Consider the following 46674-nt stretch of genomic DNA (forward strand, 5'->3'; position numbering starts at 1 on the left):
CCGCGTATTTGCGCACATCGCCCAGCCCCTGCGCCGAAACCAGCCCGGCCTTGCCCATCAGCGTCAGCAATACTGGCAACTGAAAGCACAGACCAAAGGCCATGATGAATTTCAACGTGATATCAAGGCTTTCATTCACCTTGCCGAAGAAAGTGATGGTCACGCCTTTGGTCGTATCGGGCACGATGGCGGTATCGGCTGGCAGGTCGCCGACCGAATTTTTCAGCAATCCCGCAAAGATCGAACTGATATCCGCAAAGCCAAGGAAGAACCGCATCGCCAGTGGTGTGACGATGAATTGCGCGAATGATGCACCCAGCAGGAACATCACCGGCGAGGCGACCAGGAACGGCAGGAAGGCGGATTTCTCGGTCCGGTACAGCCCCGGCGCCACGAAACGCCACATCTGATGCGCAATCACCGGAAAGGCGAGTCCGAAGCCGAACACCATCGAAATGCGGAACAGCGTGAACAGATATTCCTGCGGTGACGTATATTGCAGCGTCGGAGCCGGATCGCCCAGATTTCGCAGCGTCGCTTCGATCGGATGCACGAGAAACTGCAAGATCGGCTCGGCCACGGTAAAGGCGATCACGATGCCGATGATAAAGGCAATGACCGACCGGATCAGCCGTGTGCGAAGCTCTGCCAGATGCTCGATCAGCGGTGCGCTGCTGTCATCGACATCGGTGTCGTTGCCCTGGCTCATGCGTCACCCTTGGGGCTGTCGGCACTGGCCGATTCAGGCGTTGTTACTGGCTTGGCGGCAGCTTCGGCGGTTGCGGCAGGGGGCGCGTCCGGCGCCTTTTCCAAAGTATCGGAGCCGATCACCTTGGCGTGTTCCAACTGCGTGGGGCTCAGATCGGTTTTCTGCACCGTCGCAGCGGTCTTGGGCGCCATCCCCGGCTTCCATTTCTCGAAACGGTCGGCGGCGTTGTTCAGCGCATCCAACCCGAGGTTTTTTGACGACGTGGCGCTGCGCAGATCTTTCGCGACATCCTTGACCCCCGACTGATCGGCGGCGTCGTCCATGGCGCGCTGAAATTCCCGCGCCATACCCTTCATCTTGCCGGTGAAACGGCCGAGCGTGCGGAACATCCCCGGCAGATCCTTTGGACCCACCACGATCAGGGCGACCACCCCGACCACCAAAAGCTCGGTCCAGCCGATATCGAACATGGTGCGTCCCCGTTGCGTCGCGTTGCGGGAGTAAGGCTCAGACTTTGTCCTGAACCTTTGCCCGGTCTTCTTCAGCTTCGGTTTCGGTCATGGCGCTGGCATCATCCAGTTCCTTGGTGCCGTCTGTGACACCTTTTTTGAAAGCGGTGATGCCTTTACCGACCTCGCCCATCAGCGATGAAATCTTGCCGCGCCCAAAGAGCACCAGCACGACAACAGCGATCAGCAGAAGGCCGGGAAGGCCGATATTGTTCAACATGGGTCTCTCCGTTGGTCAGGCCCTGAATACCTTGCCCTCTACCTATGCCAGTGACGGGGGCGGTAAAAGCGCCAAAACAGCGAAAAGCATGCAATTACGGGTGCCAATGACAGATTTCGCGACACAGATCTGTCAACTGACAGGTTTTTGGCAGTTGAGGGGGCGGGAGTTGCCGGACTATCCTGCGAATCACTAGCTGCATTGCGAAAAGGTTATGGCCAAAATGCGCCGCACTGACCGTCTGTTCGAACTGATCCAGATCCTGCGCGACGGGCGGCTGCACCGTGCGCAGGCCATGGCCGACAAGTTGGAAGTGTCAGTGCGCACCCTATACCGCGATATGGAAACACTGATGGCATCTGGAGTGCCGGTGCAGGGGGCGCGGGGGATCGGGTATCAGATGACCGCGCCGGTCACCCTGCCACCGCTGAACCTGACCCTGACCGAACTTGAGGCGTTGCATCTGGGCCTGTCCGTTGTGGGGCAGGCGGGCGACTCGGAATTGCAAAGCGCGGCTGCGTCTTTGTCGGCCAAGATCGACGCGGTTCTGCCCGAAGACCGCAGCGCGCCGCCCCGGGGATGGGGGTTTGCCGTCTATCCCTTTGCCGATGCCGCCCATGGGTTTGCCCATATGCCAAAACTGCGCGCCGCGATCCGCGCACGCCAGAAGCTGGTCATCGACCACACCGATCTTGAGGGGGTCGAGACGACGCGCACGATCCGGCCGCTGCAACTGGAATATTGGGGGCGGTTGTGGACCGTGACCGTCTGGTGCGAGTTATCCAATGATTTCTGTGTGCTGCGGGTCGACAGGATCACCCGTCTGTCGATACTTCCGGGGCTGTTCGTCGAAGAGCAGGGCAAGACCCTGATCGACTTTCGAAACCGCGAAACCGCTGGGTGATCGGGTGCGGCGGGCTCTGGCGGATGACCGCGCCCGGATTGTTTTGGAAGCCGTGGTTCACGGGAGCGCCGGGTCACAGCAGGGCCAAAAGGCGAATCGGCTGGTACGTCCTGACCCCTTGCGATAGTTCAGGCGCGATAAAATGAGGTCGAAAGGGCGCTCCATGACGACGCAGGACGCAAAGCAGCAACCACTCAGTTATGCAGAGGCCGGGGTCGATATCGACGCGGGCAATGCGCTGGTCGAGCGGATCAAACCCGCAGCCCGCGCCACCCACCGACCCGGCGTGATGGCCGGGCTGGGCGGTTTTGGCGGGTTGTTCGATCTCAAGGCGGCGGGTTATTCCGATCCGGTTCTGGTGGCCGCGACCGACGGAGTGGGCACCAAGCTGCGCATTGCCATCGACACCGGGCAGGTCGGCGGCGTGGGCATTGATCTGGTGGCGATGTGTGTCAACGATCTGATCTGTCAGGGCGCCGAGCCGCTGTTTTTCCTTGATTATTTCGCCACAGGAAAACTGGACGTCGCCGCCGCCGCCGCAGTGGTCGAAGGCATCGCCGAAGGCTGCAAACGTTCAGGCTGCGCGCTGATCGGTGGCGAAACCGCGGAAATGCCGGGCATGTATCACGGGCGCGATTTCGATCTGGCCGGGTTTGCCGTGGGTGCGTTTGAACGGGGCACCGCGCTGCCTGCCGATGTGCGCGTCGGGGATGCGGTGCTTGGGCTGGCGTCGGACGGCGTACATTCCAACGGATTTTCGCTGGTGCGCCGGATCGTCGAACGCTCGGGGCTGGCCTGGGATGCGCCCTGTCCGTTTGGTGAGGGAACGCTGGCCGAGGCGCTGCTGACACCGACGCGGCTTTATGTTCAGCCGGTACTGGATGCGATTCAATCCGGCGGTGTGCATGGCGTGGCGCATATCACCGGCGGCGGCCTGACCGAGAATCTGCCGCGCGTCCTGCCCGAAGGGTTGGGGGCCGAAATCGAACTGTCATCATGGACCCTGCCACCGGTTTTCCGCTGGCTGTGCGAGGCTGGCGAGCTGAGCCAGGCCGAGTTGCTCAAGACATTCAATGCCGGAATCGGCATGGTTCTGGTGGTTCAGGCCGATTTGATCGGTCCGCTGACCCACCGCCTGCAAGGGGCCGGTGAAACGGTGTATATGCTGGGTCAGATCACCGACGGCGATGGTGTGCGCTATGAGGGCACGCTGGCGTGACAAGGGTTGCGATCCTGCTGTCCGGCGGCGGGTCGAATATGGTGAAGCTGGTCGAGAGCATGGTGGGCGACCACCCGGCGCGCCCTGTACTGGTGGTATCGAATGATCCGGCGGCAGGGGGGCTTGTCCGGGCGGCGGAACTCGGAGTTCCGACTGCCGTGGTGGATCACCGCCCGTTTCACGCCGACCGCGCCGCGTTCGAAACGGCGTTGCATGGCGAAATCATCAAGGCCGGTCCCGATCTGCTGTGCCTTGCCGGTTTCATGCGAATTCTCACGCCCGGGTTCATTGACCGTTGGGCCGGGCGGATGCTGAACATCCATCCGTCGCTGTTGCCGGATTATCGCGGGTTGCACACCCATGCACGGGCGCTGGAGGCGGGCGATTCCGAGGCCGGTTGCACGGTTCACGAGGTGACAGCCGAATTGGACGACGGGCCGGTTCTGGGTCAGGCGCGGGTGCCGATATGTCCCGGCGACACCGCCAAAACACTTTCCACGCGGGTGCTGGCGGCGGAACATCGGCTGTATCCGCTGGTCTTGCGCCGGTTCTGTGAGGGGCATCGCGATCCGGTTTCCCTTGCCTGAACCGCATCAGGTGTTAACAGGGCACAGCACCGCCTGGATGCTTTCCTTTTGATCGGTAATTTCATATCACCGAAAAACGGCTGGCAGAAATAATGGAACAAAGACCACCCGAATGATCACCATCACCACAACCGAAGAGCTGGCTGCGTTCTGTGAACAGGCACGCGCCCATCCATATGTCACCATCGACACCGAGTTTCTGCGCGAGCGCACCTATTATTCCCGGCTTTGCCTGATCCAGATGGCTGTGCCGGGCAATGACGAAGGTGACGCGGTTCTTGTCGATCCGCTGTCTGGAGACATGTCGCTTGAGCCGCTGTACGACCTGTTTCGCGATCCGGGTGTGGTCAAGGTGTTTCACGCCGCGCGTCAGGATCTGGAAATCTTCTTTGTCGAGGGCGATGTCTTTCCCGTGCCGCTGTTCGATACTCAGGTCGCCGCAATGGTCTGTGGTTTCGGCGAACAGGTGGGTTACGAAACGCTCGTGCGCAAGATCGCCCATGCGGCGGTGGACAAAACCTCACGCTTTACCGATTGGTCGCGCCGTCCGCTGTCGGATGCGCAAAAGACCTATGCGCTGGCCGATGTGACCCATCTGCGGGATGTCTATGAACATCTGGCGGCGCAACTGAAGAAATCGGGCCGTCAGGAATGGGTCGAGGAAGAGCTTTCGGTTCTGACCGATCCGGCCACCTATACCGTCGTTCCCGACGAGGCTTGGCGTCGGGTAAAGACGCGTACAAATTCGGGGCGTTTCATGGCGATTGTCAAAGAACTGGCGAAATTTCGCGAAGTCCACGCCCGCGATAATAATGTGCCGCGCAGTCGGGTATACAAGGACGACGCGATGCTTGAACTCGCCTCGACCAAGCCGACCTCGGCGCAGGATCTGGGCCGTTCGCGCCTGTTGCTGCGCGAGGCACGGCGCGGCGATATCGCTGACGGTATTCTGGCGGCCGTGGCTGCCGGGCAGGCCGCCGAACCGGGCAGCTTTCCCAAACCCGACACCAGCCGCGACAAGTTGCAGGTCAATCCGGCGCTGTCCGACCTGTTGCGCGTATTGCTCAAGGCGAAATCCGACAAGGCGGGTGTGGCGGCCAAGCTGATCGCGACGGCCAGCGATCTTGATGCCATCGCGGGGGGCGAACGGGACGTGTCTGCTCTCAAGGGATGGCGGCGCAAGGTGTTCGGCGAAGATGCGCTGAAGCTCTGTGAGGGCAAGGTCGGTCTGGTCGTAAAGGGCCAATCTGTCGAGGTCTTCGCGATCTGAGCACCGGTCAGTGCTGGCCGGTGCCAAGGCGTGCCTCTCGAGCTTTCATTTGGGAAAGCCCGGCGATTATTTCAAATGTACTGACGTTTACGCCGGGGCGCGTTTTGCCCTGAACCGTCGATGGTTCGTTCACGGGCGGTTCGTTCCTGCGGATAAACGATAAATCCCGCGCCAGACGCCAGGTTGTTCAGCGAAAGCTGTCCGAGCGAAATTCGCCCGGCCCTATGGCGGATTTCCGTTCGACACAAAGCAATCCGGCGCTAGCGGCGTGTGGTGCGGCTGTTGCGGGCGGCCACCACACGGATTTCGCGGGTATCTGCCAGCACCTGATTCGTGACAAAGACAGCGACGATCACCTCACGCGACGGCATGGTCGACACACGGGTTGCGCGCAGAGGGGGGCGCACGCGGAATTGATATTCCAGAACACCGTTCACCGCGTCGCCCTTGCTGAGCGATACAAGTTCACCGTCGTAATAACCCTGTTCCGGCGGCAAGCCGGTGGCGCGGATAATAGCACCGCCGGGCGTCCGCTCGATGCTCAGATCGGTCACCTGATCCATCAGGCCGCGCAGATCCTCGTCCTGTTCGACATAACCGCCCTCGGGGGCAATGGTGGACGCCGATACGCTGCGCCCGAACCAGTTGAACGGGTTCAATCGGGATTCGCCGATGCGCCCACAACCCGCCACGGTGCCAAGGATCAGAACAGCCGTAACCACGCCGCGCAAAAGGGGGCGCGCCTGCGCATTTGCCGAATTGCCCATGTTCATTGCCATTCCCCTCGCCATCTTCTCTTGGACTAGCCGAAAGCGATGAGGTTGAAAAGCCTTGTCCCGGCGCCATGAGGCGCATACCCAACAGCGGGCGGGCCCCGGCAACGGGTCCAACCGGAAATTGAGGCAAGGGTGGCGAGGACGGACCATGGCTAGCGACGCATTCGAGGAGATCGCCGAGACATTCACGTTTCTGGATGACTGGGAGGAAAGATACCGCCACGTTATCGAACTTGGCCGTGCGCTGCCCGAGATTGACGATGCATTTCGCGTGCCGGCCACCAAGGTCAGCGGGTGCGCCAGTCAGGTCTGGCTGGTGCCGCGGATCGAGGGCGAAGGTCCGGACGCAGTGCTGACCTTCGAGGGCGACAGCGACGCGATGATCGTCAAAGGGCTGATCGCGATCCTGCGCGCCCTGTATGGCGGGCTGACGTTGAACGAGGTGGGGCGGGTCGACGCTCCGGCTGAATTGGCCCGGTTGGGTCTTGATGATCACCTTTCGGCGCAGCGCTCGAACGGATTGCGCGCAATGGTCGAACGGATCCGCATCGTGGCGGCCAACGCCGCCTGATCCCGCCCGAAATGCCGCCGCGCCCCGGCCCATGTATTCGCCAGACCACGCCGATCATTTCCACTCCGCAGGTCAGGCTGGCACCCATCCCCCCGGAACGGCACAGAGCAGCGGTGATGTAATGGCAGTTTCAACCAAAGGCGGCGCGTTGCGCTTCTCGAGCACAGCGGCCCAACGGTCGGTCTGAAGCATCGCCGTGCCCACAAGTGTCGGCACCACCCCGGCCAGCGCCAGCAGGTCAAGTGCGGCCGAGATCGAGTTGGCACTGCTGATCACATCGTCGATCAGCACGACCCGGCGACCGGTCATCAGCGGCACCATATGTGGATCGACGAACAGCCGTTTGTCGATTCCGGGGCTGGTGATCGATTGCATCGGCAGCGACAGCGCCGGATCGTACCAGAATTTGCGTGAGGTCCCCAAGGCGACGAATCGGCTGTGGCCCAGCCGCTGTGCCACCAGCCGCGCCAGCGACAGACCCAGAGTCGGCAGCCCGACCACCACCTCGGGGGCAGCAGGGCGCAGTCGTTCGGCCAGAAGGTCAGCCAGTGCGGATTCCACCTCAAACGCGCTCTGGTTCAGGATAAGCGAGGCAATGGCCGTCCCGGTGTCGCCCAGGGGACGGATTGGCAGCATCAGGATACGCCCGTCCGGCAGAGTGGCCGGGAACCGGTCGGTGAACGGTGCCGCAGGGGCCGTGCCGGCGGGCAGGAACGCCTGCCAGAACTCGTGACGCTGCATGGCGTATTCTCCTGATCAAATCCTTGCGCGGGCCTTACCATCGCAGTCGTGCCAACGCCACGCCTGCTCGCAGATAACGCCGCACTTCCCGGTCTCGGGAGCATCCGTCCGACTCTGCCGAACCGGGGCGGTGCTGCGCTCGCCAACCGCCCGCGCCCCGCTGATTCTGTGTGGTGACTACGATCGCGGGCGCGGTCCGGCAGGGCGGCTTGTCCGGCACCACTATGGATCGGCAAAAAATCCCGGGAACCGTACAGCGTCCCCCAGACCTATGTCGGCCTGCAGCTGCGATCAGTCTTTGGCCCTCTGTGCCACAACGGCCGCCGTGCGAAACCGACCTGAAAGCAAGCCGCGCCGCTGTGTTTAAGCATCTCCACAGCATCGGGTGTGACTTCGGATCAAGAATATCCACGCCAAAGTAACTTGCACCTCAGACGATTGCTTGGTCCGGCACTTGGGCCATCGCGCGCCACGGTATCAATAACTCGCTTCCCCGATGGCTGACGATGATTTCAAGATCCTGAAGTTCAAACCCAATCGTTTCGTCTGATCCGACAACAGCCCGGCAGCAGAAAACTTGCGCACCACACCCATGTAATGACGTCTGCCATCCCACCCGCAACAGCACCATCGCCCCCAAAACCACACACCACAGCCAGACGATCAAAAACTACCATATGGCTTCTTCTTTGCCATAAATACTCCCGCCGGAGGCACGAAATTTCATCGAAATTTCGATTTCCCGCACGATCAGCGCAAGCCGTCCTCAAGGATCGCAGAGCTCAGCAGTCGCCCGGCCAGTGCATCGGCAATCCCAAGATCGGTCATATGCGGTCCGGCATTGCAGGCCAGCGTCGCGCCGACCAAAGCCTTGAACACCAGATAGGGCGGCTCCCATGTCACGACCTCGCCCATGGCGGCGCGCACGGCGGCGAAGGCCTCGGCCACTTCGGGCAGGGGCCGGTCACTGACCAGCCCGGCCACGGGCAGCGGCAGCACCGTCAAGCGGTCCTTCGTGGCCACGGCCATGCCGCCACCGGCATCGATCAGCGCATTGGCGGCGGCGGCCATATGCACAGGGTCGCGCCCGAAAACCGTCAGATTGTGGCTGTCATGGCTGACGGTCGTGGCGAATGCGCCGTGCCAGTCGCCCCAACCGCGCAGCATGCCCAGACGCGGCACCGGTGCCGCCTGGCCGTGGCGTGGGATCACGGCGATCCATGTGGCCCCTTCGGGCAGTACCACGCCACCCTCGACAACATCGGCAATCGTTTCGCCCCATTCGGTGAAACGCGGGCGGTCGATGGTGGCCAACCGCACCCGGGGGCCTTTGGCGGGGAGGGTGAACTGCGCCGGGCTCAGCCGGGGCAGGGCGCAGGTGTCGCGGAACGGGGTGGCGTGCACCGGCGCATCCGCCATCTTCGTCACAACCCGACCATCGCGAATCACATGGCGGGCGCGGAACCCTGCCAGATCGTCGAACACCACCAGATCGGCGCGCTTTCCGGGCCCGATCAGCCCCAGATCACGCCGTCCCAGCCGGATCGCGCCGTTCAGGGTGGCGGCCTGCAAGGCGCGCATCGGATCAAGCCCATAGCCCACCAGCCGCCGCACCACATCGTCCAGCCCGCCCCCCGTCAACAGGTCGTCGGGAAACACATCATCTGTACACAGCGTCACCGTAACGGGCATCTGTCCCAGCGTCATCAAAGCCTCGGCAAAGCCCGGCAACAGGTGGTCGTGCGAGCCGCGCAGCTCGATCGTCAGCCCGGCCCGCAACTTCTCCATCAGGTCATCGGCAGAGGTCAGTTCATGGTCCGACTGCACACCTGCCGCGGCATAGGCGTTCAGCCCCGCCCCCGTCAGCCCCCGTGCATGGCCGCAGACCGGCTTGCCCGAGGTCAGCGCCGCCTGCAAAATGCCGCGCATCCGGGGGGCGCGGGCGGTGACGGCGGCCATGTCCATCACCTCGGCCAGTCCGGCAATTCCGGGCTGCGCCATCAGTCCTGCAATCACATCGGCATCGAAATCCGCGCCGCCCGTCTCGTATCCCGGCGCCGAAGGCACGCAGGACGGCGCGAGCGGCAGGATGCGCAGTGGCGAACTGGCGGCGGCATTCAGAGCATATTCAACCCCCGCAATCCCGACGACATTGCCAAATTCATGCGGGTCCCAGACCACGGTCGTCACACCGCGGGGCAGCACCGCGGCGGCATAGGTCTCGGGCGTTACCATGCTGCTCTCGACATGCATGTGCATGTCGATCAAACCGGGGGACAGGACGGTGCCGCTGCACTCCAGTGTTTCGCTTGCGTCATCGCGCGTGCCCGCCGGATGGACCGAGGCGATCAGCGCGCCGATGATCCCGACGTCGGCGGCGCGCAATTCACCTGTCGCCATGTCGGCAATCCGCGCCCCGGTGATCAGCAGATCGAAAGGCGCATCGCCCCTAGCCGCGGCGACGGCGCGGTCGCGCAGGGTGGGATCGTCGATGTCGATTTCCGTGTTGTTCATATCTGTTCCAACCCTGACAGGCACAGCGCGCGCACCGCATCGGCGTCGCAATTGGTGAACACGGTGGCATTATGTGCCGCACCGGGGCGCAGATCGGTCACGGTGCGCCCCCTTGTGTGATGGCCCGCCAGTTCAACCTCGATGCGCGCCGGGGCGGCGGTGAACAGATCGGGGCATAAAAAGGCGGCGGCGGCGACAGGATCATACAGTGCCATGGCAGGCCGGCCCCGGGTCAGGGCGATGTCCAGATAGCCGCCCAGCAGATCGCGCAACAAAGGATCGGCCACGGCGGCGACATGGGCTTCGTCAATCATCACCTGACGGCAGATATCAAGGTCGACCATGGTCAGCGGCACATCGCGGGCCAGCAGGATCGCCAGTGCCTCGGGGTCGGCGACGGTGTTGAATTCGGCAGAGGCGGTGTGGTTGCCCGCACCCCGCGCCCCGCCCATCCAGGTGATCCGGCCGATCCGGTGCAGCAGGTCGGGGCGGGCCAGCGCCAGCGTGGCAAGGTTGGTCAGCGGGCCGAGCGCCAGAATCTGCGCCTGTGCCTGCGTTTCCAGCCATGTTTCAAGGGCGGCAAGGGCCGGTGAAAACCCGGCAGCGACCGAGGCGGGGGCGGCGGGGAGGGTGCGCCCACGGGTTGGCATGCCCGCTTTGCCCAGCACGCCTTGCGCGGTTTCTGCTGTGCCGAGGATCGCCCGGTCCGCCCCGGTGTGGATCGGCACCGACCATCGAAAATGCGTGGTGGCGTCGGCGGCGTTGCGGGTGATCTGCTCCAGATCGGCATTGCCGAAGGTCAGGGACATCCCGTCAACCTTGGTCTTGGCCAGCATCAGCAACACCGCGAACAGGTCGTCAACACCCATGTCGGTATCGATCCAGACCCCCATCAGGCGCGCGCCAACCGCACCGCCCGGTCACGTGGCAGATCAAAGGCGACCGTCTGACCGATCTTCATCGCTGGCACATCGACGGGCGTGTCCGCCTTGACCACACCCAGCGGCGTGTCCAAGACATATTCCCGCCGCTCGCCCGCAAAGGACGCGCCGCGCACGGTGCCGTTGTGTGGCCCCGATCCCAACACCACGGCCCCGGGCCGCCATGCCAGAGCGCCGCCCTCGTCCTGTCGCAGGATCGTCTCGAAACCCACGAAATCGGCGGCAAAGCCGGTTTCCGGCGCGGTGTAAATCTGCTCGGGGCTGCCGATCTGTTCGATGGCGCCGTCCTTCATCAGGACGATCCGGTCGGCCAGTGCCATCGCCTCGGCCTGATCGTGGGTGACAAAGATCATCGTGACGCCGGTTTCCTGCTGCACCCGTTGCAGCTCCATCCGCATCTCAAGGCGCAGGCGCGCATCAAGGTTGGACAGGGGTTCGTCCAGCAACAGCACCTTGGGTTGCATCACCAACGACCGGGCCAGTGCCACGCGTTGTTGCTGGCCGCCGGACAGATCGGCGGGCAGGCGGGCGGCGAAATCGGCCAGACCCACGGTGGCCAGTCCGCCACGCACCTTGGTATCCAGATCAGGCTCGCGTCGCAGCCGCAGCCCGAAGGCGACATTGTCGTAAACGCTCAGGTGCGGGAACAGGGCATAGGACTGGAACACCAGTCCCACCTCGCGCTTGGCGGGGGCAAGCCGGGTGACATCGCGCCCGTCGATGGTGATGGTGCCCGATTTCGGCGGCAACAGGCCGGCGATGGCGCGCATCGTGGTGGTCTTGCCGCAGCCAGATGGCCCGAGCAGCGCGATCAACTCGCCCTGTGCGATCGACAGGTTCAGACGATCCACCGCCACGGTAGGGCCATAGGCCAGCGTCAGATCAGCAAGGGTGACAAAGTCAGACATAGCGGGAAAACCCCAGGAATTTTTCGGCAGCGAAAACGATACCGACGGACATCACCGCCAGCAAAGCTGACAGCGCGGCGACGGAAGGATCATAGTTGATTTCCATATAGGCGATCATGTCGATCGGCAGGGTGCGCACACCGGGCCCCGACAGGAACAGCGATACGGGCACCTGATTGAACGAGGTGACAAAGCCAAGGATGAAGGCGGCAAGCACGCCGCCCCGGATATTCGGCAGCACCACCCGCCAGAAGGCACCCATGCGGCTACAGCCGAGCAGCAGTGCTGCTTCCTCCATATCCACGCGCAGGTTGTCCAGACTGCCCGACACTACTCGCACCGCATAGGGCAGGATCAGCGCGGTATGGGCCAGAAACAGGGCCAATGCGATGCTAACTCCGGTGGGAATGACGAGATAGCGCAGCAGCGCCAGACCGACGATGATCCCCGGCACGATGATCGGCGACGACACGATCAGCCGCACAAACTCGGCCCCCGGCACGCGGTAACGCGCCATGCCATAGGCTGCGGGAATACCCAGCAGCAAAGCGGCCAGCGTGCCGAAGATCGCCAGAAACATCGACATGGCAAAGGACGCCTGAAACGACTCGACGGTAAAGACCTTGATATACCATTTCAGGCTGATCCCCTGTGGCGGGAAGGCAAGGCTGTCACCCGCCGACAGACCGGCGATGACGATGATCAGAAATGGCCCGATCAGAAAGGTGAGTGTGAGGCCCAGAATGGCCCAGGTTGCGACTCTGTTCATACTCGTGTCCGCCGTGCCGTTGCGATTTGTTTCAACAACACGTTGGCGGAAAATGCCATGACAATCAGGATCATCGCGATAACGCTGGCCGCAACGAAATCATTGGCCACGGTAACGCGTTGATACAGCAGCGTTTCCAGCATCAGAACTTTTGATCCGCCAAGGATCGCCGGGGTGATATAGGCGGTCATCGATCCGGTGAACACCAGCGTTCCGCCCACCACAAGCCCTTCGCGGGTCAGGGGCAGGATCACCTTGGTGAACACCTGAAACCAGTTCGCCCCGAGGATGCGCGCCGCGGGAATCGCGTCGCGGGGCATATTCTCCATCGCCGAGACCAGTGAAATGATCATCAGCGGCATGAACAGTTGCAGCAATCCGATGAACACCGCGGTTTCAGTGAACAGGATGCGGAATGGCGTGTCGGTGATTCCCATATTCACCAGCATCGAGTTGACGAACCCGGTGCGCCCGAGGATCACCAGCCAAGCATAGGTACGTGCAACCGGCGAGATCATCAGCGGCAAAGTGACCAGCCCGAACATCCGGCCTCGCGATTTGGCCGGCAGCGACACAATGCAGAACGCGGCGGCATAACCGACCACCGCCGACACCACCGCCACGAGTCCGGCCAGTTTCAGCGTGCGGAAGAACACCGTCTGATTGCGCGGGCTGGAAAAGAAATCGACATAGGCCATGAGGGAAAAGCCGTTGTCGCCTTTGAACGCCTCGGACAGCAGGATGCCGACGGGCAGAATGAACAGCGCCGCCGCAAACAGGGCGGCGGGCACGGTCAGGGCAAGGCCGATGGTGCGGTTTTCAAACATTCAAGTTCCTTGGATCACGCGGTGGGGCGTTCCACCCGGCTCAAAGCCGGACGGCCCCCGCATGGGGGGCCGCCTTCAGCGCGAGACATTGATCGATCTATTGCATGACCTTGTTGTTCCACTGATCCAACCAGTTTTCCCGCTGATCCAGCATCACATCCGCTGGAATCAGGTCCAGGTTGTTGGCGGTTTCAGGACCATAGGTCAGGTTGTCGGCGATTTCGTCGCTGACCGTTACTTCAGAATTGGCGGGACTGTCCACCAGCGCCTCGGCCAAAGCGGTCTGGATCGGGGTGGAGAGCCAGAAATCCATGAACTCCAGCGCCAGATCCTCGTTTCCGTTGTCCTTGGTCATCACCATCACGTTCATCCCGCCGGTCTGCCCTTCCTTCGGGGTGGCCCAGGCCATTGGAAACCCGTTGTCCTTGAACTGACCCCAGGCAAAGCGACCAATGGGTGCGGCCCAGATTTCCTCTTGCTGCATCAACTGCGCCAACTGGGACGACCGGACATAGAACGTCACGATGTCGTCGGCATGTTCGCTGACCAATTCGATCGGCGCGGTCAGGGACGGATCGGTGTCGCCGATTGCCTTGCCGAGCATATACAGAACAGGCGGCCCCTGATTGGTGGTCACATCCGGCAGCGCGACATTGCCGGCCAGTTCGGGCGACAGCAGATCTGACCAGCTTTCGATTCCGTCGATCTTGTCCGAGCGATAAACGATCGACGTGGCATAGAAGGTATAGCCGACCGCCATATGATCGCCGATCGGATCCTTGGCGATTTCGTAGAGCTTGTCGTAACTGCTCAGCTTTGCGGTATCGATCGGCTGAAGCAGCCCCTTGCGGGTGGCGGACAGCGCGTCGGCGGTTGAAATCACCGCCATGTCAATCACCGGGCTGGCAGCGTTCGCCTCGATCTTGGCCAGACGTTCGACCGAGTTGCCGGTTTCGACGACCAGCTTGCAACCGCATTGCTCTTGAAACGGATCATAGACCAGTTCCTTGAATTCATCCTGAGCAAAGGAATAGACCGAAATCGTCAGCGTCTTGTCCTGTGCACTGGCGGCAGTGCCCATGGTCAGCGTCAGGGCGGTGGTGGCGATGAGAAGGCGTTTCATTCTTATTCTCCGTGTTGGCAGGCTTTTTTACGACGGGAGCGGTTGCGTTCCGCACGCACCACGCATGGGGGATCGGTTAAAGCGCCGGGCCGGTCGGTGGCAGGAAATCATCTCTGGCTCCCTTGTCCCATGCGACGTTGGTCCGCGCCGATTGCACGGGCGATGCTGATTGAGCGGCACACTAGGGCGCGATGGTCCCCTGTCAAGCCGCCTATCCCCCGGGCGGTTGCATCAGCTGTTCGGGGAGCCAGGTGGCCAGCCCCGGAAATGCCACCAGAATGCCGACCATCACCACCATGATCAGAAACATCGGTACCGCAGTCTTGGCGATATAGGTGATATCGTGGTTGGTCATGCCTTGCAGCACAAACAAGTTAAAGCCGATGGGCGGGGTGATCTGCGCCATTTCCACCACCACGACGACGAAGATCCCGAACCAGATCAGATCGATCCCGGCGGCACGAATCATCGGCTCGATGATTGCCATGGTCAGGACAACGGCAGAAATCCCGTCGAGAAACATCCCGATGATGATGTAGAACACAGTCAACGCCGCGATCAGGGCCACAGGGGACAGATCGAAGGTTGCGATCCAGGCGGCCAGCGCCCGGGGCAGCCCGGTGAACCCCATGGACAGGGACAGGAACGCAGCGCCCATCAGGATCAGCGCGATCATTGCGCTGGTCCGGGTCGCCCCCAACAGCGACTCGATAAAGGTTGTCGCGGTGAGCGAGCCCTGCAATGTTGCCAGCGCCAGCGCGCCGACAACGCCGAATGCCGCCGCCTCGGTCGCGGTGGCATATCCGGTGTACATGCTGCCAATAACAATCACCACCAAAGCGATCACCGGGATCAGCAGTGTCGAGTTTTTCAGCGCCGCGACGATCCCGATTTTTGGTTCCGGTTCAGGACGTTGTTCCGGCTTCATAAAGTACCAGGCGACAATATAGAGCATGAACATTGCCGCGAGAACCAGCCCGGGCAATACCCCGGCCATGAACAGTTTGGTGATGCTTTCGCGCACGGTCACGCCGTAAACGATCAGGGTCAGTGATGGCGGGATCATCAGCCCAAGGGTGGCAGCGCCCGCCAGCGTGCCAATGGTCATGAATTCGGGATAACCACGGGCGCGCAGCTCGGGGATGCTCATCTTGCCGACCGTGGTCAGGGTGGCGGCCGAACTGCCGGAAACAGCGGCGAACACCGTGCACCCCACGACATTGGTGTGCAGCAATCCCCCGGGAATCCGTGCCATCCAAGGTGCCAACCCCTTGAACATGTCCTCGGAAAGCCTTGTTCGATATAGGATTTCTCCCATCCAGATAAACAGGGGCAGGGCGGTCAGGGTCCAGCTGCTTGCACCGGTCCAGACCGTGATGATCATCGCGTTTCCCGGGTCGCGCGTGGTGAAACCGATCATCCCGATATAGGCGACACCGAACAGCGCCAGCCCGACCCACAGCCCGGTTCCCAACAGAAAGAACAGCACGAACAAGAAGATTCCGATCTTCAGCGCGACCGCATCGCGATCAAATCCGGTCATCAGTTGTGCCGTGCCGTATATCACCAGCAGGACACCGGCGCAGAACGCAATGCGGGACAGTTTTGATTGCAGAAGATGTTCATGCCATGGTTGAGGATCTTGATCCACACCCTTGAAATCGCTCAGTAAGATGCGAATAAGGTTGTCGATCAGCGCGACGGCAAAGATCACCGCGCCGATTGCCATGAAAGTCTGCGGAATCCACAGGGGCGTCGCGTCCTGCCCCTGTGAGATATCGTTGATCCTTGCCGACAGCCGGGTCGCCTTGACGGCGTACCAGGCCAGGAAACACCCCGCGGTCGCAGCCAGAGTATAGCACCAGATCTCGACCGCGCGCCGCCACCGGCCCGAGGTGCTGACGAACAGGTTCACCCTGATGTGGGCATTCGCGTTGAACGTATATGCCATCGCCAGAAACGATGTCGCGGCCATGGCATAGCCGGCGTATTGCGCGCCGCCCTTGAACAACAGGCCCATCCAGCGGGCCACCATCTGTGCCACGACAAGAGCCAGGATCGCCAGCATCGCCAGTGCGGCGGCATAACCGGACGACAGGTAGAAACGGTCGAGAAATCGGCGCATTTATATTCCTTGCCCAAGGGCAGGCGGGAGGGGCCGCATCGCGCCACCCCGAAAAGCGTTGGCCCCCCGCCAGGGGGGCCGAGCGATGAGGGTCTACCTTTTGTACGCGTCGACGATTGCCTTGCCGTCGTCACCGGCGCTGGCGAGCCATTCATCGGTCATGGTGGCACCGATTTTTTCCAGATCGGCCGCTAGAGTATCGCCCGGTTCGGCGATGGTCATGCCGCCATCGGCAAGCTGTTGCACGAACCCGTCGGACAGCTTTGCAGCGGTGGCTGATCCGCGCTCGCCGGCCTTGACCGCTTCGTCCATCAGGCAGGTGCGTGATGCGTCCGAAAGCGATGCCAGCGCGTCGTTGTTGACGAACACGGTGTTCCTTGGCAGCCAGGCCTTGGCATCATAGAAATGCGTCAGATCCTCCCATGCCTTTTCGTCGACGCCGGTCGACCCGGACGAGATGAAGGCGGCAACCACGCCCGTCGCCAGCGCCTGTTTCAACTCGGCCGCTTCGATCTGCGTGGGCACCATTCCGGCGAGTTCGGCGACCCGTGCAGTCGCTGCGTTATAGGCGCGGAACTTGATCCCCTCCATATCGGCCACCGAGTTGATCTCTTTGGCGAAATACAGCCCCTGCGGCGGCCATGGCACGGAATAGAGCGGCGTCATGTTCTGTTCGCCCAGCACCTTGTCCAGAGTCGGTTTGGCGGCGTCGCGCAATCTGTCCGACGCTTCGAACGACGTGGCGAGAAACGGCACCGAATCGTAACCGAACACCGCGTTTTCGTTGGCATGGGCCGACAACAGGCGTTCGCCGATCTGTGCCTCGCCGACCTGCACGGCGCGCTTGATTTCATCGCCTTTGAACAGCGATCCGCCTGCGTGAAGGGTGATATCCAGATCGCCGCCCGAACATTCCTTGACAGCATCCACGAAGATCTGAGCGTTTTCCGTGTGATAGTTGTCGCTGGGGTATGCCACGGGCATGTCCCAGTTTTCAGCGGATGCTGCGGTGGCCAGCGCGGTTGACGCCAGCAGGGTTGCGGCCAGTCCGGCGGTGAACCGGACGGTCATCGGGGTGGACGTTTTCATCAGGAATCCTCTCTGTTGTGCGCCCGGTCTGATGTCGGGTCGTTTGTGGAACGGGCCGGTGTCCCGGCCTCCTTGGCGCAGTTTAACGATTCTCGCCGTCTTGCCAATGCACAGGATCACGCGAGCAGTGCAGCTGCGGTTTCGGTGCAGGTGGCAAGGTGCGTGGCATAGCCGCCGCGCAGCGCCGCACGCATCGGTTCCACCCGTTCGGCTCCGCTGCCCACCAAAAGCCCCATGTCCTTCCCCCGCATCTGTGTAAGGCGCACCGAGATCATCCGTGGCTCCATCTCGCCCTCGACAGGCAGGCCGTTGCCATCAATGAACCGGCCACAGACCACCGCCTGCGCGCCCCGCGCGACATATCCCGCCAGCGTGGCCGGATCGACGATGCCGGTCAGGGCGATATGGCTGGTGTCGGTGCAGGTTCCTGCGGCAAAGATCGTCTTGTTGCAGGTGTCCAGCGCCGCCAGTTGTTCGGCGACAATCGGTTCATTTTTCAGGATCTCGGCCAGCTCGGGCGTCGAGAGCAGCAACGGCACATGCAGATTGATACAATGGGCTCCCAGCCGCCGCGCAATGGTCGAAGAGCAGGTTTCGGCGGCGAATCCCATGGCTGCGGGGCGCGATCCGACCAGTTGCACCACCGTAAGATCGGCAATGCGATGGCGCGGCATCGCCTCGGCCACGCGGTAAACGGTTTCACCCCATGCGACGCCCAGCCGGTCACCCGGTTCCAGTAATGTGGGCAACCAGTCGGCCGTGGCCCGCGCCACCCGCTCCAACCCGGTGCCGGGGGCGGCGGGATCGGATGGAATCACCAGCGCCGCCGCCAGCCCGAACCGGTCGCACAGCGCGCCGGACAGGGTGTGGTTCAAAAACACGTCCGAATCGATGCTGATTCGCACCCAGTCGCGTTTGCGTGCCTCTTGCAGGTAATTCACCACCGAAGCCCGCGAGATGCCCAGCCGCTGCGCGATGGCGTTCTGGTTCAACCCGTCGCGGTAATACAGCCAGGTCGCCTCGACGATCTGCGCGTCCACCCTTTCGTTCTTTGGCGCGGCGCGTTCGTCCATGGGGTCAGGCAGACTTGCGCGCCGAAAGATCAGGGAACATGGCGGCCAGACCTGCGGTGCTTGCCTCGCTCACGCCGCGTTCGGTGATCAGCCCGGTAACCAGCCGGTTGGGCGTCACATCAAAGGCCGGGTTGCCGGCGGGCGATCCTTCGGGCGTGACCTGAACCGACGATATTCCGGCTTCGGTGCGGCCTTGCACATGGGTCACTTCGCGGGCGTCACGTTCTTCGATGGGGATTCCGGCAACCCCGTCGGACACCGTCCAGTCAATCGTGGGCGAGGGCAGGGCGACATAGAACGGCACACCGTTGTCCCGCGCCGCGAGCGCCTTGAGATAGGTTCCGATCTTGTTGCAGACGTCACCCTGCGCTGTGGTGCGGTCGGTGCCGGTGATCACCATATCCACCTGCCCGTGCTGCATCAGATGCCCGCCGGCGTTGTCGGTGATATAGGTATGGGGGATGCCGTGCGACCCCAGCTCCCATGCGGTCAGCGCGCCCTGATTGCGGGGCCGGGTTTCATCGACCCAGACATGAATGTCGATGCCCGCCTCATGGGCGTGATACATCGGCGATGTGGCGGTGCCCCAGTCCACCGTCGCCAGCCATCCGGCGTTGCAATGGGTCAGCAGATTGACCGTGCCGCCGTTTTTACGTTCCGAGATTTCGCGTATGATATCAAGTCCGTGCAGCCCGATGTTGCGGTTGATTTCGACGTCCTCATCGGCAATGTCATGGGCCAGTTGCAACGCTGCCGCCGCCCGGTCGCCCGGTGCCAGCGGGCGCAATGCTTCGCGGCACCGGTCCAGCGCCCAACGCAGGTTGATCGCCGTGGGACGGGTGACATGCAGCCTGTCCCAAGCCGCATCCATGCCCGCATCCGACGGATCTTCACGCATCGCAAAGGCCATGCCATACCCCGCCGTCGCGCCGATCAGCGGCGCGCCACGCACCCGCATGTCACGGATCGCTTCGGCGTAATCATCCATGGTTTCTACCGCCAGCACGCGGAAATCATGGGGCAGCCAGCGTTGATCGATGATTTCCAGCGTCGCAGTGTCATGGTTCCACCACAGCGAGCGATAGGGGGTTCCGTTAACCTTCACAGGATGTCCTTTTCGTTGAACTGGCGCGCCCGTTCGCACAGGGCGGCGGCATCAGGGAAATCGGCGCGCGACAGGATCAGGTCGCGCCCCATCATCAGGTTGCGCGCCTCAAGCGGGGCGCGGATCGCCGGGTCGGTAATCGCCTCGAAATCGGCGTTATGGGCCAAGGACAGACAGCGGCGGTGCATTTCGACCCCGGCGAAGCCAACGGCGTCCGTCCAGATGCGCTGCAACACATCGGCAAGGGCGGCTTCGCTGGAATGGCCCTGATCCTCAAACAGCGCAGCGGGGTACAGCATACCGGTGCGTTCCCTGCGCCAGAGATAGGTGAATTCTGCCACGAAGGCATCGTGGGTGTTGGCAATCACCGCGAGGATCCAATCCTGATATCCGGTCAGGTTCTGGTCTTGCCGATGGCCCGGCTGACTGAGGAACGCCATCAGGAAATTCGCCGTCAACATTCCCAGATCAAACCCCATCGGCCCGTATTGCGCGAACTCCGGGTCGATGATGCGGATATCGCTGCCGGTGGCCATCACCGATCCGGTGTGCAGATCGCCGTGCAGCAGGGTTTCCTGATTCGAGGCGAAGCGCTGGAACAGCGCCTGAACGCCGGTCTTCATCGCCACATCCCGGCGAAGGGTATTGATCACGGGATCAAGCCCCGGCGTGTGATGGTTCATTTCCGCGTCGCAATAGGGATCGCGGAACACCAGCGCTTCGGTGATTGCCGGAATTTCAACATTGCCCGCGAACAGCGCCACATCGGCCTTTTTATCGGCACTTTTCATCGACAGTTCAGAGCCACGAAACGCTGTACGGGCACAGAACCGGCCCAGCGTATCGCCGAGTCCCGCCACCTTTTCCCCGGCGATCAACTTGCCGCGCAGGATGGTATGGGGGGACAGGAATTCCATCACGATCAGCGCCTGATCCCTGTCGAAGTGGTGGATCACCGGCACCATTCCCGGGTCGCGTGCCGCCTGACGGGTCAGTGTGTTGTACTCGTAAAACGCACGGTACAGCGGCAGGGGCCAACTGTCGCCGACAAGCCGGACATAGGGCAACGCCTGTTTTACCACCACCGCGCCCGCAGCGCCGCGCACAATGAAGACAAGGTTCAGGTTGCCGTCACCCACTTCCTCGACCGTCCAACTGGCCGGATCGCCTGCGTGGTCGGTCACCGCCGATAACCCGCCCAGACGGGCAGGCAGCGTGTCGGGCGTCAGGCTTTCATAGGGGGTGTCGCCGGTCATCCAAACCTCCTGCGGGTATATCTTTCACCCTCGAATGCCGCAGGTTGTGGCAAAAGTCAATGAAGTTGACAATTGGGCAAACGGCGATACTGTCCGAGGTGTCAACCGGGCAAACCCGGCGACGGGAGGGTCTATGGACAGAGACGACAGCTGCGTCTGCCGCGTCAGCGGATTGGAAAAGTCATTCGGGAAAAACCGGGTGCTGAAGGGCGTCGATCTGGATCTTCCTGCGGGACAGGTTACTGTCCTGATGGGGGCGAACGGTGCCGGAAAGTCAACTTTGGTCAAGGTGTTATGCGGCGTACATCATGCGGATGGCGGTGCGGTGACACTGGGCGGCGCGGATTTCGCGCCGGTGGATGCAGCGGATGCAATCGCGCAGGGCATCGTGACGGTGCATCAATCCATCGACGACGGCGTGATTCCCGATCTTGATGTGGCGTCCAACCTGATGCTCGACCGGCTGACCGCGCCGGGGGCCGGGTTCTTTGTCAACGACCGGGCCTTGCGCCGGGCCGCACGTCAGGTGGCCGCGTCGATGCAGCTGGACGTCGATGTGACCCGACCGGTGTCGGAAATGGGCGTGGCCGACCGGCAGATGATTGCGATCGCCCGCGCCATGGCCCGCGCCCCCCGCCTGCTGATCCTTGATGAACCCACGTCATCGCTTTCCGCGACCGAGGCAGAGCGGCTTTTCGCGCTGATCGACCGGCTGCGCGGACAGGGGGTGGCGGTTCTGTATATTTCGCATCGCATGTCCGACATCCGCCGGATCGCTGACCGGATCGTCTCGATGCGCGACGGGCAGGTCGCCGGTGTGTTTGAGGGCGAGGTTCTGGATTATGAAGCGGCAGTCACGGCCATGTTGGGCCACGCGATGAGTGATGTGGACAACACGCCCGCCATCGCCTCGGCGCCGATCCTGCGGCTGAACGGTGTGCGGTTGTTACCGGGCGCTGCGCCGGTGGATCTGACGGCCCATGCGGGCGAGGTTCTGGCGATCACCGGTCTGCTGGGCAGCGGGAAAAGTGCCTTGGCCGAAATCGTCTTTGGCCTGCGCTCTCTGACCACGGGCAATATGACGCTGGACGGTGCAGGGTATGCGCCGCGTGATGCGGGCGAAGCGGTGGCGCGGGGCGTATTCCTGTCGCCCAAGGACCGCGGACGCAACGCCGTGGTGCCCGATTTCGATATTTCGGACAACATGACGCTGCCGTTCCTGAAATCCTTTTCGCGCCTGTCTTTGCTTGGATCAGCACGACAGGCCAAAGCGGCGAACCGGATGATCGGTGATCTGGGGATCGTCTGTCAGGGGCCGGGCGACGCGATCACGACGCTGTCGGGGGGCAATCAGCAAAAGGTCATGATCGCCCGCTGGCTGTTGCAGCCTTCGCGCGTTCTGTTGCTGGATGAACCGTTTCAGGGCGTGGACATTGGCGCGCGCCGGGACATCGGGCGGCACATTCGCGCCACGGCGGGTGGTCGCGCCACCATCGTTTTCGTGTCGGAAATCGACGAAGCGCTGGAGATCGCCGACCGCATCGTGGTGCTTTACGAGGGTCAGGTGGCGGGTGAACATCGGGCGGGTGCCTTTTATCCGGCGGCACTTGTCGCCGATGTGACGGGCAAGATCGCGGACGAGGCGGCGGCATGAACGGGAGCAGTGACAACCGGGTCATCGAGCTTGCCATCCGCTATGGTTTCCTCGCGCTGCTGCTCGGGTTGGTGGTGTTCTTTTCCTTTGCCGCCAATGGGTTCGCCGGGCCGCGTTCAGCTGTGTTCGTGTTCCAGTCGGTGGCGATTACCGGTATTCTGGCGCTGGGGGTCACCTGTACGCTTGTGGTCGGCGGGTTCGATCTGTCGATCGGATCGGTCGCCACTTCCGCTTTGATGCTGTCGGCCTATTGCATGGTGATCCTTGAATTGCCCGCCGTGGTGGCCGTGCTGGCCTGCCTTGCCATGGGGGCATTGGTGGGGCTGGTGAACGGTCTGCTGATCGTCAAATTCAAGGTGCCCGACCTTTTGGCGACGCTTGGCATGATGTTTCTTCTGATCGGGTTGCAGCGGATTCCGACCCAGGGAAATTCCATCGCCACGGGCATGAGCCTTGGAGACGGTGTCGTGGCCGAAGGTACGTTTTCGCCGGCTTTTCTGTGGCTGGGGCGGAACCGGTTCGATTTCTTTCTTGAGCGGCTGATCCCGGTGCCGGTGATCATCTTCCTTATCGTCGCGGTGGCCGTGTGGGTCTTTCTTGCCCTCACCCGGCACGGGCGATTGATGTATGCCATCGGCAGCAATGAACGGGCGGCGGCGCTGGTCGGCACGAATGTCGCGCGATATAAAATCGTCGCCTATATGATCTCGGGTGTTCTGGCATCCGTCGGGGGCATTTTGCTGGCGGCACGGCTGGGGCGCGGCGATATTGCCAGCGGTAACAACCTGTTGCTTGACAGTGTTGCCGCGGCTCTGATCGGTTTTGCGGTGCTGGGTGCGGCGCGCCCCAATGCGTTCGGCACCGCCATCGGCGCGCTGTTTGTCGGCATTCTTTTGCAAGGGCTGACGATGATGAACGCGCCATATTATACTCAGGATTTCGTCAAGGGCGTCGTGCTGGTCGCCGCCCTTGTCTTTACCTTTTACCTGTCGTCGCGCAGTCGCGGCACGGGCCGATAATCACATCAACCCGGGAGGATAAGATGCTGAAAAAACGTGATTTCCTGAAGGCGGCAGGCGCCGTTGCGCTGCTGGCCGGATCACCGGCGATGGCGGCTGACATGCCCGCGCCCTTTGACAATGCAGGCGATGTGACAATCGCACTGGTGCGGTATCTGTCGACCGGCGATTTTTTCCAGTCCTATCTGTCGGGGGTCGAATCTCAAGCGGCGGCGCTGGGGGTGAACCTGCGTGTTCTCGACAGCCGGCAGGACGCGGCACTGCAGGCTGATATGGTCGATCAGGCCATCGCGCTTGGGGTCGACGGGATCATCATCCAGCATGGTCTGACCGAAGCCATGCAAGCGGCCGCACAGCGCGCCGTGGACGCGGGAATCAAGGTTGTGGCGTTTGATGTGAACGTTGAAAACCCCGCGATTCCGCAGATTGAACAGTCGGATTATCTGTTGGGCAAGCTGGCGCTGGAACAGGCGCTGACGGATAATGGCACCGATTTCACTGCCGGTTACGTCTATGTGGCAGGGATCGCTCCGTTGGACCGGCGCCATGTGGCTTGGGAGGAGGTGAAAGCCGCGAACCCCGGCATCACCGAGGCAGCGATGTTCGGCACGCTGGACAACCCGATCGCCAATTCCGTCGCCAATCAGGCGCGCTCGGTGTTGCAGGCAAATCCAACGATCAACGTCATCTTTGCACCCTTTGACGAATTCGCCAAGGGGGTGAAAATCGCCGTGGACGAGGCGGGGCTGACCGAAGACATCGACATCTATTCCGCCGATATTTCCACCGCCGACATCAGCGCGATGCGCGAGCCGGGGTCGGCCTGGGTTGCCACCGTGGCGACCAACCCCGCTGTGGTGGGCGAGGTTTCGGTGCGCACGCTGGCGCTGATGCTGGCGGGTGAAGAGCCGGGCGCGCAGGTGGTGGTGCCGCCGACGCTGATCACGCAGGATTTCCTGAACGCTCAGGATATCAAGAACATGGACGATCTGGGTGTGAAGATGCCGCAGTTTGCCCATGCCGATGTGGCGATTGCAGATTGGATGCCGCTGCCGGCGCGCTGATCGTTCGATGACAGGATCGGCCCGCTGCTTTGGCGGCGGGTCAACTGTTCAGGCGCGGGCCAATGCATCGGTCAGATCACCATAGCCAGTCAGACGCCGTTCAAATTCCAGATTCAACCGCGCCGCACATTCCCGCGCCTTTTCCGTCAGGGCAGGATCGTCGGTTTGCGCCTGATAGACCAGTTTGGTGTAATTTCCGAAATACATGTCCAGCAGGACGGGGTGACGATCCAGCCCCAGCGGCTCCCACACAAAGGCGTCGAACTGGCGCACCAGAAAGTCGGTCAGATAGAACGCGGTGATCTCATCTTCGGCCCGCGCGATGAACCCATCGACCCCTTCAAAGAACGCATAGCAATGGGGGCCGGGCACCATCTCGACCCCCATTTCGTGGCAGGCAGCCTGAAGCTGTCCGCCGGTGCCGCAATCGGCATAGACGACGAAGATCCGGTCATAGGATTCCCGGTGACGCGCCACAGAAGCGCGCACCGCATCGGTGATCTTTTCGGGATGGTTGTGCAGGATCGCCGGCAGGCAGGTCAGATCAAGATGGTCCCAACCGTTCGCAGCCTTCAGCGCCAGAATCTCCCGCGCCAGTGCGCCACAAGCGATCAGCAGCACCCGACCGGCACCGCCCGCACGGGTGTTCTTTTGGCTGAGCCCGTCGTGGGTCAGGGTCTCATCAGTCAGGCGCTGATCGGTCGAGGTCTGATCGGTTGGGGGATCGTTGTCGGGATCTGTCACAAGGCTGACCTTCGCGTGGGGCGGTTGACCCATATTATCCCGATTGAGGCGATGTTCCAACCGCCGCAGACGGGCAATTCCGCACAGTCACGGATCATTCCCGTTAGCCACCGATCGGTCGGCGCCTGTGGTCAATCTATGGGCGCTTCAGCCGAACGGCGGTGCCATAGAACACCACTTCGGATGCGGACTGCATGATGGTTGAGGTTTCCATGCGCACGCCAACAACGGCATCGGCGCCAAGGCTCAGCGCCTCGGCGACCATCCGGTCATAGGCCTGTTCCCGGGCCGCGGCCAAAAGCTGGGCGTATTCCTTGACCTCACCGCCCACCAGACTGCGCAGCGAGGCAACGATATCGCTGCCGACATGTTTGGCGCGCACGGTCGATCCGCGCACCAGCCCGATCGCGCTTTCGATCTCGCGGCCCGGAATGGCTTCGGTCGTCACGACCAGCATGTCACTTTTCGATTTTATCATAATGGTCATCCTCGGCGTTGGACAGACGGTCAGCGATCACACGAAAGACGATCCAGCCGACCAGCAACGCGGGTATCAGCACGAGGAAACCGGGCACAGGCAGTTGTACGGCGGCGATGAACAGCGCGGCAGACCAGATGGTCAGCCCGGCCGCGACAACAACGCAGACAAGTATCAAAGCAAGACGTTCAAGCGGCATATCCGATCTCCTTACCCTGCCAATATGTGCAGGGCGTCCGGGCGATGGAAGGGGCTCAGGATTTCTTGCGGGCGTTCTGCATTGCCATCCGCGCCAGCAGCACGCCGACCAGAACCATTGGCAGCAGCGCCATAAAGCCCTGAACCAGAAGGTCAGGATGGGCGTTTAGCACCGCGTTGGCGACATAGGCGAAACCGAAGATCGCAAAGATAACGCTGATACGGCGGGCAAATGCAGAGAAGGTCATGGCGATGGTTCCCGGTGCTGTGTTTGCGGTGTTGCATAGGGTTTGACATCGGGGTGTGACCAAAACTGGGCAGACTGCGGGTAAGGCTGTGGTAAATTGCGGCCAATACGGGCGGCGGGCCGCACCTCTGCCACAATCAGCCACAGCCTGTGGCGAAGATGTGGCGCCGGGGCATCCATTGCGCCGGCAGCACCGTATCAGCTGTGCAGGGCCAAGGCACGTTGCACGGCAGGGCGGGCCTGCATCGCGTCAAAATGGGCCGCAAGGCGCGGGAAATCGGCGATCTTCACTCCATCGCCCTGCAACCAACGGGACACGGCGAACAGATAGATGTCGGCAATGGAAAACCGATCCCCCAGCACCCAGAGCCCCGACGAGAGTCCCGCTTCGATCAGCGCACAGTTTGCGGTCAAGTTTTCGGTGACCTTGGCGCGCATCGACTCGAGTGCCGCCGCATCGTCGGACCAGCGACTGCCGCGCCCTTTATGCGCGTGGTTCACATGCACGGTCGAGGCGAGGTATACTGCCATTTCATCGCTTCGGGCGCGCAGCCAGGGATCCTCGGGCCAGAAACCGGCTTCGGGGTGCGACGCTGCCAGAAAATTCAGGATCGCTGCGGTTTCCGTCAGCCGTCCGTGGGGCGTGGTCAACACCGGCACCCGGCCCTTGGGGTTGATCGCGGCATAATCCGCACTGTGTTGTTCGTTCTCGCGAAAATCGATCCAGACCAGATCGAACGGCACGCCCAACTCCTCGAGCAGGATGTGGGGCGCAAGGGCAACAGTGCCTTTGGCGAGATGTAGGGTCAGGGTCATGGCGGGCGTCCTTGCTGTGACAGGTCCGGGATCAATCTTTGCGATATTGAGCAGGATCGGCAGAGATGACAACAACGACATTGGCAAAGCATACGGGGCAGGGTGAAGGCAGGCGCAGCGGGATCAAGCAGGGCGTTGATGCGGTCAAGCGAAACCATTGAGGAAACGCCCGACCACCGCCTGAAGGACGGGCGCCCATGGACCACACCACACAGCGCCCGTCGGATCAGATCGGGCGGATCAGATCGGGTTTGCGCTCACGAGACCCCGCCCGCCGCCATCTGGTTGTGTTTGCGCGCCACAAAGGACTTGGCGGTTTCCACCGCAACGGCGGCATCGCGGCAATAGGCGTCTGCGCCAATCGCCTTGCCGAATTCCTCGTTCAATGGTGCGCCCCCGACAAGGACGATGTATTCGTCGCGGATGCCTTTGGCGATCAATGTGTCGATCACGACCTTCATATAGGGCATCGTGGTGGTCAGCAGGGCGGACATGCCAAGGATGTCGGGCTGCTCGGATTCCAACGCTGCCATGTATTTCTCGACCGAGTTGTTAATGCCGAGATCCAGAACTTCGAACCCTGCACCCTCCATCATCATGGCGACAAGGTTCTTGCCGATGTCGTGGATGTCGCCTTTGACCGTGCCGATGACCATCTTGCCCATGCGCGGCGCCCCGGTGGCGATCAACAGGGGTTTCAGGATGAACATGCCGCCCTTCATCGCTCCGGCGGCCAGCAGAACCTCGGGGACAAACAGGATGCCGTCGCGGAAATCGTTGCCGACGATGGTCATGCCCGACACGAGGGCGCGTGTCAGCACGTCATAGGGTTGCCAGCCACGTCCCAGAAGGATGTTCACCCCTTCTTCGATTTCCTCTTTCAGGCCGTCATAAAGATCGTCGTACATCTGAAGCACAAGATCTTCGTCGCTCAGATCGGCAAGGATGATGTCATCTTCTTCGGCCATGGGGCACCTCCGGGGGCGTAATATCTATCAATCTAATGAGTAAAGTCGTGCGATCCTGTGCGGATTGCGACAAGGGCTAGGGCGGTTCCGACGCGGGCGTGTTTGCGTAACATTGCCGGCCCGTCTGAGGCCTCTGGCGCATGTTCTTCATTCGTTCTATTCTGGCGGGATGGATTCGGAAACCGATCAGACAATCCCGGCACAACGGCGACGCGGACGCGGGGCGCTGTCGAATCCCGATGTGCGCTTTGATCCCTATACCCGCGTCACCGAACCGGATGGCTGGGACCGCGAGGAAGATTTGCCGCCGTTGCGCACCGAAGTCAGCATCGAAGTGCCGCGCCGGGTGATCACGCGCAACACCTCGCCCGATATCTCGTTCGACCGGTCGATCAATCCTTACCGCGGCTGTGAACACGGTTGCATTTACTGCTTTGCGCGACCCAGCCATGCCTATCTTGGCCTGTCGCCGGGGCTGGATTTCGAAACCCGGCTGATCGCCCGGCCCGCCGCACCCCGGCAACTGGCGAAAGAGCTTTCGGCCAAGAAGTACAAGGTCGCACCCATTGCCATCGGCACCAACACCGACCCCTATCAACCGATCGAAAAGGCGCGCGGCATCATGCGCGGCTGTCTCGAGGTGCTGTCGGAATTCCGCCATCCGGTGACTGTCGCCACCAAGGGAACGCTGATCGAACGGGACGCCGATATTCTGGGCGAAATGGGGCAGGCAGGTCTGGCGCGGGTGGGGATCTCTCTGACCACGCTGGACGCGACACTGGCACGACGGCTTGAACCCCGCGTTCCCTCGCCCCTGCGCCGGTTGAAGGCGATTGAGGCGCTGGCAAAGGCCGGCTGCCCGGTGCGGGTGATGGTGTCGCCGGTCATTCCCGGCCTGACCGATCCGGAAATCGAGGCGATCCTGAAATCGGCCCGGGATGCCGGGGCGGTTGCGGCCAGTTGGATCATGCTGCGCCTGCCGTTCGAGGTGTCGCCGCTGTTCTCGCGCTGGCTGCGCGAACATTACCCTGACCGCGCGTCCAAGGTCATGTCGCGCCTGCGCGAAATGCACGGCGGCAAGGAATACAGTGCCGAATGGCACCACAGGATGCAGGGCAGCGGCGTCTATGCCGATCTGATCGCCCAGCGGTTCGAACTGGCCTGCGGGCGTCTGGGACTGTCCGAGGCGTTGCCCAAGCTGCGCTGCGACTTGTTTCATGTTCCGCCGCGCCCGGGCGATCAGTTGACTCTGTTCTGAGCGCTTGCAAAACCGGGCGGTGTTTCCCCGGTTAACAAGGTGCCCGCAATGACCCGTTTCGCAAAGGATGTTCCGCCCGGCTGTGTCGCATCTATCGTGACCCATCTGACGATGGACGCTCCGGCCGTGCCACGGTCGGATTCGGGTTGCGCGCAGGAGGGCGTGACGCTGGAGCGGGCGTTGCCCGATGCCGAGCGATATCTCGCGCTGTTTCGCCGGATCGGCGAGCCGTGGATGTGGCATTCCCGCCTTCACTTGGCGCGCGAAGACCTGCGGGGCATCATCGAAGATCCCCGGGTGCACATCTATCTGGCACAACGGGGCGGTGCTGATATCGGACTTGTTGAACTGGATTTCCGCGTTGCCGGTGAATGTGAACTGGCCTTTTTCGGACTGATTCCCGAAGCGGTGGGGGCCGGGCTGGGGCGCTGGATGATGAACCGGGCAATCACGCTGGGTTTTGCCGAGGGGGTATCCCGGTTGCACCTGCACACCTGCACGATGGATCACCCCGGCGCGCTTGGTTTCTATGTCCGCAGCGGCTTTGTCGCCCGGCGTCAGGAATTGGACGTCGTGCCCGATCCCAGACTGACGGGCGTGTTGCCCCGGAACGCCGCACCACATGTGCCCGTTTTCGATCCAGGTTAACATGGCATGTCTCAGGTCCGCCGGCGGCCGCGGCGTTCGCGCGTCGGTCCGGTTTCATCACCCGTTCCGTCGCCGGGCGACGAAAAACCACCCAGCGCCGAAGTGATCTCATCCAGCGTCGGACGGTCGCCCACGGGGCGGGAATCAAGCGCCTCGCGCATGTGGCGCAGGTGTTCGGGGGTCGTGCCACAGCAGCCGCCGATGATCGTCGCGCCACAATTGCGGGCCAGCACGGCATATTCCGCCATCAGTGCGGGCGTACCGTCATAGTGGATGCTGCCGTCGTGGAATTTCGGGATGCCCGCGTTGCCCTTGGCGATCAGCGGGCGTTCGGTGCCCGACGCTGCAAACCCGAGGACCGTGCGCAACAGATCCGAGGCGCCGACGCCGCAGTTGGCGCCAAAGGCGATGGGTTTGCTGCTTTTCAGCGACTCGACCATTTCGGCCATTCCCGAACTGGTCAGGCCCATCATCGTGCGCCCGGCGGTGTCAAAGCTCATCGTGCCGCACCAGGGCATGCCAGCCAGATCCGCGGCCTCGGCGAAGGCGCGGAATTCTTCGGAGGCGCTGATCGTTTCGACCCAGAGCACGTCCGCGCCGCCTTCTTTCAAGCCCTCGGCCTGTTCATGGAACATCTCGACCGCGCTGGCGTGGGTCAGCGTGCCCATGGGGATCATGATATCCCCCGTCGGCCCCACCGATCCGGCGACGATAACCTTGCGCCCGCTTGCATCGACCACCTCGCGGGCGATTTCGGCGCCCGCCCGGTTCAGTTCGCGCACCCGGCTTTGGGCATTGTGCAGCTTCAGACGGCTGGCGTTGCCGCCAAAGGTGTTGGTCAGGATCAGATCGCTGCCAGCCTCGACCGGTCCGCGATACAGAATGCGGATTTTTTCGATCTCGTCGATGTTCCAGAACTCGGGCGGTTCGCCCGACTCAAGCCCCATGTTGAACAGATTGGTGCCCGTCGCTCCGTCGGCCAGAAGATAGGGCCGTTCTGACAGAAGCCGGGAAAGAGGATCGGTTTTGGAAACAATTTCTGGATCGGTCTGGAAGGATTCGGTCATGGGGCGCTTTCGGGCAGGGGCAAGGAGACACGCAAACGTGCGACCAGCATCGATCCGGGCTGTCGTGCCACGGATCACGGCCACGCGCAAATGAGGATGCTTCATGAACATTATGCGCCGGAGCCCATGCGGACCCCGGGTAAACTCGACTGCCCGTTCAGCAAACCGGGCCAGGAACGGTATGGGCGCCCGTAGACCGGGCACCCGCGCCGGTCACTCTTTGACTTCGGACATGACCTGAGCCTTGGCCTCGACCATCAGCTCGACCATTTTGATACGGATTGTCTTTTCATCCGCTTTGGTGCCCAGATCGCCTGAGACCTTGCGATATACGTCTTCGTCGCCGGCTTCTTCGAAATCCGACGCGACCACTTCTTTCGCATAGGCAGCGGCGTCATCGCCCGATTTGCCGAGCAGTCCGGCGACCCAGAGCCCCAGCAACCTGTTGCGGCGCGCCTCGGCCTTGAATTGCATATCAGCGTCGTGGGCGTATTTGTTTTCAAATGCGTCCTTGCGGTCATCGAAGGTGGCCATGGGTAATCCTTTGTCGTTTGCGCATTGGGTTCTTCCGATATGACGTTGCCGGGTTGAATCGGCAAGTGCAGCCTGTTGCCCGGCGGTTTGGATTGGCCTATAGCAGCGGTGATTGCGCGTTCCCATCCGGGTCTGCGCCCCCGAGTGTTTGGAGCCGCCATGGCACGCCGCAAGAAGATCTACGAAGGTAAGGCCAAGATAATGTACGAAGGTCCCGAGCCGGGCACCCTGGTACAGTACTTCAAGGACGACGCCACCGCCTTCAACGCCGAGAAGCGGGCCACGATCGAAGGCAAGGGCGTCCTGAACAATCGCCTGAGCGAATATTTCATGACCGGCCTGACCCAGGTCGGCATCCCGAACCACTTTATCAAACGCATCAATATGCGTGAACAGCTGATCCGAAGTGTGGAAATCATCCCGCTTGAAGTGATTGTGCGCAATTTCGCCGCCGGGTCGCTCTCGACGCGGCTGGGAATGGCCGAAGGCACGCCGCTGCCCCGCCCGATCGTCGAATTCTGTTACAAGGATGACGCGCTGGGTGACCCACTGGTCAGCGAAGAACATGTGATCGCCTTTGGTTGGGCCAGCCAGCAGGATCTGGACGACATGATCGCCCTCGCCCTGCGGGTGAACGATTTCCTGTCCGGGGTGATGATGGCCGTCGGAATCAAACTGGTGGATTTCAAGATCGAGATCGGCCGCGTTTGGGAAAACGATTACCATCGTCTGATTGTCGCCGACGAAATTTCGCCGGATTCCTGCCGTTTGTGGGATATGCAGACCGGTCAGAAGCTGGACAAGGATGTGTTCCGCCGCGATCTGGGCAACCTTGCCGATGCCTATACTGAAGTGGCACGGCGGCTGGGCGTTCTGCCGACCAATGTGACCCACGCGCCCAAACCGACCCTGATCAACTGAGTTCGAAGTCGGATTTCGAGTATTTTTGCAAAGAAGAAACAGGGGTATCGCCATGAAGGCACGGGTGCATGTGATGTTGAAGGACGGTGTGCTCGACCCTCAGGGTGAGGCGGTACGCCATGCTTTGGGCACTTTGGGTTTCCTGGGTGTGAACGGTGTCCGGCAGGGCAAGATCATCGAGTTGGATCTGGCCGAGGGCACCGATGAGGCGACAGTTGCGCAGATGTGCGAAAAACTGCTCGCCAATACGGTGATCGAAAGTTACCGGGTCGAGTTCGGATGATGCGCGCCGCCGTCCTGCGCGAATACGGGCGCGATCTGTCGATTGAGGATGTCGCGACGCCACAGTGCCCTAAGGATGGTGTGGTGCTGCGGGTTTTGGCCTGCGGAGTCTGCCGGTCCGACTGGCACGGCTGGAGTGGCGAACATCCGCGGGTGAAGCCCGGACAGATCGGCGGCCACGAATATTGCGGCGAAGTGGTCGAGGCGGGCGCGCTTTCGGCATGGCGCGTGGGGGACCGGCTGGTGGCGCCGTTTATCCTGGCTTGCGGGACCTGTCCCTCATGTCAATCGGGCGCACAGAACACCTGTCCGAACCAGCGACTGCCGGGGTTTGTCGAACCCGGAGCCTTTGCCGAATATGTCGCCGTGCCGTTCGATCACAACCTGTCGCGGCTGCCTGACACTTTGTCGCCCACGGTGGCGGCGGGGCTGGGGTGCCGGGTGACCACCGCATGGCATGCCCTGACCGGACGCGCGGCCTTGCAGGCCGGCGAATGGCTGGCGATTCACGGCACGGGCGGTATCGGGCTGTCGGCGCTGATCTTGGGCCGGGTTCTGGGCGCGCGGGTGATTGTCGTCGATGTGGTAGATGAAAAGCTGACCCATGCGACGGGTCTGGGCGCCGAGGCGGCGCTGAACGCGCGGGACGGCGACGTGGCGGCGCGTATTCGCGAAATTACCGGCGGCGGCGCTCATGTCAGCATCGAGGCGCTGGGGATTGCCGAAACCACCAATGCGTCGATCGAATGTCTCCGCCCGCTTGGCCGACATGTGCAGGTGGGCATGCCCATCGGCCATACGGCACGGATGGAGGTCAACATGAACGCCGTCTACATGGGCAACCTTGCGCTGTTCGGCACGCGTGGCATGCCGTCGTGGCGGTATCCGAGCCTGCTGTCGCTGATCACCGGTGGCCGGGTTGATATGTCGCCGCTGATTGCGCGTGAAATCGCGCTGTCGGATGTCAGCCGCGAACTGGCGGCTTTCAACGGTCCGACGCCGCCGGGTGTCTCCGTTGTCACTGATTTCCTGAACTGAAGGTTTTATCCATGAAGGCTGCCGTCATCGTTTTTCCCGGTTCGAACTGCGACCGGGATCTTGCCGTTGCCCTGCGTCAAGGCGGGGCCGATGTGACCATGGTCTGGCACAAGGATACTGGATTGCCAGACGGTATCGACATGGTGGCCATTCCCGGAGGTTTTTCGTTCGGGGATTATTTGCGGTGCGGCGCGATTGCTGCGCGGTCGCCGATCTGCCGCGCCGTGGTCGCCCATGCCGAAAGGGGCGGTTACGTTCTGGGTATCTGCAACGGGTTTCAGGTTCTGACCGAAACCGGGCTGCTGCCGGGCGCGTTGATGCGTAACGCCGGATTGCGGTTCGTGTGCCGCCCGGTCGGGTTGACGGTGGAAACTGCGGCGTCGGATTTCACGGCGGGCTATGAGGCGGGGCAGGTTCTGAACATTCCCATCGCCCATCACGACGGCAGCTATACTGCCGATGCGCAGCTTGTGGCGCGGTTGCGCGACGAAGACCGGGTAGCGTTCCGCTATGTCGACGATCCCAATGGGTCGGTTGATAACATCGCGGGCGTTCTGTCGGACAACCGCCGGGTGCTGGGGATGATGCCGCACCCCGAACGTGCCATTGACCCGGCACTTGGTGGCACCGACGGGGCGGCGATGTTCCGCGCATTGACCGGGGCAATGGCCGCTGCCTGAGCCTTGAGACGGCACGCGCCCCGTCGTATCCTGCGCCATGACCGCAGCAGATCCCGCCGCCACTGAACAGTATGACAGGCCGACCCGGCGCTGGCCGATTCGGCTGTCGTTTGCGATTCTGGTGATTTTTGCCATCAGCGTCGTCTGGTTCACCAATCAGTTCCTGACCCAGCGGTTCACCGACAGCACCCGCAACCGGGCCGAAGTGCGCATGGCGCTGTATATCGGTAACCTGCGCAGCGAATTGCAGCGTGCCAGTATCGTACCGCTGTTGCTGAGCCGCGATCCCGCGCTGATCGGGGCGTTGAATTCCGGTGATTTCTCGCAATCGACCCAAAGGTTGATTTCCTATCGCGATGAAATCGGCGCCGCGTCGCTGATGCTTCTGGACCGTGACGGAATGGTGGTGGCCGCGACAGACCGCAACGTGCTTGGATCACAACATCAGAACGAAGCGTTCTATGTCGATGCCCTGCGCTCGAACGATACGGTGTTTTCAACCGTGCGGACCGAAGCGGGCGGATTCACCTTCTCGTATTCGCGGAATATCTCGGTTGGGGCCGATACCACGGGCGTGATGGTTGTCGGTGTGGATCTGGCCAAATTCGAAAGCAGCTGGGCGGGATTTTCAGACGCCGTTTTCGTAACCGACTCTGAGGGTACGATCATTCTTGCGACCGAAAGCCGCTGGCGTGGGCGGACCGAGGCCGAGGCGCTGTCGGTCCGTTCGGCCCCCACGGCGATCGAGCGGGCGTTGCAGGCGACCGCCGATTGGGCCGCATTGCCCGCCGACGCCTATCTGTTGGGCGAAGCGGTGATGCGTCAGGAGTCGCGGATTCCGTTTCAGGGATGGCGCATGGCATCTTTCACCACCTATGCCTCGGTGCGCGAACAGGTGAACGGGGTTCTGGCACTGGAGATCATGGCCTTCGCCCTGTTGCTGGCTGCCGGTTTCTATCTGGTCAGCCGCAAGGCGCTGAGTCGTGTTTTGCTGTTCCAGCAGGAGTCGGCAGAGTTGCGCCAGTTGAACATCGCTTTGCAGCGGGAAGTCGCCGAGCGTGAGAGGGCTGAAAAGAACCTCGAGGTGGCCGAACAGACTGTCGCCCAGACCAGCAAACTTGCCGTGCTGGGTGAAATGTCGGCCTCGGTCAGCCACGAATTGAACCAGCCGTTGGCGGCGATGAAAACCTATCTGGCCGGTGCGCGCCTGTTGTTGAAACGCAAACGCCCGGATGAGGCGTTGAGCAGCTTTGCCCGAATTGACGACCTGATCGACCGGATGGGCGCGATCACGCGACAGCTGAAAAGCTATGCCAGACGGGGGGCTGAGGCGTTTGAGCCGATGGATCTGCGCGCCTCGGTCAGCACTGCACTGGCGATGATGGAGCCGCAGTTAAAGCGCCGCGACATCGAGATTTCCCGATCATTGCCGCGCGAACCTGTTATGGTGCAGGCCGACCGCCTGCGTGTGGAACAGGTGATCATCAACCTTCTGCGCAACGCTGTGGACGCGACCAAAGATGAGGACCGACCGAAAATCGAGATACTGCTGGCGGCGGGCGACACCGCCGCCCTGACGGTGCGCGACAATGGAACGGGAATTGCCAATATGGACCATCTGTTCGAACCCTTTTACACCACCAAGGCCCCGGGCGATGGCGTGGGGCTTGGATTGGCTATTTCGTCAGGGATCGTGGCCGATCTGGGCGGGCGGCTGACAGCGCGCAACGGTCGCGCAGGAGGGGCTGTGTTTGAAATGCAGCTTCCGATCCTGCGGGCAGACATCAAGGCAGCGGAATAGGAGCACGGCAATGGCCCAGGCAATGAAAATCGCCATCGTGGATGACGAAAAGGACATGCGCCAGTCGATCAGCCAGTGGCTGGCGCTGTCGGGGTTCGATACCGAAACCTATGCCAGCGCAGAAGAAGCGCTGAAGGCCCTGACGCCGGAATATCCGGGCGTCGTGGTCAGCGACATCAAGATGCCGGGAATGGACGGCATGACCTTTCTGAAACGCCTGATGAGCGTCGACTCCGGCCTGCCGGTCATCATGATCACCGGTCATGGCGATGTGCCCATGGCGGTCGAGGCGATGCGTGTTGGTGCCTTCGATTTTCTGGAAAAACCGTTTAATCCTGACCGGATGACCGAACTGGCGAAAAAGGCGACGGGCAAGCGGCGGCTGACGCTGGACAACCGTGCGCTGCGCCGCGAACTGTCCGACGGCACCGGCATCATGAAAAAGCTGATCGGCACCTCGCCGGTGATGGAGCGTCTGCGCGAAGATATTCTGGATCTGGGGCAGGCCGACGGTCATGTGCTGATCGATGGGGAAACCGGCACCGGCAAGACCCTGGTTGCCCATGCCCTGCATGCGGTGGGTGCAAAGCCGGGCCGGCGGTTCGTCATTGCATCCTGTACCTCGCACGATGCCGATGCGATGGCATTGCGTCTGTTTGGCGGCGGCGATCAGGTGCCTCTGCTGGAAGAGGCGCGCGGCGGGACCCTTGTGCTTGAGGATATCGATGCGCTGCCAATGGCCCTGCAGGCGCGGCTTCTGACCTGGATCAACGATGCTGGCAGCCCGGCAGAAACCCGGATCGTGGCGATTTCCAACCTTCAGGAACAGGGCAAGACCTGCGAAGACGTGCTGCGTCCTGATTTGTTCTATCGTCTGGCAGCAATGAAGATCACCGTGCCGCCGCTGCGCGCCCGGGGTGAGGATATCCTGACGCTGTTCACCCGCTTTTCAGAGCAGTTCGCCGATGAATATGGCTGTGACGCCCCCGAAGTCTCGGCACAGGAGGCGGCGCAGCTGCTTCAGGCGCCCTGGCCCGGCAACATCCGCCAGTTGGTCAATGTGGCCGAACGCGCGGTGTTGCAGAACCGACGGGGCACGGGAACGATTTCATCCCTGCTGATGGCCGATTCCGAGGAAAGCGAGCCGGGGATGACGACCGAGGGTAAACCGTTGAAGGAATATGTCGAGGCATTCGAGCGGATGCTGATCGACAACACGATGCGCCGCCACAAGGGCAGCATCGTCAACGTGATGGAAGAACTGTGCCTGCCGCGCCGTACTTTGAATGAGAAGATGGCGAAGTATAACCTGACTCGGTCCGACTATCTCTAGGTCACACAAATGGGCGCAACCTCAGGTTGCGCTCTGGATCTGCCGAATTTCGCCTGATCTGACATAAAATTTTTGTCAGCCGCAGGTTTGAAGCAACATTCTCGTTGTAATTTACGCCAATCGGCCATTAGTGTGGCGAATGGACATGCGCCGTGACGGGCGTGCTGTCTGACCGAAATTCACTGTTTCGAAAGTGTCGGCAACGCTATGTCGACGGGCCCGTTCGTTCGGGTTGTCGGAACAAGCTGATCGGCCGTAAGGCCAACCGATTGCCCGCGTGCCTGAAAAGGCCGGGTGAAGAATGGGCGCCCATGGGCGTCGGAGAAGAAACGCGATGACGCGCGACAGGATTACGGGGCAGGGGAGTAGGGTCGCAAGGCCCGGATCACCCCTTTCCGATCCACGGCGAATCGCCCTTGCCAGACAACATCCGCAATCGTCGGCGCCCCCGGGTTCGGGCCCTTGCGCGGTGAGAGATAGAAAAACATGCCAAAGAAGATGCTTATCGATGCCACACACTCGGAAGAAACCCGGGTCGTTGTGGTGGATGGAAACAAGGTTGAAGAGTTCGATTTCGAATCTGAAAGCCGTCGGCAACTTGCCGGAAACATCTACCTTGCCAAGGTAACGCGGGTCGAACCGTCGCTTCAGGCGGCGTTCGTCGATTATGGCGGCAACCGTCACGGTTTCCTCGCCTTTTCGGAAATCCACCCGGACTATTACCAGATTCCCGTCGCCGACAGAATCGCCCTCATGGAAGAAGAGGCCGCCTACGCCCGCGCGCAGGAAGAGGAAGACGAAAAGCCGAAGAAACGCGGTCGCAGCCGGTCGCGATCCAAGCCAAGGGCCGAGACGACCGTCAGTGATGACGGCGTAGCAACCGGCGATCTGGCCGAAACCGAACTGCGCCCGATCAACGGCATGGATGTTGTCGATCTGGATGACGACAACCACGGCGACAACGATTCGCAGTCCGATGAAGCGACCTCACCGATGGAGCGGGTTTCCGAGTCCCCGGTGGATTCGCCCTCGGATGACGAAGACGACCATGACGACGACGATGACGACAATGACGATGATGATGACAGCGAATCCGGCGATGACCGGTTCCGGGCATCAGAGCGTGATGACGGAATTGAATCGATCGCAGAAGAAGACGTGTCGGAAGAGATCAAGCACGTCAGAAAACCGCGGCCGCGCAAATACAAAATTCAGGAAGTGATCAAGGTCCGCCAGATCCTTCTGGTGCAGGTCGTGAAAGAAGAACGCGGCAACAAGGGCGCGGCACTGACCACCTATCTTTCGTTGGCCGGGCGGTATTGCGTCCTGATGCCGAACACGGCCCGTGGCGGTGGCATTTCGCGCAAGATCACCAATGTCGCCGACCGCAAGAAGCTGAAAGAAATCGCCTCCGAGATCGAGGTGCCAAAGGGTGCCGGGCTGATCATCCGCACCGCGGGCAGCCAGCGCACCAAGACGGAAATCAAACGCGACTATGAATACCTTCAGCGGATGTGGGAACAGATCCGTGCGCTGACCCTGCAATCCATCGCCCCTGCCAAGATCTATGAGGAAGGCGATCTGATCAAACGCTCGATCCGCGACCTGTATAATCGCGACATCGACGAAGTGTTCGTGGAAGGCGCCGAGGGCTATCGCACGGCCAAGGACTTCATGAGAATGATCATGCCGTCCCACGCCAAGAACGTGAAGCTCTATCAGGACCAGATGCCGTTGTTCGCCCGTCATCAGGTCGAATCCTATCTGTCGGGCATGTTCAATCCCACGGTTCAGTTGAAATCCGGCGGTTACATCGTGATCGGCGTGACCGAGGCGCTGGTGGCCATCGACGTCAACTCGGGCCGCGCGACCAAGGAAGGCAGCATCGAACAGACGGCGCTGAACACCAACCTGGAAGCCGCCGAAGAAGTGGCCCGCCAGCTGCGTCTGCGTGACCTTGCCGGTCTTATCGTGATCGATTTCATCGACATGGAAGAGCGCAAGAACAACTCGGCGGTTGAAAAGCGGTTCAAGGATCGGCTCAAGACCGATCGGGCGCGTATTCAGGTCGGTCGGATTTCCGGCTTTGGCCTGATGGAAATGTCCCGTCAGCGTCTGCGCCCCGGTATGATCGAGGCGACGACACAGCCCTGCCTTGCCTGTCACGGCACCGGACTGGTGCGCAGCGATGACAATCTGGCCCTGAATATCCTGCGCCAGCTTGAGGAAGAGGGCGTGCGCAAGCGCAGCAAGGAAGTGCTGCTGAAGGTGCCGGTGGGCATATGCAACTTCCTGATGAACCAAAAGCGCGAGCATGTTGCGAATATCGAGACGCGCTATGGCATGTCCGTGCGGATCGAAGTCGATCCCACGCTGATTTCGCCCGATTTCAGCATCGAAAAGTTCAAAACGGCAACACGGGTCGTGGAGCAGGTGATGCCTGTGGTTTCGGTCGATGCGTCGCATATGGCGGATGATGTCGAAGACGACTACGAGGAAGCGGCCGAGATCGAAGCCGAAGCCGAAGTTGAAGCCGAAGCACAGGTTGAGGTCAAAGTCGCGGCGCCCGAAACACCGGACGCGACATCGTCGGGAGACGATGAAGGTCAGCCGAAAAAGCGCCGCCGCCGTCGTCGTCGCCGGAAGAATGGCGGATCGGGGAACGGTGACGGAGCAGATCGCAACGGCGATTCCGACAACGGTAACTCTGACAACGCCGAGAACGGCAACGGCGACTCTGACAATGGCAACGGCGACGCTGACCGGGAAAAAGTTGCTGAACCTGCTGAAACCGTGGCATCGGCGCAGGCCGAAGCCGTGGTAGATGCCCCAACCGAAGTCAGGGCAGATTCCCCGGTCGCTGCTGCGCCGGAGGCTGTACCCGCGCCGCAGGTGACGGAACAGGTCGAGCCCGCAGCATCCGAAGCCAAGGCTGACGATGCGGAAAAGCCGGCCAAGGCGCCACGCAAACGCGCGCCGGCCAAACCACGGACCCGCAAGACTGCAGCACAGAAAGCTGCCGAAGCGGAACTGGCTGCCGAGCCTGCTCAGACGTCGGAAGTGGCCGAAACGCCAGAGGCCGCGCCTGTTGCCGAAACGGTGGTGCCCGAAGCTGTCGACGCGCCCAAGCGGGACGTACAACCGCCTGCAGAGCCGTTGGAATTGCCCGAACCTGTAATGGCCGGGGCGGAACCCGAGCCAGAAGATGCGCAGGAGGACGAATCAGCCAAGCCCAAACGGCGCGGCTGGTGGTCTCTCGGACGCTGACTCAGGTGATGGAACGAATCGAAAGGCCGCGCAACAATGCGCGGCCTTTCGCATTGGTTGAACGCCGCAACAGGAGCGCAACTCCGACGTGATTCGATATGTCATTTGACATGCAAAATTGCGTGAAGAAACAGTTAATTTAACCCTACGTCAAGGTTCTAAGTGCAAAGGTTCGGCAAGTGTGGTAAAACATTCAACAGCGGGGGGTCGCATTCTTAAACTAAATTGTCTGCTTGACTATCTTTATTTGCCAAACCAATTTCCAGTACAAGGTGGGATATTCCACCATTCGGCCCCCTGCTGTTTTTTACCCGTCAGATGATGCCGCCTTTGCGGATCAGAAAGATCAGGGTGCTGCCTTCACTGTAAGTTTCGATCAGCGAATGACCGCCCTGCGCGCAGAAATGTGGCACATCAATCACCGCCGCCGGATCGTCGGCCTGCATGCGCAACACTTGTCCCGCAGCGAGCGCGGACAGACGCTTGCGCGCCTTCAGGACCGGAAGCGGGCAAAGCAACCCCAGCGCATCAAGTTCAGCATCAGGTTTCATCATGCTGCCAACCTAGTCGATCGTCCCGCGCTGTACAGGTCGATTCCACAAGGCCCCCGAGGTCCTGCGCCGCGTGCGGGGCTTAATTTCGCCCTGAACCGCTGCTAAGGTACGCGTGGGGCAAAATCCGGTGGCGACCAAATGACAGGATTGGACAGACAGGTGAAACGGCGGCGGGTATTCTATATCCCCGGCTATGATCCGATTCACCCTCGCCGCTATCGCGAATTGTACCGCAAGGAAGGCGCTGCACAGGCTGAAATCTCGGGCTATGACATCGCGCTGACGCCGCGCAATGGTGAGCGCTATGGTTGGCAGGTGGATGCGGTGATTGGCGGCCATCAATCCCGCGCCGAAGTCGAGGTTCTGGTCTGGTCTGACATCGTGCGCGACTCGATGCAGACGGGAATCATCGCCACCTATGGCCAATTGCTGCGTACCGCGTGGGTGTATGTGTCCACGGGCGCGCTGCGGCGGCTGATGTGGCTGCGCAAGGGGCCGGTGATCGCGGCACTTTACCCGGTGGGCATGTTGCTTGTTCAGTTGCTGTTTGCGGTGCTGGCGGTGCTTGCAGTCAAAGGCGCGGTGACCGGCGGGCTGAAGGCCGGGGTGATCGCGCTTTTCGGTGATCCGTGGCCTTGGGTGACACTTGGGCTGGGCCTGATCGGCTGGGCTGCGGGGCTGGTCGCAGGGGTGTGGCTGCTCGGTTGGTTCAAGCGCAAGGATGGCAAATTCTACGCCTATTATCTGATGCAGGACTATGCTTTTTCGGCGCGGTCGAACGGCGCCAATCCGCCCGAGCTTGAGCAGCGGATGGCGCAGTTCACCGCCACCATCGCCGCCGCTTTGAACAGCGACACAGACGAGGTTCTGGTCGTGGGCCATTCGTCGGGGGCGCATCTGGCGGTGTCGATCCTGGCCGATCTGATCCGCGCCGGAATGGCGCCCGCGAACGGTCCGGCATTGTCGTTTCTCAGCCTTGGACAGGTCATTCCGATGGTCAGCTTTCTGCCCGGGGCCGACCGGTTGCGCGGCGATCTGCACTTTTTGTCACGGCGGGACGAATTGACCTGGATTGACGTGACCGCGCCCGGCGACGGCTGTGCCTTTGCTCTATGCGATCCGGTGGCGGTCACCGGCGTTGCGCCACCGGACAAGAAATGGCCACTGGTGTTTTCCGCGGCCTTCACCCAAAGCCTGAGCGATGAGACTTGGAAGGCGCTGCGCTGGCGCTTTTTCCGACTGCATTTCCAATATCTCTGCGCCTTCGACCGGCCGCGTGACTATGATTATTTCCAGATTACGGCAGGACCGATGACACTTGGCCAGCGGTATGCAGGCCGCAAGCAAAGCAATTCGCGCATCGATATCGCTGCCTCCTGTCACACCTCAATGGCCGCATGACCCCGCCCAAACCCGAGGCCCGCCCCGATAAGGTATCGTTGTGGCGATATCTGCGGCTGTTCCGGCAGGATATCCTGTCGGCCCAACCCGCACGGCTTTACCGCGCCTGGATGGCCGAATTTCGCACACCGTTCTTTCGCAGCTTTTTGGTGAACGATCCGAAGTTGTTGAACGAAGTCCTGAAAACGCGCCCGATGGATTTCCCGAAATCTGACCGGGTGGGCGAGGGGTTGCGCCCGCTGCTTGGCAATTCGGTGTTTCTGACGAATGGCGAGGCGTGGAAGCGGCAGCGCCGGATCATCGACCCGGCGTTCGAGGGCGGGCGGCTGCGCGGCACGTTCCCGGCGATGCTCGCTGCAGGGCAGGCGGCGGCAGAACGGTTGCGCCCCGGTGTGCAGGATATCGAACCCGAAACCAGTCACACCGCCGCCGATGTGATCTTTCGCACGTTGTTTTCGATCCCGATCGAACATCAGGTGGCGGCCGAGGTGTTTGAAAAATTCCGCACTTATCAGCGGACGCAACCAATCTTGAATCTGGCGGCTTTTGTTCCGGTTCCCGCTTGGGTGCCGCGGTTTCACCGTCGCGCCACCCGCGTCACAGCGCGCGATATCCGGGCTCTGATCACCGATCTTACGGCCGCTCGGCAGGCCGAAATCACCGCAGGAACGGCCCCGGACGATTTGGCGACCAAGATCATGACGACGGCAGATCCTGAAACCGGAGAACGGTTCTCGACCGGGGAAATGGTAGATCAGGTGGCGATCTTTTTCCTTGCTGGCCATGAAACCAGCGCTTCGGCGCTGGCCTGGGCGCTGTACCTGCTGGCCACTAACCCCGAGGCACAGGCCCGGGTGGCGGAAGAGGCGCAGAATTTCATGGCCGATCCACAATTTTCCCGTCTGTCGGCGCTCAGATACACCCGCGACGTGTTTCGCGAGGCGCTGCGTCTCTTTCCCCCGGTGCCGATGATGGTGCGTGAAACCCTGAAGGAAGAAACCCTGCGCGACCGGGCCGCGCCCAAGGGGGCGCAGGTGGTGATCAGCCCTTGGCACCTGCATCGTCATACGCGGTTGTGGGACAATCCCGACGGGTTCGACCCCGAACGATTTGCCACGGAAAATGGGCGTCAGTGCCTGCGCGAGGCCTATCTGCCGTTTTCAAGCGGCGCGCGGGTCTGCCCCGGTGCCGGGTTCGCGATGGTCGAAGGACCGCTTTTACTGGCAACACTGCTGGCACGCTGGTCGGTTTCTGCAGCGCGGGACAGAATTCCCGTTCCAGTGGCGCATCTGACGGTACGCTCAAGGGCGGGAATTCATCTGGACCTTACCGAACGCTGAAATATCGGATGCCTCCGGCGGGAGTATAGTCAAGTGGGGGAGTGGCTATTTGTCAGTGCCATAAAAGTGGTAAAAGCTATCTGATCTACGTTGCTATCTACGTCTCGGGTTTGGGCTTAGATTTGCTTTCGTCCAAATTAGCACATCAGGCTCATAACCTGAAGGTCGTAGGTTCAAATCCTACTCCCGCAACCAAATTACTACGCTAAATCAAACGCTTAAAACCCGACTTAACCAGTCGGGTTTTTGCGTTTGCACGCTACATCAACGCCACATCAACACCGCACCAGAAAAACCGCACCAGCTCGCATAAGCAGGCAGCGACAGGCAGCCGCGTGCAAAGAAGGCGACTCACTGTCACTCAAAGCCAGTAACCGGCTGGTACCGGTGATAGCTTTGCATCTACCGAAGTGCTTGTTTACGCTGTCACCTATGGCGGTGCTGATGGGGCCATGCGCAGCAACGCGCGCAGCCGGTAACGGAGCAGGGGCCACCTGTTTGTTCGAAAGGGTCCTCTGATGGGATTTGTCTTTTACGATCTTGAGACCACCGGAATATCGCCCGCCTTTGACCAGCCGCTGCAATTTGCCGCGATCCGGACAGATGACAGTTTTGCCGAGATTGAGCGCATTAACCTTCGCTGCCGTATCGCGCCGCACATCATACCGTCCCCGCAGGCGCTGATGGTCACCGGTGTTACGCCAGAGCAGCTGGTTGACCCTGCGCTGCCGTCCTTGTTCGAATTTACCCAGACGATCATGGGGCTGATCGAACGTTGGGCGCCCGCGACATGGGTGGGCTTCAACTCAATCCGGTTCGATGAAGAGGTTTTGCGCCAAGCCTTCTACCAAAACTTGCAGCCGAACATTTACGCCACGCAGTTCAACGGCAATAGTCGGCTCGACGTCCTGACCGCCGTCTATGCTGTTTGGTGCCGCAATCCGGGTCTCATGCAATGGCCAACCGACGACACTGGCCGCACCACCTTCAAGCTGGATCGTCTGGCCCCAGCCAATGGCTTCAACACACACAATGCCCATGATGCCCTCGGTGATGTCGAAGCCACCATCTACATCGCCCGCATCATCGCCGACGGCGATCCGGAACTCTGGTCAGCCATTCTGCACAACCGTGACAAGCAGAATGTGATGGCGACGCTGAAAACCTTTCGCCCAGTGGAACTTGTGCTGCGCTTCGGCGGTGGCCCTCCCCGCTCTTATGTCGGATGCTTCTGTGGCACGGCTGCTGGAAACCCGACGCAGGCTGCCTTCTTCGACCTAGATGCGGGGGATCCGGAGGCCATGATGCAGGCCGATGACGCAGCGCTGTTCCAAGCCGTCGACGGCACTCCCCAAATCATCCGCGGTATTGCCACAAACAAGGTGCCATCTCTTTTCCCGATTCTCAGTCCAGATCCTGACCACCTTCATAAGGCAGCCTTGATCTCCGCAAATCCCGCTTTCCGCGCCCGGGTCGGGCAGGCCATGAGCGCGCGCTATCTCAAGGCTCCAGATGCGCCGCCGCCACAGATCGAGAAGCAGATATATGGCGGCTTCTATGCAAAGGTTGATCGTGATCTGCTTGCCGAATTCCAGCGGGCAGAATGGCCCCGGCGGCAGGAAATCATTGGTCAGCTAACCGATGATCGTCTGCGCCAGCTCGGCCGCAGGCTCATCGCCTTCCACGCGCCCGAGCTCATGACAGCTGATGAGGCCAAGCAGTATAAGGCGTTCCTGCGAGAGCGTCGGAATGCCCCGGAGGCGCCTGATACCGAGTGGATGACGATTGCCTCAGCGACGTGCGCCATCGCAGAGTTACGGACGCAGCCGGGAGCGGATCAGCAAGTGCTTAATGATATAGCCGTGTTAATTAGGCAGATCACGCAGCGCGATACTGAACTCGACTGATTGTCTTGGGACGACGCAACCAGGCGTGTATTTTAGGAGTCGTAAGTGACATTTATTTCTTTGGTGCCGACGATCGAGTGCCTCGCTGACGACAGGGGAATCGCGTTTGGAACTGAAGGCGTGAACGGTCGCTCTTGCCTGTGAGGGCGAGATGGATTCTGAATTGGGGATTGCGTTCACGGAGTCCTCATCCTCATGCAGATTTTTCTATCCGCCTTC

46 protein-coding genes, 1 tRNA gene and 1 pseudogene (1 of these 48 cut by a window edge) are annotated in these 46674 nt (G+C 61.4%); 21 read left to right on the top strand and 27 right to left on the bottom strand.

Annotated features, from left to right (window positions below; all coding sequences use genetic code 11):
• The 3 genes in view from FQ320_RS14025 to FQ320_RS14035 are tightly spaced (at most 37 nt apart) and all read right to left on the bottom strand, a layout consistent with a single transcriptional unit that may run on beyond the window.
• Positions 1–709: the 5' portion of a twin-arginine translocase subunit TatC gene (locus FQ320_RS14025; RefSeq protein ID WP_148473271.1), read on the bottom strand. It extends 209 nt beyond the left edge of the window; only the first 709 of its 918 coding nucleotides appear in the window; the start codon lies at positions 707–709; its stop codon lies beyond the left edge, outside the window.
• Entirely contained in the window at positions 706–1179 is a 474-nt protein-coding gene (gene tatB / locus FQ320_RS14030) for a Sec-independent protein translocase protein TatB (protein WP_148473273.1), read from the bottom strand. Before tatB ends, FQ320_RS14025 begins: the two co-directional genes overlap by 4 nt.
• 37 nt (positions 1180–1216) lie before the next feature.
• A complete protein-coding gene (locus FQ320_RS14035; protein ID WP_148473275.1) occupies positions 1217–1438 on the bottom strand; it encodes a twin-arginine translocase TatA/TatE family subunit in 222 nt (73 codons plus the stop codon).
• A 223-nt stretch (positions 1439–1661) separates the two neighbouring features.
• Between FQ320_RS14035 and FQ320_RS14040 the strand changes: the two genes are divergently transcribed.
• The 4 genes from FQ320_RS14040 to rnd all read left to right on the top strand — a co-directional run bounded on the left by FQ320_RS14040 (position 1662) and on the right by rnd (position 5418).
• Positions 1662–2342 carry a YafY family protein gene (locus FQ320_RS14040; protein WP_148473277.1) on the top strand — a complete coding sequence of 227 codons (681 nt, stop codon included), beginning with the start codon at positions 1662–1664 and terminating at the stop codon, positions 2340–2342.
• A 163-nt stretch (positions 2343–2505) separates the two neighbouring features.
• Positions 2506–3561: a phosphoribosylformylglycinamidine cyclo-ligase gene (purM, locus tag FQ320_RS14045; RefSeq protein ID WP_148473279.1), complete on the top strand. Its 1056-nt coding sequence runs from the start codon at positions 2506–2508 to the stop codon at positions 3559–3561.
• On the top strand, positions 3558–4148 hold the full coding sequence (purN, locus tag FQ320_RS14050) for a phosphoribosylglycinamide formyltransferase (protein ID WP_148473280.1): 591 nt from the start codon (positions 3558–3560) through the stop codon (positions 4146–4148). The genes purM and purN overlap by 4 nt, the downstream gene beginning before the upstream one ends.
• 112 nt (positions 4149–4260) lie before the next feature.
• Entirely contained in the window at positions 4261–5418 is a 1158-nt protein-coding gene (gene rnd / locus FQ320_RS14055) for a ribonuclease D (RefSeq protein ID WP_148473283.1), read from the top strand.
• Positions 5419–5678: 260 nt separating this feature from the next.
• On the opposite strand, the gene FQ320_RS14060 is transcribed toward rnd, so the two are convergent.
• On the bottom strand, positions 5679–6197 hold the full coding sequence (locus FQ320_RS14060) for a hypothetical protein (RefSeq protein ID WP_255509508.1): 519 nt from the start codon (positions 6195–6197) through the stop codon (positions 5679–5681).
• 145 nt (positions 6198–6342) lie between these two features.
• Between FQ320_RS14060 and FQ320_RS14065 the strand changes: the two genes are divergently transcribed.
• Positions 6343–6765, top strand: coding sequence for a SufE family protein (locus FQ320_RS14065; protein ID WP_148473285.1), 423 nt, complete (start codon positions 6343–6345; stop codon positions 6763–6765).
• A gap of 72 nt (positions 6766–6837) precedes the next feature.
• Here FQ320_RS14065 and FQ320_RS14070 read toward each other — a convergent pair whose 3' ends face one another.
• The 14 genes and pseudogenes from FQ320_RS14070 to mtnK form a co-directional block, all read right to left on the bottom strand.
• Positions 6838–7506 carry a phosphoribosyltransferase gene (locus FQ320_RS14070; protein ID WP_148473287.1) on the bottom strand — a complete coding sequence of 223 codons (669 nt, stop codon included), beginning with the start codon at positions 7504–7506 and terminating at the stop codon, positions 6838–6840.
• A gap of 430 nt (positions 7507–7936) precedes the next feature.
• Positions 7937–8173 (bottom strand): hypothetical protein, encoded by a 237-nt coding sequence (locus FQ320_RS14075; protein ID WP_148473289.1) that lies wholly within the window; start codon positions 8171–8173, stop codon positions 7937–7939.
• Between the two features lie 83 nt (positions 8174–8256).
• Positions 8257–10020, bottom strand: coding sequence for an adenine deaminase (locus FQ320_RS14080; RefSeq protein ID WP_148473291.1), 1764 nt, complete (start codon positions 10018–10020; stop codon positions 8257–8259).
• Entirely contained in the window at positions 10017–10913 is an 897-nt protein-coding gene (locus tag FQ320_RS14085; protein WP_148473293.1) for a nucleoside hydrolase, read from the bottom strand. The genes FQ320_RS14080 and FQ320_RS14085 overlap by 4 nt, the downstream gene beginning before the upstream one ends.
• A complete protein-coding gene (locus FQ320_RS14090; protein ID WP_148473294.1) occupies positions 10913–11869 on the bottom strand; it encodes an ABC transporter ATP-binding protein in 957 nt (318 codons plus the stop codon). The genes FQ320_RS14085 and FQ320_RS14090 overlap by 1 nt, the downstream gene beginning before the upstream one ends.
• On the bottom strand, positions 11862–12638 hold the full coding sequence (locus FQ320_RS14095; protein ID WP_148473296.1) for an ABC transporter permease: 777 nt from the start codon (positions 12636–12638) through the stop codon (positions 11862–11864). Before FQ320_RS14095 ends, FQ320_RS14090 begins: the two co-directional genes overlap by 8 nt.
• On the bottom strand, positions 12635–13465 hold the full coding sequence (locus FQ320_RS14100; RefSeq protein ID WP_148473298.1) for an ABC transporter permease: 831 nt from the start codon (positions 13463–13465) through the stop codon (positions 12635–12637). The genes FQ320_RS14095 and FQ320_RS14100 overlap by 4 nt, the downstream gene beginning before the upstream one ends.
• Before the next feature lie 97 nt (positions 13466–13562).
• Positions 13563–14588 carry a PotD/PotF family extracellular solute-binding protein gene (locus tag FQ320_RS14105; protein ID WP_148473300.1) on the bottom strand — a complete coding sequence of 342 codons (1026 nt, stop codon included), beginning with the start codon at positions 14586–14588 and terminating at the stop codon, positions 13563–13565.
• 211 nt (positions 14589–14799) lie between these two features.
• Positions 14800–16131, bottom strand: coding sequence for a TRAP transporter large permease (locus FQ320_RS14110; RefSeq protein WP_255509513.1), 1332 nt, complete (start codon positions 16129–16131; stop codon positions 14800–14802).
• Positions 16132–16269: 138 nt separating this feature from the next.
• A pseudogene (locus tag FQ320_RS26430) lies at positions 16270–16713 on the bottom strand (TRAP transporter small permease); the annotation flags it as partial.
• Positions 16714–16806: 93 nt separating this feature from the next.
• Positions 16807–17802: a TRAP transporter substrate-binding protein gene (locus tag FQ320_RS14115; protein WP_255509509.1), complete on the bottom strand. Its 996-nt coding sequence runs from the start codon at positions 17800–17802 to the stop codon at positions 16807–16809.
• Between the two features lie 116 nt (positions 17803–17918).
• On the bottom strand, positions 17919–18875 hold the full coding sequence (locus tag FQ320_RS14120; RefSeq protein WP_148473304.1) for a sugar-binding transcriptional regulator: 957 nt from the start codon (positions 18873–18875) through the stop codon (positions 17919–17921).
• A gap of 4 nt (positions 18876–18879) precedes the next feature.
• Positions 18880–19980, bottom strand: coding sequence for an S-methyl-5-thioribose-1-phosphate isomerase (gene mtnA / locus FQ320_RS14125; RefSeq protein WP_148473305.1), 1101 nt, complete (start codon positions 19978–19980; stop codon positions 18880–18882).
• Positions 19977–21236, bottom strand: coding sequence for an S-methyl-5-thioribose kinase (gene mtnK / locus FQ320_RS14130; protein WP_148473307.1), 1260 nt, complete (start codon positions 21234–21236; stop codon positions 19977–19979). The genes mtnA and mtnK overlap by 4 nt, the downstream gene beginning before the upstream one ends.
• A 133-nt stretch (positions 21237–21369) precedes the next feature.
• On the opposite strand from mtnK, the gene FQ320_RS14135 reads away from it, so the two are divergent.
• Genes FQ320_RS14135 through FQ320_RS14145 form a run of 3 tightly spaced genes read left to right on the top strand, consistent with a single transcriptional unit; the run spans position 21370 to position 24973 of the window.
• The gene (locus FQ320_RS14135; RefSeq protein WP_148473309.1) at positions 21370–22890 is read left to right on the top strand and encodes a sugar ABC transporter ATP-binding protein; all 1521 of its coding nucleotides are present in this window, start codon (positions 21370–21372) and stop codon (positions 22888–22890) included.
• Complete coding sequence (locus FQ320_RS14140; RefSeq protein WP_148473311.1) at positions 22887–23909, top strand: ABC transporter permease; 1023 nt, start codon at positions 22887–22889, stop codon at positions 23907–23909. The genes FQ320_RS14135 and FQ320_RS14140 overlap by 4 nt, the downstream gene beginning before the upstream one ends.
• Positions 23910–23932: 23 nt before the next feature.
• A complete protein-coding gene (locus tag FQ320_RS14145) occupies positions 23933–24973 on the top strand; it encodes a substrate-binding domain-containing protein (RefSeq protein WP_148473313.1) in 1041 nt (346 codons plus the stop codon).
• Between the two features lie 48 nt (positions 24974–25021).
• On the opposite strand, the gene FQ320_RS14150 is transcribed toward FQ320_RS14145, so the two are convergent.
• From FQ320_RS14150 to FQ320_RS14175, 6 genes are all read right to left on the bottom strand, one after another.
• Positions 25022–25717 (bottom strand): DUF1638 domain-containing protein, encoded by a 696-nt coding sequence (locus FQ320_RS14150; RefSeq protein ID WP_370513062.1) that lies wholly within the window; start codon positions 25715–25717, stop codon positions 25022–25024.
• Positions 25718–25853: 136 nt separating this feature from the next.
• Positions 25854–26195 carry a YbjQ family protein gene (locus tag FQ320_RS14155; protein ID WP_370513063.1) on the bottom strand — a complete coding sequence of 114 codons (342 nt, stop codon included), beginning with the start codon at positions 26193–26195 and terminating at the stop codon, positions 25854–25856.
• The gene (locus FQ320_RS14160) at positions 26176–26394 is read right to left on the bottom strand and encodes a hypothetical protein (protein ID WP_148473317.1); all 219 of its coding nucleotides are present in this window, start codon (positions 26392–26394) and stop codon (positions 26176–26178) included. The genes FQ320_RS14155 and FQ320_RS14160 overlap by 20 nt, the downstream gene beginning before the upstream one ends.
• Positions 26395–26449: 55 nt before the next feature.
• Entirely contained in the window at positions 26450–26641 is a 192-nt protein-coding gene (locus tag FQ320_RS14165) for a hypothetical protein (RefSeq protein ID WP_148473319.1), read from the bottom strand.
• A 197-nt stretch (positions 26642–26838) separates the two neighbouring features.
• Entirely contained in the window at positions 26839–27456 is a 618-nt protein-coding gene (locus FQ320_RS14170; RefSeq protein WP_148473321.1) for a glutathione S-transferase family protein, read from the bottom strand.
• A gap of 257 nt (positions 27457–27713) precedes the next feature.
• On the bottom strand, positions 27714–28424 hold the full coding sequence (locus FQ320_RS14175) for a B12-binding domain-containing protein (RefSeq protein WP_148473323.1): 711 nt from the start codon (positions 28422–28424) through the stop codon (positions 27714–27716).
• Between the two features lie 169 nt (positions 28425–28593).
• On the opposite strand from FQ320_RS14175, the gene FQ320_RS14180 reads away from it, so the two are divergent.
• Both FQ320_RS14180 and FQ320_RS14185 read left to right on the top strand, forming a co-directional pair.
• Positions 28594–29682: a PA0069 family radical SAM protein gene (locus FQ320_RS14180; RefSeq protein WP_148473325.1), complete on the top strand. Its 1089-nt coding sequence runs from the start codon at positions 28594–28596 to the stop codon at positions 29680–29682.
• Positions 29683–29730: 48 nt separating this feature from the next.
• Positions 29731–30330, top strand: a complete 600-nt coding sequence (locus FQ320_RS14185; RefSeq protein WP_148473327.1) for a GNAT family N-acetyltransferase — start codon at positions 29731–29733, stop codon at positions 30328–30330.
• Positions 30331–30341: 11 nt separating this feature from the next.
• Here FQ320_RS14185 and bmt read toward each other — a convergent pair whose 3' ends face one another.
• Positions 30342–31397, bottom strand: a complete 1056-nt coding sequence (gene bmt / locus FQ320_RS14190; RefSeq protein WP_148473329.1) for a betaine--homocysteine S-methyltransferase — start codon at positions 31395–31397, stop codon at positions 30342–30344.
• 213 nt (positions 31398–31610) lie between these two features.
• A complete protein-coding gene (locus FQ320_RS14195; protein ID WP_148473331.1) occupies positions 31611–31931 on the bottom strand; it encodes a DUF1476 domain-containing protein in 321 nt (106 codons plus the stop codon).
• Positions 31932–32090: 159 nt separating this feature from the next.
• Between FQ320_RS14195 and purC the strand changes: the two genes are divergently transcribed.
• From purC to FQ320_RS14230, 7 genes are all read left to right on the top strand, one after another.
• Positions 32091–32852: a phosphoribosylaminoimidazolesuccinocarboxamide synthase gene (gene purC, locus FQ320_RS14200; RefSeq protein ID WP_148473333.1), complete on the top strand. Its 762-nt coding sequence runs from the start codon at positions 32091–32093 to the stop codon at positions 32850–32852.
• Between the two features lie 52 nt (positions 32853–32904).
• A complete protein-coding gene (gene purS / locus FQ320_RS14205; protein WP_148473334.1) occupies positions 32905–33135 on the top strand; it encodes a phosphoribosylformylglycinamidine synthase subunit PurS in 231 nt (76 codons plus the stop codon).
• Entirely contained in the window at positions 33135–34172 is a 1038-nt protein-coding gene (locus FQ320_RS14210; protein WP_148473387.1) for a zinc-dependent alcohol dehydrogenase family protein, read from the top strand. Before purS ends, FQ320_RS14210 begins: the two co-directional genes overlap by 1 nt.
• An 11-nt stretch (positions 34173–34183) precedes the next feature.
• Complete coding sequence (purQ, locus tag FQ320_RS14215; protein ID WP_148473336.1) at positions 34184–34852, top strand: phosphoribosylformylglycinamidine synthase subunit PurQ; 669 nt, start codon at positions 34184–34186, stop codon at positions 34850–34852.
• 37 nt (positions 34853–34889) lie between these two features.
• Entirely contained in the window at positions 34890–36653 is a 1764-nt protein-coding gene (locus FQ320_RS14220) for an ATP-binding protein (RefSeq protein ID WP_148473338.1), read from the top strand.
• 10 nt (positions 36654–36663) lie between these two features.
• Entirely contained in the window at positions 36664–37986 is a 1323-nt protein-coding gene (locus FQ320_RS14225) for a sigma-54 dependent transcriptional regulator (protein ID WP_148473340.1), read from the top strand.
• Positions 37987–38472: 486 nt separating this feature from the next.
• Positions 38473–41253 carry a ribonuclease E/G gene (locus FQ320_RS14230; protein ID WP_148473342.1) on the top strand — a complete coding sequence of 927 codons (2781 nt, stop codon included), beginning with the start codon at positions 38473–38475 and terminating at the stop codon, positions 41251–41253.
• 314 nt (positions 41254–41567) lie between these two features.
• Here FQ320_RS14230 and FQ320_RS14235 read toward each other — a convergent pair whose 3' ends face one another.
• On the bottom strand, positions 41568–41804 hold the full coding sequence (locus FQ320_RS14235; RefSeq protein WP_148473388.1) for a sulfurtransferase TusA family protein: 237 nt from the start codon (positions 41802–41804) through the stop codon (positions 41568–41570).
• Between the two features lie 141 nt (positions 41805–41945).
• On the opposite strand from FQ320_RS14235, the gene FQ320_RS14240 reads away from it, so the two are divergent.
• The 4 genes from FQ320_RS14240 (at position 41946) to FQ320_RS14255 (ending at position 46455) form a co-directional block, all read left to right on the top strand.
• Positions 41946–43208, top strand: coding sequence for a hypothetical protein (locus tag FQ320_RS14240; RefSeq protein WP_148473344.1), 1263 nt, complete (start codon positions 41946–41948; stop codon positions 43206–43208).
• Positions 43205–44548: a cytochrome P450 gene (locus tag FQ320_RS14245; protein ID WP_148473346.1), complete on the top strand. Its 1344-nt coding sequence runs from the start codon at positions 43205–43207 to the stop codon at positions 44546–44548. Before FQ320_RS14240 ends, FQ320_RS14245 begins: the two co-directional genes overlap by 4 nt.
• Positions 44549–44582: 34 nt before the next feature.
• Positions 44583–44743 (top strand) — tRNA-Met (locus FQ320_RS14250).
• A gap of 323 nt (positions 44744–45066) precedes the next feature.
• The gene (locus FQ320_RS14255) at positions 45067–46455 is read left to right on the top strand and encodes an exodeoxyribonuclease I (RefSeq protein WP_148473348.1); all 1389 of its coding nucleotides are present in this window, start codon (positions 45067–45069) and stop codon (positions 46453–46455) included.
• The last annotated feature ends 219 nt before the right edge of the window (positions 46456–46674 follow it).

This window comes from Oceaniovalibus sp. ACAM 378 (genome assembly GCF_008085915.1).
Taxonomy (GTDB): domain Bacteria; phylum Pseudomonadota; class Alphaproteobacteria; order Rhodobacterales; family Rhodobacteraceae; genus Oceaniglobus.

Excerpts from the sequence above, each read along its gene's own strand:
- FQ320_RS14165 (WP_148473319.1), bottom strand. The coding sequence starts at position 26,641 with ATGACCTTCTCTGCATTTGCCCGCCGTATCAGCGTTATCTTTGCGATC.
- FQ320_RS14235 (WP_148473388.1), bottom strand. The coding sequence starts at position 41,804 with ATGAAACCTGATGCTGAACTTGATGCGCTGGGGTTGCTTTGCCCGCTT.
- bmt (WP_148473329.1), bottom strand. The coding sequence starts at position 31,397 with ATGACCGAATCCTTCCAGACCGATCCAGAAATTGTTTCCAAAACCGAT.
- FQ320_RS14240 (WP_148473344.1), top strand. The coding sequence starts at position 41,946 with ATGACAGGATTGGACAGACAGGTGAAACGGCGGCGGGTATTCTATATC.
- FQ320_RS14140 (WP_148473311.1), top strand. The coding sequence starts at position 22,887 with ATGAACGGGAGCAGTGACAACCGGGTCATCGAGCTTGCCATCCGCTAT.
- FQ320_RS14080 (WP_148473291.1), bottom strand. The coding sequence starts at position 10,020 with ATGAACAACACGGAAATCGACATCGACGATCCCACCCTGCGCGACCGC.
- FQ320_RS14135 (WP_148473309.1), top strand. The coding sequence starts at position 21,370 with ATGGACAGAGACGACAGCTGCGTCTGCCGCGTCAGCGGATTGGAAAAG.
- FQ320_RS14145 (WP_148473313.1), top strand. The coding sequence starts at position 23,933 with ATGCTGAAAAAACGTGATTTCCTGAAGGCGGCAGGCGCCGTTGCGCTG.
- purS (WP_148473334.1), top strand. The coding sequence starts at position 32,905 with ATGAAGGCACGGGTGCATGTGATGTTGAAGGACGGTGTGCTCGACCCT.
- FQ320_RS14155 (WP_370513063.1), bottom strand. The coding sequence starts at position 26,195 with ATGATAAAATCGAAAAGTGACATGCTGGTCGTGACGACCGAAGCCATT.
- FQ320_RS14245 (WP_148473346.1), top strand. The coding sequence starts at position 43,205 with ATGACCCCGCCCAAACCCGAGGCCCGCCCCGATAAGGTATCGTTGTGG.
- FQ320_RS14085 (WP_148473293.1), bottom strand. The coding sequence starts at position 10,913 with ATGGGGGTCTGGATCGATACCGACATGGGTGTTGACGACCTGTTCGCG.
- FQ320_RS14065 (WP_148473285.1), top strand. The coding sequence starts at position 6,343 with ATGGCTAGCGACGCATTCGAGGAGATCGCCGAGACATTCACGTTTCTG.
- rnd (WP_148473283.1), top strand. The coding sequence starts at position 4,261 with ATGATCACCATCACCACAACCGAAGAGCTGGCTGCGTTCTGTGAACAG.
- purC (WP_148473333.1), top strand. The coding sequence starts at position 32,091 with ATGGCACGCCGCAAGAAGATCTACGAAGGTAAGGCCAAGATAATGTAC.
- FQ320_RS14100 (WP_148473298.1), bottom strand. The coding sequence starts at position 13,465 with ATGTTTGAAAACCGCACCATCGGCCTTGCCCTGACCGTGCCCGCCGCC.
- mtnK (WP_148473307.1), bottom strand. The coding sequence starts at position 21,236 with ATGACCGGCGACACCCCCTATGAAAGCCTGACGCCCGACACGCTGCCT.
- FQ320_RS14180 (WP_148473325.1), top strand. The coding sequence starts at position 28,594 with ATGGATTCGGAAACCGATCAGACAATCCCGGCACAACGGCGACGCGGA.
- purQ (WP_148473336.1), top strand. The coding sequence starts at position 34,184 with ATGAAGGCTGCCGTCATCGTTTTTCCCGGTTCGAACTGCGACCGGGAT.
- FQ320_RS14230 (WP_148473342.1), top strand. The coding sequence starts at position 38,473 with ATGCCAAAGAAGATGCTTATCGATGCCACACACTCGGAAGAAACCCGG.
- FQ320_RS14255 (WP_148473348.1), top strand. The coding sequence starts at position 45,067 with ATGGGATTTGTCTTTTACGATCTTGAGACCACCGGAATATCGCCCGCC.
- FQ320_RS14210 (WP_148473387.1), top strand. The coding sequence starts at position 33,135 with ATGCGCGCCGCCGTCCTGCGCGAATACGGGCGCGATCTGTCGATTGAG.
- FQ320_RS14220 (WP_148473338.1), top strand. The coding sequence starts at position 34,890 with ATGACCGCAGCAGATCCCGCCGCCACTGAACAGTATGACAGGCCGACC.
- FQ320_RS14035 (WP_148473275.1), bottom strand. The coding sequence starts at position 1,438 with ATGTTGAACAATATCGGCCTTCCCGGCCTTCTGCTGATCGCTGTTGTC.
- FQ320_RS14185 (WP_148473327.1), top strand. The coding sequence starts at position 29,731 with ATGACCCGTTTCGCAAAGGATGTTCCGCCCGGCTGTGTCGCATCTATC.
- FQ320_RS14115 (WP_255509509.1), bottom strand. The coding sequence starts at position 17,802 with ATGAAAACGTCCACCCCGATGACCGTCCGGTTCACCGCCGGACTGGCC.
- purM (WP_148473279.1), top strand. The coding sequence starts at position 2,506 with ATGACGACGCAGGACGCAAAGCAGCAACCACTCAGTTATGCAGAGGCC.
- FQ320_RS14105 (WP_148473300.1), bottom strand. The coding sequence starts at position 14,588 with ATGAAACGCCTTCTCATCGCCACCACCGCCCTGACGCTGACCATGGGC.
- FQ320_RS14225 (WP_148473340.1), top strand. The coding sequence starts at position 36,664 with ATGGCCCAGGCAATGAAAATCGCCATCGTGGATGACGAAAAGGACATG.
- FQ320_RS14170 (WP_148473321.1), bottom strand. The coding sequence starts at position 27,456 with ATGACCCTGACCCTACATCTCGCCAAAGGCACTGTTGCCCTTGCGCCC.
- FQ320_RS14160 (WP_148473317.1), bottom strand. The coding sequence starts at position 26,394 with ATGCCGCTTGAACGTCTTGCTTTGATACTTGTCTGCGTTGTTGTCGCG.
- FQ320_RS14195 (WP_148473331.1), bottom strand. The coding sequence starts at position 31,931 with ATGGCCACCTTCGATGACCGCAAGGACGCATTTGAAAACAAATACGCC.
- FQ320_RS14120 (WP_148473304.1), bottom strand. The coding sequence starts at position 18,875 with ATGGACGAACGCGCCGCGCCAAAGAACGAAAGGGTGGACGCGCAGATC.
- FQ320_RS14175 (WP_148473323.1), bottom strand. The coding sequence starts at position 28,424 with ATGGCCGAAGAAGATGACATCATCCTTGCCGATCTGAGCGACGAAGAT.
- FQ320_RS14095 (WP_148473296.1), bottom strand. The coding sequence starts at position 12,638 with ATGAACAGAGTCGCAACCTGGGCCATTCTGGGCCTCACACTCACCTTT.
- tatB (WP_148473273.1), bottom strand. The coding sequence starts at position 1,179 with ATGTTCGATATCGGCTGGACCGAGCTTTTGGTGGTCGGGGTGGTCGCC.
- FQ320_RS14090 (WP_148473294.1), bottom strand. The coding sequence starts at position 11,869 with ATGTCTGACTTTGTCACCCTTGCTGATCTGACGCTGGCCTATGGCCCT.
- FQ320_RS14070 (WP_148473287.1), bottom strand. The coding sequence starts at position 7,506 with ATGCAGCGTCACGAGTTCTGGCAGGCGTTCCTGCCCGCCGGCACGGCC.
- FQ320_RS14060 (WP_255509508.1), bottom strand. The coding sequence starts at position 6,197 with ATGGCAATGAACATGGGCAATTCGGCAAATGCGCAGGCGCGCCCCCTT.
- FQ320_RS14110 (WP_255509513.1), bottom strand. The coding sequence starts at position 16,131 with ATGACCGGATTTGATCGCGATGCGGTCGCGCTGAAGATCGGAATCTTC.
- FQ320_RS14040 (WP_148473277.1), top strand. The coding sequence starts at position 1,662 with ATGCGCCGCACTGACCGTCTGTTCGAACTGATCCAGATCCTGCGCGAC.